We start from the raw sequence: 55,771 nt of genomic DNA on the forward strand, positions 1-55,771 counted from the left end.
CCCCGAAGATGATCGTGGCGATGAGAGGCTGAACCCAAGGAGCCTACGTGCGCCTGCTAATCAAAAACAAACAACGCGTTCTCACACAGCCTCGGTAGAAAGCGGACGGTTGATAAGCAAGCTCCTCGATACCACCCCCTCATCTCCCGACGGTTACAGTCTATGGCATTCGATAAGGGTGGGTTAGAGACAGGTATTTGCATGAGGTGTACAACTGCCGCTGCGAGGGAACAGTGAACGACACTTGGAACCCATCTTCTGAGGAGCTTGAACTCCTATCAACACCTGACGATATTATAATGGAGCGTCATCAAGTGTTCTGCTTCAACCATGATGACTTCATAGAAAAGGTGCAAAGTGGAGATCGCTGGCAGCAACTTATCCAAGCACATCTATACTTCGAACACGTGGTGGCTCAACTTCTTAAGGAAGCGCTTGCGAAGCCTGAGGCTATCTCAGTGTCGAGAATGGGCTTCAGCCAACGTCTCGATTTAGTTGTAGCAATGGCTCTATTGCCAGACGAACTGGTAATTCCAGTTCGTAAGATAAGTGGCCTTCGAAATAAGATCGCCCACGACCTCACTTTTGAAATTGCTGATAAAGACGTTCAAGACTTGGAAAACTGCACACCAATTCACCTCCGTAAGGCGCTGCTGCAAGGGGAAGGTAGAGGGGGTGGGCGGTTACATTTACATGAGTTGCTTATAGTTATTTTGCTGAAGGCCGATATTGTTCGACAGCATTTAGCAGCAAATCGAGAGATTGCTAAAAAATCGGAACTGAGGCTACGAAGCGCCCTTAAGAAAATACCTAAGGTAAAATATGTACTCTAGGCTATCTTTATCCGCCTACAGTGAAGAAAGCCATCGCGGTACCTAGTATTATTGACTGCAAACGGGCCGAACCCGAGTGTCCGAAAGGGGGCGTTTCCAGAATGTCCGTTCATTTCGCGGCGCTGCGCCGCGCCCTCGGACAACACCCATCGGCATCGCCATCTTGCCGCCCGGCAAAAATCTGCCGCTCCCCTTTAAAGCCTGCCGCCCGTGCCGTTCTGGGCATCAGGACATTCTCAAGGAGCGGCGAAATGCCACCAATCGAAGTGGGGTCTGCGCAGCGCCTAGGCGCAATCGAAAGCAGGCTGGCCCGCGTGTCGGGCGGTGACACGAATCTGGCGGTCGCAAAGACCGCGCCCAACACGGCGGTTTCGGCCATGCCTTCGGTCGAGACCACGCAGGCGCTGCAGGCGGGCCAGGCGCCGGTCGACACCGACCGCGTGGCGATGATCCGGCAGGCGGTGGAATCGGGCAGCTATCCGCTGGTCCCGGCGAAGATCGCCGACGCCATGATCGCGGCGGGCATGTTGCTGCGGACGCCCCGCTGATGGCGTCCTCTCTGCACGAGGCGCTGCGGCAGATGCTTGCCGTTCTGGAGCAGGAACGGCAGGCGCTTGCCGGGCTGGACCTTGACGCGATCGTCGGCACCACGCGCGACAAGGACCGCCTGTGCGGCACGCTGGAACACTTCGGCGAGACCCTTGCCGAGCCGGAACTGGACGACGACTGCCGCTCCATGCTCGACGCCGCGCGGCGGCTGAACGAGGTGAACCGGCAGGTGCGCAACATCATCGCCGCCAATGTCTCACGCCGCCTCAACGCGCTGACCGGCAGCCCGCAGCTGTACCGGATACCCAAGGGCTACGCTTCCATGGTGGGGCGCTGAACCGGGCCTTGACACCTCTCTGGCACGCCTCTTGCTGAAACCCTCCCGGCAACCTTTCCTTGCCGGGAGCACCTGTTTTGAGCGACGGACGAGTTCTCAGTGGCCTCAGCACGCTGGCAGCGGCGGGCACGCAAGTGCGCGATGCCATCGCCAAAGCCGCCGAGGCCACCGGGGTCGATTTCAACTACCTGCTGGCCCAGGCCAAGATCGAATCCAGCCTGAACCCCTCCGCCCGCGCCGCCACCTCCAGCGCGGCGGGGCTGTACCAGTTCACCTCCGGCACCTGGACCGCCACGATGGGCCGCCACGGGGCCGAGCACGGCATGGGCTGGGTCAACGATGCGCTGGCGACGCCCACCGGCCGCGCGCAGGTGATGGCGATGCGCTACGATCCGCAGGTGTCGGCGCTGATGGCCGGGCATCTTGCCGCCGACAACCGCGCCGACCTGACCGCGCGGCTGGGGCGCGAGCCCGATGCGGCGGAGCTGTACCTCGCCCACTTCCTCGGCTCGGCGGGCGCGGGCAGGTTCCTTGAGGCGCTGGCCGCCGATTCCACCCAGAGCGCGCCTGCCCTGCTGCCCAAGGCCGCCGCCGCCAATCGCGGCATCTTCTTCGCAGGCGGCGCGCCGCGCTCGCTCGGCGGGGTGATGGCGCTGATCCGCGACAAGGTGCAGGGCGCGATGGAGGGCGGCTACCAGCCGGGCGCCAGCTACGACTGGCCCGCTCCGCACATAGGGTATCAGACGGCGGGTCTGGATGCGCACGCCGGTCCCCTCGCCCGCGAATTCCACGCCGCCGCGCCGCAAGCCGCCCCCCAGCATCCTCAGGCAGCCCGCTCCATGTCCGAAACGCTGGCTTCCGCCTTCGGGGGCAACAGCGCATCCGCCCCCGCCCATGTCCGCGCCGCTTATGCCAAGCTGTCGAGAATGGGCCTGTGAGTTTGCTGTCACGCTTCGGCAACCCGCAGGCGATGGCGCTTCCGGCGGGCATCCTCGTCCTCATCTGCCTGATGATCGTGCCGGTTCCGGCGATCGTGCTGGACGTCTCGTTCGTGCTGAACATCGCGCTGTCGGTGGCGGTGCTGATGGCGGCGATGAACGCGGAAAAGCCGCTGGACTTCTCCGCCTTCCCTTCCGTCCTGCTGTTCGCCACGTTGCTGCGGCTGGCGCTCAACGTCGCCTCCACCCGCGTCGTGCTGGTCCACGGGCACGAGGGCGAGGCGGCGGCGGGCAAGGTGATCGAGAGCTTCGGCGCCTTCCTGATCGGCGGCAACTTCGCGGTCGGGATCTTCGTGTTCCTGATCCTGATGATCATCAACCTGGTGGTCGTCACCAAGGGCGCGGGCCGCGTATCCGAAGTGTCCGCGCGCTTCACGCTGGACGCACTGCCCGGCAAGCAGATGGCCATCGACGCCGACCTTGCCGCCGGGCTGATGACCGCCGAGGAAGCCAAGGCCCGCCGCCGCGAAGTGGCGACCGAGGCCGACTTCTACGGGTCGATGGACGGTTCGTCCAAGTTCGTGAAGGGCGACGCCATCGCCGCGCTGCTGATCCTGGGGGTCAACATCGTCGCGGGGTTCTGCCTTGGCATGATCAGCCACGGCCTGTCCGCTTCGCAAGCCGCGCAGACCTACATCACGCTGGCCATCGGCGATGCGCTGGTGGCGCAGGTGCCCGCGCTGCTGCTGTCAATCGCCGCCGCTATCATCGTCACGCGCGTGTCGGACAGCCGCGGCCTTGCCGGGCAGATCGGCGGCCAGTTCGCCGCGCCCGGAACCTGGCTGCCGGTAGGCGTGGTGCTGGCCGCCATCGGCGTGATCCCGGCGATGCCGCAGTCGATCTTCCTGCCCGCATCGGCCATGGCGTTCTGGCTGTGGCACGGCCTGAAGAAGCGCGCCGACAAGGCGCTGATGACCCCCGTGGTCGAGGAACTGCCCGAAGCCGCGCCCGACCCGTCGAAGATCGCGCTGGAGGACGTGTCCGACCACACGCTTGTCACCATCGAGCTGGGCTATGGCCTTGTCCAGCTGGTGGACGAGCGGCGCGGCGCCCCGCTGGTCAGCCGCGTGACGGGCGTGCGCAAGCAGCTGAGCCAGAGCTTCGGCTTCATCGTGCCCCAGTTCCGTGTGCGCGATGCGCTGGACATGCCGCCGCACGAATACCGCATCGTGCTGGGCGGCGTGAACCTTGGCGGGGCGATGGTGCGCGCGGAAAAGGTGCTGGCCATCGACGCCGGAGAGGCGCGCCCGGGCAGCGCCCTGCGCGGCGAGACCTGCCTCGATCCCAGCTTCGGCTGCCCGGCGATGTGGATAGACCCTGCCGCGCGCGATCAGGCGACGGCGGACGGGTTCCTGACCGTCGATCCCGGCACCGTCATCGCCACCCACCTCAACCAGCTGCTGGCCGCGCGCCCGCAGGATCTGCTCGGCCCCGATCAGGTCCGCGCGCTGATAGAGGCGCTGAAGGAGCACTCCGCCGGGCTGGTGGAGACGGTGACGCCCCAGCCGCTCAGCCTTGCCGCCGTCACCCGCCTGCTGCGCGCGCTGCTGGAGGATTACATCCCCATCGCCCATCTGGTGCCGATCTTCGCCAGCCTGTCGCGCGCGGTGCAGCAGACCATCGAGCATGACCGGCTGGTGGAACTGGTCCGCGCGGACCTTGGCGCGCTGATCGTGGGCCGCATCTGCCCGCCGACGCAGCGGCTGCCGGTGGTGACGCTGGACGCCGGGCTGGAGGGCGCGATCGTGCAGGGCATGGTCGATCCCGCCACCGGCCAGCCGGTGATCGAGCCGGACCTTGCCCGCATGATCGGCGAGCGCATCGTCGCCATCGGCGAGGCGCGCGGACCGCACGCGATCCCGCTGGCGCTGGTGGTGCAGCCTCGCGCCCGCCGCGCCCTTGCCGCGCTGCTGCGCCTGCGCGCGCCGGGATGCCTTGTGCTGTCGATCTCCGAACTGCCCGCGACCCAGCCGATCGAGGTGATCGACGTGATCGGCGCCGCCGCCCCCACGCATCAGCCCCCCGGCCTTCCCGCGCCTGACGAAGAAAGCATGGCCGCATGAATATCGACCAGATGTCCTTCTCCCACTCCGGCGGCGCGCACCGGGCCTACCGCGGCGACGTGGCCGACCGTGTCCGCCGGTTCCTGCCGATGGTGAAGCGTCAGGCGTGGCACGTCCATGGCACGGGGCGGCCCGGCATCGAGCTGGAAGACCTCGTGCAGGTGGGCCTCGTCGCGCTGACCGAATGCGCGCAGAAGCACGACCTGCCGACCGAGGACGGCTTTGCCGCCTATGCCAAGATGCGCGTGCGCGGGGCGATGGTGGATCTGGTGCGCCGCTCCGTCCCCGGATCGCGCGGCACGTCGGAACGCCGCCGGATGCTGGCCGACAAGGAAACCCAGCTGCGCGGCTGGCTGGGCCGCGACCCCCGGCCCGACGAACTGGCCAAGGCGATGGGGATGCACGAAGGCGAACTGGTGTCCCTGCGCGATGCCAGCCAGCCGCTGCGCTTCGAATCGATGGACGAGGTCTATTCAGACCAGTCCGCCGCCTTCGCCTCCGAAACGCCCGACAGCTTCGCGATGCTGGCCGACGCCGAGATGCGCAGCGCGGTGATAGAGGCCATCACCGACCTGCCCGACCGGCTGAAGCTGATCGTGCAGCTCTATTTCGTGGAGGAACTGAACCTGGCGGAGATCGCCGAAGTGCTGCAAGTCTCGATCCCGCGCGTCCACCAGCTGAAAGCGCAGGCCATCGACAAGCTGCGCGCCAGTCTGGCGGGCGTGGCGGAAGTGCTGTGAGTCACACTTGACACAAATAACCAATTAGGTTATATGCTCCAGCAGCGGCGGGGCGAGGGCGTGAAGCTGATGTTCCTCTCCCTCGCACGCGGTCGGCGTCCGGTCGTGGAATTCCGGACAAAGCCACACCACCGGATACGCGGATGAACCGGGAGTATGCTCCCAGGGTCGATGGCAAGGACGCGAGCCCGCACCATCATCCCCGCGCACCGAAGGGCCGTGTCGGAAGAGTGACCTAAGCTGGTCTGCCCCTCCTTCGACCATTCGCAACCGAAGGCAGCACCCGGCACTGTCGCCTGACGCCGGTGACCCAACAACGCCGGCCGCACCCGTCCGCGTTCTTACCCTTGGCGTAAGGCCCGCACTCGCCAGCGGCCGATCAGGCGTGCCCGGCGCGCAGAGCGTCCAACCTATCCCCACACGCTCCGTCACCCTGAACTTGTTTCAGGGTCCATTGTGCAGTCTCACCCGAAGCGTGGAACAGCAAACCGACAGCGCCGCTGGTGACGCCGCACTCCGGCACCAACCGCCCGATGGACCCTGAGCCGAAGGCCAGCGCAGCTAAACAAGTTCAGGGTGACGAAGTGCAAGGGTGAAAAGGGCGGCTTACTTGTCCAGACGGACCGCGCGGTTCTCCTTAGGCACCTGCCGCACCGGGACCGCCGCCAGCCATTCCTGGAAAGCCTCGTTGTCGATCATGCCGCGCTCCACGTCGGTGCCCTGCTTGAAGGTGGCGAAACCGTCGCCGCCTTCGGCCAGGAAGTTGACCGCCGTGACGCGGTACTTCGCCGCTGGGTCCACCGGCTTGCCGTTCAGCGTCAGCGACACCACGCGGCTGCGCGAGGGGCGGCGCATGTCGTACGTGAACTTCAGGCCCGACGAGGGTGAGAGCACCTGCTTGGCGCCGTCGTCGTCAAGGCCGTCCTCAATCACCGCGCGCACCTGTTCGCCGGTGAGGGTCATCGTCACCAGCTCGTTGTTGAACGGCTCCACCGCGTAGACCTGCCCGAACGTGACGGTGCCGTCCGCTGCCGGATCGATGGGCGCGCGGATGCCGAAGGGGTTGGTGAAAGCGATCTGCGATCCCGCCGGCTTCGCGCCCGCCAGCTGCGAATCCGCGATCAGGTTGCCGAGGTCGCCGCCGGTGTTGCCTTCGCTGCCGCCCTTGGCCGCGGGGCCGGATAACTTGCCCACGGGCCGCTCGATCAGGCCCTTCGCGTCCTTTACATAGCCCGCGACATATTCCGCCACGTCGGCGCGCGGCTGGAACTGCGGATAGGCAGTGGTGTTCGGCACGTCGCCGCGCGCGCTGGCGTAGCCGGGCGACTGGACGATGACGTTGTGCGCCTTCTTGGCGACGACCTTGTGCGTGGCCGGGTCGATGGTCAGCGTGATGTCGGTCACCAGCTTGCCGTAGACGCCGCCGCTGGTCAGCAGGATAGGAGAGCCATCGCCCGACTGCCCGTACTGGCACACGTACTGCCAGTGCGTATGGCCCGAGACGACCAGATCGACGCCGGGGTTCAGCCGGTCGAGGATCGGCTTGATATCGCCGGTGAAGCCCTCGCACGAATCGGGATCCTTCGCGGTGGTGGTGCCGCCCTGGTGGATCAGCACGACGACGGCATCCGCGCCTTCGGCCTTCAGCACGGGAATCGCACGGTTGATCGCCTCGGCCTCGTCGCCGAACGTCAGGCCCTTGAGCTGGTTTGGCGACACCAGCAGCGGCACCGTCTTCAGCGAAAGCCCGACGAAGCCGACCGTCACCCTGTTCGCGCCGCTGCCGAAAGTCTTGAGACCGGTGGCGGGGAACAGCGTGGTGCCGTCCGCCTTGTAGGTGGCGGCGGCAAGGTACTTGTACGTCGCGCCCTTGAACTGTTCCAGCTGGCAGGGCTGAAGCCGCGTGTTCTTTTCGCACCCGCCGTTCTGGAGGCGCAGGAGTTCGGTCGGCCCACGATCGAATTCGTGATTGCCCACCGCGTTGAATTCCAGCCCGATGCGGTTCATCACGCCCACCGCCGGTTCATCGAGGTGGAGCGAGGACGCCAGCTGCGATGCGCTGGTGAGGTCGCCCGCCGCGACGACGACGTTGTTGGGGTGCTTCGCCTTGATCGAGTCCACCGCCGAGGCCAGCCACGCGCCGCCGCCTGCCGGCACCGCGATCGGCTTGCCGTCCGGGCCCGGCGCATCAACCGAAGCCTTGGGCGGCTCCAGCGCGCCGTGGAAGTCGTTGATGGCGATGATGCCGACTTCGACCGGGGAGACCGCCGCGACGGGAGCCGTCTGGCGGCTGGCCTGCGGAGCGGCGCAGGCGGCGGTGAAGGCAAGAGCGACAAGCGGCAACGTGCGAACGGGGGCGCGAAGAGGCGCGCGAAGGGGGCGGGGGGAGGTCATGGCGCCGCTCTATCGCAACGGATCGTGACAAACCAAGGGCAATCTTGGCAAACGGGCGCGCAGAAAACTATCGCGCCTGATCTTCCAGCGCGTGCATGTCGTCGTCGGAAAGGCCGAAGTGATGGCCGACCTCGTGGATCACCACATGGGTGACGAGGTCTTCCAGCGTCACATCCGTCTCGCACCATTCGGCCAGCAGCGGCTGGCGGTAGAGCGTGATGCGCGGCGGCAGTTCGCCCGACGCCCAGATCGTATCGTGGTCCATCGAACGCCCGTGGTACAGCCCGGTCAGTTCCCACGCATCCTCGATCCCCATGTCCGACAGGGTTTCCGCGTCGGCGAAATCCTCGATGTGGACGGTGATGCCGCGAAGGTGCCCGGCGAACGGTTCGGGAATGCGCGCGAAGGCGGCATGGGCAAGCTGCTCGAACTCGGCGGCGGAAGGGGCGGAACCGAAGTGGCGGGTCATGGGAGAGATATGGCCGCCACAGGCGCAGGCCGCAAGCGCGGCGTAGGCCGCAAGCGGGCGTAGGCCGCAAGCGGGCGTAGGCCGAGAGGGCTTCGACAGGCTCAGCCTGAGCGGTGTGGCGGCTCACTCTGCATCCGCTCACCCTGAGCTTGTCGAAGGGCCATCCACACCCCCAGCCCCGGCCATTCTTGCGAAATCCCCCTAATTCTGCGACCTCCGCCACATGGTTCCGTCAATCTTCGGCCTGTCCGGCCTGACCCTGTCCGACGAAGAGCGCGCGTTCTTCCGCGATGCCGATCCGGCAGGTTATGTCCTGTTCCGCCGCAACATCGAAAGCCGCGAGCAGCTGCGCGCCCTGACCGACGATCTGCGCGCGCTGCACGGGCGCGAGCACCTGCTGATCTGCATCGACCAGGAAGGCGGGCGCGTGGCGCGGATGAAGCCGCCGGTCTGGACCGCCTATCCGCCGGGCGAGGCGTTCGACAGGCTCTATGACCTTGCCCCCGCCAGCGCGATGGAGGCAGCGCGCCTCAACGCCCATGCGCTGGGGCTGGATCTGGCTGAGGCGGGGATCACGGTGGACCTGCACCCGCCGCTGGACCTGCGCCACCCCGGCGCGCACGACATCACCGGCGACCGCGCGCTGGGCGGCGAACCGATGAAGGTGGCCGCGCTGGGCCGCGCCATCCTTGACGGGCTGGGCCGCGCAGGCGTGGCAGGCTGCATCAAGCACATGCCGGGGCATGGCCGCGCGCTGGCGGACAGTCACAAGGAACTGCCCACCGTCACCGCGTCGGCGCAGGAACTGGAGCTGGACCTTGCGCCGTTCCGCGCTCTGGCGGCGCGGCCTGATGAAGCGCGCATCGGCATGACCGCGCATGTCCGCTACACCGCCTGGGATGGCGAACTGCCGGCCACCCTCTCGCCCACCGTGGTGCGCGACGTGATCCGGGACGGCATCGGTTTCTCCGGCCTGCTGATGACCGACGACCTCGATATGCAGGCACTGTCGGGCAGCGTGCCCGAACACGCCGCGCAGGCGATCGCGGCAGGCTGCGACATCGCACTCAACTGCTGGGCGAAGATGGACGACATGGTCGGTATCGCCAATGCCGTACCCGAAATCGGCGCAGAGGCCGCCGCCCGCCTTGATCACGCGCTGGCCGCAACCGGCACCGTCATAGAGGCGGCGGACCACGCCGACCTGCTCGCCCGGCGCGACGCCCTGCTGGCGCTGCGGGTCGCCTGACATGGCCAACGCGCCATCGCTGTTCGATGACTGGAACGCCGATGACGGGCCGGAAGGCGGCGCGGAAGCGGCGAACGCCGACAAGCTCTATCTGGAGATCGAGGGTTGGGAAGGTCCGCTCGACCTGCTGCTGGATCTGGCGCGGCGGCAGAAGGTGGACCTGCTGCGCATCTCGATCCTGGAACTGGTCGACGCCTACCTGACCTACATCGAGGAGGCGGAGGCGCTGCGGCTGGAACTGGCGGCGGACTATCTGGTGATGGCGGCGTGGCTGGCCTACCTCAAGTCCGCGCTGCTGCTCCCGCGTGAGGAGCAGGAAGACCCCAGCCCCGAGGAAATGGCCCTGCGCCTGCAACTGCGCCTGCAGCGGCTGGGTGCCATGCGCGAAGCCGCCGCCCGGCTGATGGCGCGTGACCGGCTGGGCCGCGACGTTTTCGCGCGCGGCGTGCCGGAAGGCCTGCGGATCGACCGCAAGTCGCGCTGGCAGTGCGAATGGTTCGACCTCGTGCGGGCATACGGCGACATCAAGGTGCGCTCGCAGCCGGTGGTGCACATGGTGCGCGAACGCATGGTGATGACGCTGGACACCGCGATCAGCCGCGTCGCGTCGATGCTGGGCGTGACGATCGAGTGGATGGAACTGCGCGATTTCCTGCCGCCCGCACGCGACAGCTGGGCCAACCCGCAACTGCGCCGGTCCGCCCTCGCTTCCAGTTTCGTGGCGGCGCTGGAACTGGCGCGCACCGGCAAGGCCGAACTGGCACAGGACAGGACTTACGGGCCGCTGCGGCTGCGCGGGGTGAAATCATGACGCCCGAGGTTCAGGCCGCCCGCGATCTCACCCGTGCGGTAGAGGCGACGCTGTTCGCCTCCGAACAGCCGCTGTCCGCCGATCAGGTGGCGGCCCATCTCGGCGTGACGGACGGGGCGGGCGATGTCCGCACCGCCCTTGCCGACCTGGTGTGCCACTACGAAGGGCGCGGTATCCATCTGGTGGAGCGCGGCGAACGCTGGCATTTCGAGACCGCCCCCGACCTTGCCCACCTGCTGCGGCGCGAGAAGGAAGACCTGCGCCGCCTGTCGCGCGCGGCCACCGAAGTACTGGCCATCGTCGCCTACCACGAACCTGTCAGCCGCGCCGAGATCGAGGCGATCCGCGGCGTGCAGACCGCCAGGGGCACGCTCGACGTGCTGATGGAGGCGGGCTGGGTGCGCGTGATCGGACGGCGCGAGGTGCCAGGCCGCCCGGTGATCTACGCCACGACGCCCAGCTTCCTCGACCATTTCGGGCTGACGTCCCTGCGCGAACTGCCCGGAGTGGACGACCTGCGCGCGGCGGGCCTGCTCGATCCTGTGGATGACGAAGTGATCGGCGCCGCGTCGGGCATTGCGAAAACCGCGCCCGCAGCCGATGATGACTGACGCCTGACGAACAAGAGACACAACCATGACGGGCTGGCAACTTGCCGTCAAAGCGCCTACATGGCCCCCAGTACGGTTTGGAATCGTGACCGGTCGAAATCGACCGCGCTTTTGGAGTTGAGGTTATGGGTAGCTTCTCGATCTGGCACTGGCTGATCGTTCTCGTGATCGTGCTCGTGCTGTTCGGACGCGGCCGCGTGTCGGAAATCATGGGTGACTTCGGCAAGGGCATCAAGAGCTTCAAGGACGGCATGAACGAGGAAGAGGCCAAGAAGGCGCAGGGGACCACCACCCCGCCGCCGCCCGCCGCGCAGATCCCCTCGCAGCAGGCCGATCCCGCGCCGACGACCACTGCGGCTCCGACCCCCGAAACCAAGAACGAGCAGGTCTGAGAAACGGGGCCTGATCGGGGATGTTCGACGTCGGCGCATCCGAGCTGTTTCTGATCGTCATCGTGGCGGTCGTCGTCATCGGTCCAAAGGACATGCCGATGGCCTTGCGCACGGCCGGTCGCTGGATCGGCAAGATGCGCAAGATGTCCAATCACTTCCGGTCCGGCATCGACGCCATGGTGCGCGAAGCCGAACTGGAAGAGATGGAACGCAAATGGCGCGAGCAGAACGAGGCGATCATGAAGGCCAGCCCGCAGCTGCCCTCCATGAACCCCACGGCGGACGACATGCAGCCTCCCGCTGCAGAAGCGGCCACCGGGGCGGATGCCGGAACTGCCGAAGTTCCGTCAGCCGAACCCGAGCCTGACACCGCTGTGAAGAAGTCCGAAGAACCCCGGCAGGCGGAAATGCACCTGCCCCCGCCACCGCCATAGAATCCGGCCTGAGTCGATCCCCATGCAACCCTTCCGCATCTCCGACATCGACGACACGCAGGCGCCGCTGCTCGATCACCTGATCGAACTGCGCGGACGCCTGATGCGGGCATTCCTGGCGTTCGGGGTCGCCTTTGCGGTGTGCTTCTACTTCGCGGGCGACATCTTCTCGTTCCTGGTCCGTCCGCTGACCGAGGCGTTTCCGCCCGGTCAGGGCAAGCTGATCTACACCAAGCTCTACGAGGCGTTCTTCGTCGAAGTGAAGATCGCGATGTTCGCGGCCTTCTTCGTCAGCTTCCCGGTGATCGCCAACCAGATCTGGCAATTCGTCGCCCCCGGCCTCTACGCCAAGGAAAAGAAGGCGTTCCTGCCCTTCCTGATCGCCACCCCCGTGCTGTTCACGATGGGTGCGGCGCTGGCGTACTACGTGGTGATGCCCACCGCGTTCCACTTCTTCCTCACATTCGAAGGGCAGAAGGGCGGCCTCAAGCTGGAGGCGTTGCCCGGCACCGGAGACTATCTGGCGCTGGTGATGCAGTTCATTCTGGCTTTCGGCATCAGCTTCCTGCTGCCGGTGCTGCTCATGCTGCTGAACCGCGCGGGAATGGTGACGCGGCAGCAATGCGTTCAGGCGCGGCGCTATGCCATCGTCGGGATCTTCATCATCGCCGCCGTCGCCACCCCGCCCGATGTCGTCTCGCAGCTGTTGCTGGCCATTCCGCTGCTGCTGCTGTTCGAAGGTACGCTGCTGCTGATGTGGTTCACCGAAAGCCGCGACGCCAAGGAGCGCGCGGCAGAGGAAAGGGCCATCGAGGAAGCGGCCAAGGAAGCCGGAAAGGCCGTGGCGGAGTAATCCGCCACCAGACTACGGCATCGGCAGCGTAACCAGTCCGGGCCGTTCGATCCGCGCGCGCATCATGTCGCCGCGCGCGATGTTGCCGGTGACGGCGCGCACCTTGATCCAGCCACCGACGGGGCCGGATTCCATCGCCTCTCCCGGCTGCGATACGGTGAAGCCTTCCCCCTGCACCGCGATCGACACCGCATCGCCGCGCGCGACCGCGATCGGCCCAGCCTGACCCGCTGCCTGACCCGCTGCGCCCGCCCCGCCCGCGCTGCGCACCGGCACGAAGATCCGCCACCCGCCCGCATCGCCGCACTGGACGACAACCGCGTCCTGCGCAGGGGTTCGCCACGACAGCGCCATGCCGGTTCGGCAGGCCTGAAGGCGCAGGCGGCGGTCCACCGGCGTCGCCGCGCCGCCCGGCTGACCCACCTGCGCCCCCGTGAAGGCGGCAACCTGCCGGTCTATGGCGTCGAGGTCGGCGAACTGAGAAGACACGGCGGCAGCAAGCAAGAGCAGACCTGCGGGCATGTACGATGGTACCTCCAAGGCGCGGGATGCGCGGGCAGGCTATCGAGCAAGAGGCGTGCCATCTGGCGTGTCATACGCCAGCGCCACCCGCGCCGGCCCCACCCCCGGCTCCACCACCACCCGCGCCGCGCGCCCGGCCTGCCCGGCCTGCGCCAGCAGCCGCGCCGCTTCGCGCAGCGCCGCTTCGCGCGCGCCGGGCGCGGGTCCATAGCGGGCGGTGATGGTCAGTTGCTGGCGCGGATCGACCGCCTGCTGGTCCAGCCAGGCCCCCAGCGGAGGCGCATCGGGAGCGGCATCGTAGACCGCCAGCGGCTCTGACTGTGGAGAGGCGCGGGGTCGTTCCGCCCGCTCCTTCGGCTTGTCATGCAGCGCGGCGGCGGCCAGCATGAACAGGATCAACGACAGGTCCGCCAGCGAGGTCTGCCAGCCGAACGCCCCGCCCTTCACCGCCTGTGCCCCGTCGCCTGCACTGCGGCAGGCCCCGCGGTATGCGGCAGCGCGCCCGCCACCTGCCGCTCCAGCCAGTCGAGCACGCGCTGGCGTTCCCGCTCCTCCGCCACGGAGCGGCGCAGGATCATCCGGCCTATCGGTGCGAACAGGAGGTTGCCCAGCAGCAGCCCATAGAGCGTGGTCAGCACCGCCATCGAAATCGCCCCGGTAAAGTCCGAGGCCGCGCCCGGATCGGCCGGCAGCCGCGTCAGCGACACCAGCGTGCCCGCCAGCCCGAACACCGGCGAAAGCTCCGCCGCCTGATCGAACGTGCGGATGGCACGGCGGCTTTCGCCCTGCCGCCGCCGCTTGTGCGCGATGTGCGCGTCCTGCAGTGCCTCTATCGAGCGCGAGCCGATCAGCGCATCGGTAACGTCGTCGATCTCGGCGTCGCCGACATGGTGCGGGGCGGCGCGGATGACGCCGTCCTGCTGGATCTCCTGCACCTGCACCGCCAGTTCGGCGCGCGCACGCGCTGCCCTGAAGCGCGGACGCAGCAGCCGCCCCGCCGCGCCCAATGCCGCGCGGGTGTCCCCCAGGCCGCAGCGCAAAAGCGTGGCAAGGCAGGTTCCCCCCACGACGATGGCCGCGCCGAGGGGGTCGAACAGGTTCTGGAAGAGCATCCGGACAAATCCTCCTTTTGAGAACCAGAACGGCGGCGCGGCGGCAATTTCAGGCGGCAGCGCGCATTTGCCGGTGGGCGGCAAAGGTTTGCCGGTTTCCGCTGCTGCCAGACGTGCACGGGGCCCGCCGCAAGCCGCCCGCAGCATTTGGCACACCCTTTGCGAAAGGTGGCCCAAACCTTCGGCACAATCGTTTTCGGGACCATCACACCCATGTCGCAAGACCTGTTCGGAATACACGGCAAGGCGCTTGAACTGCGATCGCAGCGCATGGGCCTGATCGCGTCCAACATCGCCAATGCCGGCACCCCCGGCTACAAGGCGAAGGACATCGACTTTTCCGCCGCCATCCGCGCCGCCGACAACGGCGCCAGCGTGGACAAGGCCAGCAAAGGCGCGGAACTGTACCGCGTGCCGGTGATGCCTTCGCTCGATGGCAACACGGTGGAGCTGCAGAACGAGCAGCTGGCCTTCTCGGAAAACGCCGTCGGCTATTCGGCCACGCTCGATTTCATTCGCGGGCGGGTCGACACCGTCAAGCGTGCGCTGCGGGGCGAATAAGCCATGAGCAGCCCGATGAACCTGTTCGGCGTCGCCCAGAAGGGCATGTCGGCGCAGCTGGTGCGGATGAACGCGGCGGCGTCGAACCTGGCCAATGCTGGCTCTATCTCCGCCACGGAGGACGGCGCCTATAAGCCGATCCGCGCGGTCTTTTCCGAAGACCTCGACCGGGCCAGCGGCCTGGCCTCGGTCAAGGTTGCGGGCGTCGTGCGCGAAAAGGCCGCCGCCGTGCGCCAGCACAACCCCGATCACCCGCTGGCCGATGCCAACGGCGACGTCTGGGCCGCTCCCGTCGATGAGAACGCGGAGATGGTCGAGATGCTCGAAGCCTCGCGCCAGTACCAGAACATGGTCGAGGCCCTGTCCACCGCCAAGCAGCTGATGCTCGACACCCTGAGGATGAAATGACCGTCAATCCCATGACCTCGACCGCGCCCGCTGCCCCGGCAGCAAAGGCCAAGAATTCGCTCGCCGACCTCGATTCCGGGGACTTCATCAAGCTGATGACGGCCCAGCTGAAACAACAGGACCCGACCAACCCGACCGACAACAACGAGATGCTGGCCCAGATGGCGCAGTTCTCGTCGCTGGCGAGCAGCACCAAGAGCGGCGAGACGCTGGAGACCATCGCCAAGAAGCTGGACTCCGTCGTCTCGGCCCAGAACGCCACGGCCGACGCCATCGCCAAGCTCGCCGCCTCTCAGAAACCTACTGCCTGACCTTACTTTTTCGGAGAACCCCCATGTCCTATTACACCTCGCTCACCGGCCTGAAGAACGCGCAGACCGACCTCAACGTCATCTCGCACAACATCGCCAACGCCGAGACCAACGGCTTCAAGAAGAGCACCACGCAGTTCGCCGACATCATCTCGTCCTCGGTCGTCACCGACCCCGCCCTCAGCGTCGGGATCGGGTCGCGCGTGGCCGAGATCAAGCAGAACTTCACGTCCGGCGCGATCGAGCAGACCGGCAATGCGCTTGATCTGGCGATCGGGGGGGAAGGGTTCTTCGCCACCGTTTCGCCGGGATCGGGCCAGACCCAGTTCACACGCAACGGTTCGTTCTCGATCGACGACGCCGGCTACATCAAGAATGCCGAGGGTGGCCGCCTGCAGATCTTCCCGAACGTCAACGGCACCGTCAACACCGCCGCGCATCAGGACGCGCTGGTCGCCCCGAAGAACGCCGCCAACTCGACCCTCGCCAGCGTGACGATCGATCAGGCCGGGCAGGTCGTGGCTTCGTATGACGACGGCACCAGCACCAATGTCGGCACCGTGGCGCTGGCCAACTTCACCTCGCCCAACGGGCTGAAGCAGGTTGGCGATTCCAGCTGGAAGGTCACCGGCAAGTCGGGCGCAGCCAGCTTCGGCGCGCCGGGTTCGGGCGCGTTCGGGCCGATCAATTCGGGCCAGCTGGAGCGCTCGAACGTCGATATCGCCGAGGAACTGGTCGATCTGATCAGCGCCCAGCGGTACTTCCAGGCCAATGCCAAGGCGATCGACACCGCCACGCAGATCTCGCAGACCGTCATCAACTTGCGCACCTGATCGTAGCGGGAGGGCGCGACGCCGCCCTCCCTCATACTGCCTTCGCCCATATTCGGCGCCGCCAAGGACACCGCATGGACCGCCTCATCTACACCGCCGTCTCGGGCGTGAACGCCTCGATGAATCGCGAGCGCGTGATTGCCAGCAACATGGCGAACGCGCAGACCGTAGGGTTCAAGGCGGAAATCCTGCAGGCAACGCCCACCACGCTCGAAGGCCCGCAGCTGGAAGTGCGCGCACTGTCCAGCACCGAAGTGTCGGGCGCGTCAATGAAGGCGGGCAGCCTGACCCGCACGAACTACCCGCTCGACGTGGCGATGCAGGGCGATGGCATGCTGGCGGTGCAGGCGATGGACGGGCAGGAAAGCTACACCCGACGCGGCGACCTTTCGGTCACGGTCACCGGCGTGCTGCAGAACGGCGACGGGCTGCCGGTGATCGGCCAGTCCGGCCCGATCACCGTGCCGCCCGGCTCCAAGGTGACGATCGGCCCCGACGGCGGCGTGCTGGTGCAGGACCCCGCCACGCCCGACGCCGCGCCGCAGGTGCTGGACAAGCTCAAGCTGGTCAGCACCACCGGCACGCAGATCGCCAAGGACATCGCCGGGCAGTTCCGCGTGCCGAACGGCGGCGTCCTGCCGGTGGACGAGAATGCTCAGGTGATTCCCGGAGCGCTGGAGCAGTCCAACGTCAACCCTTCCGAGGTATTAACCGAAATGATCGCGGCGCAGCGGCTTTTCGACATGCGCACCAAGCTGGTGAAGACCGCAGGCGATCTCGACGAAGCCGGCGCGCGGCTGATGCGCCTTGATGGCTGATTTTTGTGGCTGAACCCGGTCGCTGAACCTGACACACAGAGGATTTTGAACCATGCCCAGTTCCGCTCTTCAGGTCGCCCGCACCGGGCTTGAGGCACAGGATACGCGCATGCGCGTGATCGCCAACAATCTGGCGAACGTATCCACCACCTCGTTCAAGCGCGACCGCGCCAACTTCGCGACGCTGGCCTATCAGGACGCACGCGTGGCGGGCGCCCAGTCCTCCTCTGAGACCGTCTATGCCACCGGGCTGAACCTGGGCACCGGCGTTTCGGTCCAGTCCACCACGCGCATGGAGACGCAGGGGTCGCTGCAGACCACCGGCAATGCCTTCGACCTTGCGCTCGACGGCGACGGATACTTTCAGGTGCAGATGCCGGGCGGCCAGCTGGGCTATACCCGGGCGGGCAACTTCAGCCGCACGGCGGAGGGCCAGCTGGTGACCTCGCAGGGCTATCCGGTGCAGCCGGGCATCACCGTGCCCGAAGGCGCGACCTCCATCACCGTCTCGGACGACGGCACCGTCTCGGCCCAGCTGGCCGGGCAGTCGGAGCCGACGCAGCTGGGGCAGATCACCATCGCCAGTTTCACCAACCCGGTGGCGCTGCGTGCGGCCAGCGACAACTTCATGATGGAAACGGCAGGCAGCGGCCCCGCGCAGATCGGCATCGCCGGCGATCAGGGCCGCGGCCATATCCGGCAGGGCATGCTGGAAGCCTCCAACGTCAACGTGGTGGAGGAACTGGTCGACATGATCGAGACGCAGCGCGCCTACGAGATCAATTCCAAGATGATCTCCGCCGTGGACGAGATGCTACGCAACGCCAACCAGACGCTGTGACCATGATGTCGCGGCACCTTCGTTCCAGACTGCGCCCCAAGCTGCGTCTCGCGGCAGGAACCGCCGCGATCGCGGTGCTGTCCGTGTCGCCGGTGCCCGCACTGGCCAAGAAGGAACCGCGCCCCTCGGGCTTCGAGCCGACGCTGCCCATCGCCACCCCGGTCGCGCCCGTTGCGGCCAGCGGCAGCATCTTCGCGGCATCGGGCGGCTATGCGGCGCTCTATCAGGGCACCCGCGCAGCGCGCGTCGGCGATCCGCTAACGATCCTGCTGGTGGAAAGCACCAGTGCGTCGAAGTCGGTCAGCTCCAAGAGCGGCAAGAGCGGCTCGCTGGGCGTCACCCCGCCGACGCGGGGCATCATCTCGAAGTTGCTGAACGCCGATGCCCTGAAGGCCGGCTCCAATTCGTCGTTCAACGGACAGGGCAGCGCGGCGCAGACTTCCTCGCTCGACAGCACCCTGTCGGTGACGATCGCCGAAGTGCGCGCCAACGGCACCGCGCTGGTGCGGGGCGAAAAGCGGATGCTCATCAGCCAGGGCGACGAATGGGTGCGTTTTTCCGGCATCGTGCGGCTGGTGGACATCGATCAGGAAAACCGCATCGCGTCCGACCGCGTGGCCGACGCCCGCATCGAATACACCGGCAAGGGCGCGCTGCAGACCGCCAGCAAACAGGGCTGGCTGGGGCGCTTCTTCAACAGGATCTCGCCTTTCTGATGAGCACGCCCATCCGCCTTTCCCGATTGCTCGCCTTCGTGGCTCTGCTCCTCACCGCGCTCTCCAGCCCGGCTCACGCCGAGCGCGTCCGCGATCTCGGCCAGTTCCAAGGGGTGCGCACCAACCAACTCACCGGCTACGGCGTGGTGGTGGGCCTGCCCGGCACCGGCGACGACAACCTTGAATACGTGACGCAGGCGATGAAGGGCGTTTCGGGCCGCATGGGCCTGACCCTGCCGCCGGGCATCGCGCCGGGGCTGAAGAATGCCGCCGCGGTGATGATCACCGCCGACCTCCCCGCCTTCGCCAAGCCCGGCCAGCGCATCGACGTCACCGTCTCCACCATCGGCAAGGCCAAGTCCCTGCGTGGCGGCGCGCTGATCCTGACGCCGCTCTACGGCGCGGACGGCCAGATCTATGCCATGGCGCAGGGCAACCTTGCCGTCGGTGGGCTGGATGCATCAGGCAAGGACGGCTCCAAGGTTACCGTCAACATCCCCACGGTTGGCCGCATCGCCGAAGGGGCCAGCGTCGAACGCGCCGTCGCCACCGGCTTCGACGCGGGCGATACCCTGCGCTGGAACCTGTTCGTGGCTGATTTCCTCACCGCCGCGCGCGTGCGCGACGCCATCAACAGCCGTGTGCCCGGCATCGCCACGGTGGAGGACGGCGTCACTCTGGCGCTGCGCCTGCCGGGCGACCCCGACAGCCGCGCCAGCATGATGGCCGCGATCGAGATGATCGACGTGAACCCTGCGGAAACCGCCGCCCGCGTCATCGTCAACAGCCGCACCGGCACCGTCGTCATCAACTCCGCCGTGCGCCTCTCGCCCGCCGCCATCAGCCACGGCAAGCTGACCGTCCGGGTCGAGGAGAACGACCGCGTGTCCCAGCCCGGCCCGTTCAGCAACGGCCGCACCGCCGTGGAGAACCGCTCCAACGTCTCGGTAGAGGAGGAAAACCGCGCGGTCGCGCTGTTCAGGGGCGGCGCATCGCTGTCCAAAGTGGTCGACGCGCTGAACATGCTGGGCGTCACTCCATCCGATCTGGTGGCGATTCTGGAAGCGCTGAAACAGGCAGGCGCGCTCAAGGCGGAAATGGTGATCATATGAGCGGCATCCTCCCCACCGCGCCGGGCATGACCGTCAAGGCCGACCAGACCGACCGCGAAAAGCTGCACACCGTCGCCAAGCAGTTCGAGGCCGTGTTCCTGCGCGAAATGCTGGGCGCCGCGCGCAAGACCAGCTTCTCGGGCGATGGCGGCGCGGGCGACATCTCGGGCGGTCAGGGCATGGACACCTTCCGCCAGCTGCAGCAGGAACACTTCGCCGACGCTGCCGCCGACAGCGGCGCCATAGGCCTCGCCAAAGTGCTGGAAGAACAGATGGCGCGGTTCGTGAGCGGTCCTTCGAAAAGCTCGGGACAAGCAAGCGCCGAGCCGGACGCGAGCACAAAGGCCAAGTGACCTCTCCCCTTCCCACCCCGTCACCCTGAACTTGTTTCAGGGTCCATTCGGCCGAGAGCGCCGGTGTTCGAGGCCCCAACGTTAACGGGCGGCTGGTGACGTGACGGGTCTGGACACGCTGCCCGATGGACCCTGAAACAAGTTCAGCGTGACGCGGGCCAGATGTGGGCCCCCCTTTAACCCCACGCCGTCCTGCCGTTCTACCAGCTGAACCCTGAAACCAACGGAAAACCGCACCAAGCCATGGCATCCGACCTTCTCTCGATCGGCAAATCCGGCGCCCGCGTAGCCCGCGCCGCGCTGGAAGTGACGTCGAACAACATCGCGAACGCATCGACGGAAGGCTATGTGCGCCGTTCGGTCGCGGTGTCGGAAGTGGCCAGCGGGGTCAGCCTTACCACGCCCAGCGCCATCAACCTGTCAGGCGCGCGGATCACCGGGATCGTGCGCAACGCCGATACTTTCCGCCAGGCCGAAGTGCGCCGCACCGGCTCGGACGCCGCCCGCGCCGCCGCCGAAGTTCAGGGGCTGGAAAACGTCGAGGCCGCGCTGGAAAAAACCGGCGTCTACGATTCGATCGTATCCTTCGAAGGCAGCCTGAAGCAGTTGCTGTCCGACCCCACCGACGGCTCCCTGCGCGCGCAGGTGGTCGAGGATGCGCGGACCATGGCGCAGACCTTCAACACCGCCGCCCAAAGCCTCGATTCAGCGGCAAAGGGCCTCCAGTTCGAAGCGAAGGACGGCGTCGATCAGATCAACACCACCGCAGGCGAACTGGCCCGCGTGAACCTGCGCCTGATGCGTGCACCCGATGCATCGAGCGACCAGAGCGCCCTGCTCGACCAGCGCGACGCCCTGCTCCAGAAGCTGAGCGGCCAGGCGGACATCACCACCACGATCAACCCCGACAAGACCGTCTCGGTCATGCTCGGCGGGCCTACCGGATCGGCGCTGGTCTCGGGCACGACTGCCAACACGCTGGCGATGAGCACGTCCGCCAGCGGCACGCTGAATTTCACCGTCGGCAGCCAGCCGGTGACGCTCAGTTCCGGCGCGATCGCGGGCAAGGCACAGGCGCTGGTGGAACTGTCCAGCGCGCGCACCGCGCTGAACGGGATCGCCGCGAACATCGCGACCACCATCAACACCGGGCAAGCCGGCGGGGTGGATCTGCAGGGCAATCCCGGCCAGCCGCTGTTCTCGGGCACCGACGCCGCCAGCCTGAAAATGGTGGCAGGCGGCGGCAGCGCCATCGCCACCGCGCCCGCCGGTGCCCCCGCCAACAGCCGCGACGTCGGCAACCTCACCGCAATGCGCGCCGCTTTCGATGCGGCGGATCCGGCGGGCAGGATGGACACGCTGCTGTTCACCGTCTCCAGCGCGGTTGCGGGCCGCACCGTCACGCGCGACGCGCTCGACACCATCGCCAGCAGCGCAAAGGTCGCCCTGCAAAGCCAGGCCGGCGTCAACCTCGACGACGAGGCGGTGAACCTCATGCGCTACCAGCAGGCCTATCAGGCCTCGGCGCGCGTCATGCAGGTCGCCTCCGACCTGTTCGATTCCATCCTCGGCATCAGGTGAGGCCCACGATGAGTTCCATCACGACCAGCACCGGCGCCTTCTTCGAAAGGTCGCGTTCGGACATCAAGGGGCTGCGCGCGCAAGCCGAAAGCCTGCAATCGCAACTGTCGAGCGGCAACAAGCTGGACCGGTCGTCGGACAATCCGGTTGCGGCGTCGCGGCTGCGTGCGCTGGCGCGCATGGATTCCCTTTCGAAGATCGACACCGCCAATGCCGACCGCGCCGCAGCCGACCTGTCGCTGGCCGGTGGCACCATGTCGGACATGGCCGACGCCGTGATCCGCGCGCGGGAACTGGCGACGCAGGCCGCCTCCTCCACCCTGACGGCAGACCAGCGCAAGGCGATTGCCGCGGAACTGGACCAGCTTCACGGCAACATGCTGTCGCTGGCGAACGCCCGCGATTCGAACGGCCACGCCCTGTTCGGTGGCGAAGCTGCGGGCGACGCCTACAAGCTCGATGCCACCGGCAAGGCCACATACATCGGCACCGCGCAGGTCGATGAACTGCCGCTGGGCGAAGGGCAGCACGTCACCCGTTCGATGACCGGGCCGCAGTTCCTGACCTTCACCGACAAAAACGGCAACGCCACCGATGTGATGGCCACCGTCCAGGCGCTGTCCGACGCGCTCAAGGCGGGGCCGGGCACGGCTGCGGCGAACGACGCGCTGGGCAACCTGCAGACCGGGCTGGACACGCTGACCACTGCGCAGACGGTGATCGGCAGCCGGCAGAACTGGATCGACCTGACCACCGATCGGCGCACCGACCTGTCCGAACTGCGCTCGTCCGAAGAGGCGGCCATCGGCGGCGCCGACCTCGCCACCACGATGACCCGGCTGCAGGAAACGCTGACCGTGCTGGAGGCCAGCCAGGCCAGCTTCACCCGGTTGTCGAGCCTGTCGCTGTTCGATCAGCTGCGCTGACAGGCGGAAGACAAGGAGAGATACCTCCAAATCCGCTCAGGCTGGGCTTGTCGAAGCTCCCTCCGACGGCAACCATCGTCACCGAGATCCCGGAGTAGTTCATGTTCGCAATCATCGGCATCGTCATCCTGCTGGTGATGGTCTTCGGCGGCTTCGCACTGACCGGCGGCGCGCTCGGCCCGGTGATGCACGCGATCCCGCACGAAATGCTGATCATCGGCGGCGCTGCCATCGGTGCGATCGTCACCGGCAACTCGATGCATGAACTGAAGGGCATCGGCAGCGGCTTCGTGAAGGTGTTCAAGGGTCCGAAGCACAACAGGCAGGACCACATCGACGCGATCATCCTGACCGCGCGCCTGATGAAGATGCTGCGCACCGAAGGACCGGTGGCGCTGGAAAGCCATGTCTCCGATCCCAAATCGTCCGCCATCTTTGCGGAATTTCCCCGCCTGCTCGCCAACGATGCGCTGGTGCATGTCATCGCGGATACGCTGACGCTGATCGTCGTCTCCTCGGGCACGCTGGAAGTCCACGCGGTTGAGGACGTGATCGATAACGGGCTGAAGACCCATTTTCACGAAAGCCACGAAGCGCAGCACGCGCTGCAGGGGCTGGCCGATGCGCTGCCCGCGCTGGGCATCGTTGCAGCGGTGCTGGGCGTGGTGAAAACGATGGGCTCCATCGACAAGCCGCCCTCTATCCTGGGCGCGATGATCGGCTCGGCGCTTGTCGGCACGTTCATGGGCGTGCTGCTGGCCTACGGCATGGTCGCGCCGATGGCGGGCCGCCTGAAACAGGTGCTGGAACAGGACGAGCAAATCTTCCACGCGGTCAAGCAGGTCATCATCGCCTCCCTGCACGGCTGGCCGCAGCCGCTGGTGGTGGAAAGCGCGCGGTCTGGCCTGGGCCACGCCTTCCGCCCCAGCCTTTCGGAACTGCTCGACGCGATGCGCGGCAAGTGACGGGGAGCCGGTAAGATGGCGAAGAAGCCGGACGAACCCGTCCGCCCCATCATCGTCAAGAAAGTCACCGTCGTCGCCGGCGGCCATCACGGCGGCGCGTGGAAAGTCGCCTATGCCGACTTCGTGACTGCGATGATGGCCTTCTTCCTGCTGCTGTGGATTCTGGGCGCGACCACCGAAAAGCAGCGCAAGGGCATTGCCGACTATTTCTCGCCCACGCTGGTCAAGAACCGCAAGTCCGGCTCCGGGTCGGGCACCGGGCTGCTCGGCGGAACGTCACTGACCGCGCAGGACAAGCTGCCTCACCCCGGCGGCAGCGGCAACAAGGCCATTACCATACCGCGCGACACCACCGGTGGCCCCAAGGAAGGGGCAAAGCGCGCCCGTGAACAGGTGCAGAAGAAGCTCAACTCCACGCAGCGCCTGCGCCGTCTGGCCCGGCAGGTCCGCATGGTGGACACCACCGAAGGCATCCGTATCGATCTGGTCGACGACGCCAATTTCTCGATGTTCCGCATGGGCACCACCATCCTCACCGCCGAGGCGACGGACCTGCTGACCGCGCTGGGCCAGGCGCTGGAGGAAGGCGACGGCGGACTGACGGTGCGCGGCCACACCGATGCCCTGCCTTACAAGCCGGGCATCGTCGGCAACAACTGGTCGCTCTCCGCCGGTCGCGCCGAAGCCACGCGACAGGCTTTGATGCGCGACGGCATCGCCGAAGACCGCTTCCGCCGCATCGAAGGCGTGGCCGACCGCGAGCTTCTGATCCCCGCCGACCCCCACGATCCGCGCAACCGGCGCATCTCCGTCACGCTGATGAATTGAGAGTTCGTCGTCCCGGACTTGATCCGGGACCGCTGGCCGTGAACAGCCCATCATGCGACGGCGCTGCAACGCCGCACCTGAAGACCGTCAGCGGTCCCGGATCAAGTCCGGGACGACAAGCGTTCATCCCCTAAATCCATCTGGAAATCGCCGTCCACCCTTGGTATCCGGGGAACACCATGACCAACGCTCCCGAAACCGTTTTCACCGATTCCCATCGCGTTTCCTGCGACGGGGCGACCGACATTCCAGGCGGCGCTGCCCTTGGCCACCCCCGCGTTTGGCTGGAGATCGACGAGAAGGGCTACGTCGAGTGCGGATACTGCGATCGCCGTTTCGTCCTGAACGGTGGACCGGCAGACCAGAAAGCGGCCTGATCCGGCCTTTCGCGCGGGGCTAATGCCGCCTATATCGGTGGCATGACGATCATCGACCCGCGCTCGCTCCTCTACACCCAGCTTTCGCCCGAAGAGGCGCAGGCGCTGGCTGCCGAAACGCTGAAGTCCTGCGAGGACGGCGAACTGTTCATGCAGTTCGTGGCGAGCGAGGCGTTCGGCTTCGATGACGGGCGGCTCAAGACCGCCGACTATTCGCGCGACGCAGGTTTTGGCCTGCGCGGCGTTTCGGGCGAGATGACCGGCTTCGCCCATGCCAACGAGATTTCCGCCGCCGCCATCCGCCGCGCCGGAGAGACGCTGCGCCTGCTGGACCCCGCCACCGGCTTGCGCCCCGCTCCGCCGCAACGCACCAACGCCAAACTTTACACCGACGCCTCGCCGCTGGACCTCGTGCCCTTTGCGGAAAAGGTGCGCCTGCTGGAGACGATCGACGCTGCCGCCCGCGCCCGCGATCCGCGCGTCTCGCAAGTCAGCGCCAGCATCTCAGGATCGTGGTCAGTGGTCGAGATCGTCCGCCCTGACGGCTATATCGCCACCGATGTGCGCCCGCTGGTGCGGCTCAACGTCTCGATCGTGGCGGAAAGCAACGGTCGGCGCGAAACCGGATCGTTCGGCATGGGTGGCCGCTTCCTCTACGACGACCTGTTCAAGCCCGAAAACTGGAACGAGGGCATCGATCAGGCGCTGGCCACGGCGCTGGTGAATCTGGAAAGCGTGGAGGCCCCTGCCGGGGAGTTCCCCATTCTGCTCGGCCCCGGCTGGCCCGGCGTGATCCTGCACGAAGCCATCGGCCACGGTCTGGAAGGCGATTTCAACCGCAAGGGCACGTCGGCCTTCTCCGGTCGTATCGGCGAACGGGTGGCCGCACCCGGCGTCACCATCGTCGACGACGGCTCGATCCCCGGCCGCCGCGGTTCGCTCACCATCGACGACGAGGGCACGCCCACGCGCGAAACGGTGCTGATCGAGGACGGCATCCTCAAGGGCTACATGCAGGACCGCCTCAACGCGCGGCTGATGGGCGTGGAGCCTACCGGCAACGGCCGCCGCGAGAATTACGCCCACGCCCCGCAGGTCCGCATGACCAACACCTTCATGAAGGCGGGCAACGACGATCCGGCGGAATTGCTGGCGGGCATGAAGAAGGGCATCTTCGCCAAGAACTTCGGCGGCGGCCAGGTCGATATCGTCTCGGGCAAGTTCGTGTTTTCCTGCACCGAGGCCTACATGGTCGAGGACGGCAAGCTGGGCGCTCCGATCAAGGGCGCGACGCTGATCGGCGACGGGCCTTCGGTGCTGACCCGGGTGAAGGGCATCGGCAACGACCTGGAACTCGATCGCGGAGTGGGCGTCTGCGGCAAGGGCGGGCAGAGCGTTCCTGCCGGCGTCGGACAGCCAACGCTGCTTATCGACGGGCTGACGGTGGGCGGCACGGCGTGACGGTCAACGTGGGGGCGGCGGCTCCGGCCAGCTCTGCCTGAGCAAAATCCGGCAGCATCTGCCTACTTCCATTCATGTTGAGTTCGTCGCTGGCATCAGCGGTCAGCGCCGGTTCAGACGAATCGTGCCATATGGACGATCGACGCGGGGTGCGTTGATTAAGGACCAAGGCCATGAAGAAGTTTGCGATCGCCGCGACGCTTGCCGTCGCTTCGCTGCTTGCCATGCCTGCCGCAGACGCCCGCACCAGGCTGACCGGGGAGCAACAGCTTTCCAAGATGCTGGACGGGCGCGAAGCCGGCAAGCCGGTAAGCTGCATCCCCTATTCCCAGACGCAGAACGCGACCGTAATCGACAAGACGGCGATCGTCTATCGCGTGGGCGGTACGCTGTACGTGAACCGCCCCGTCAATGCCGATCGGCTGGACGACGACGACGTGATGGTGACCAAGCTCTACACGTCACAGCTGTGCCGTCTCGACACCGTCCAGTTGCATGACCGGACCGCCAATTTCATGTGGAACGGGTTCGTCGGACTGCAGGATTTCGTGCCGTACAAGAAGGTCGCTTCGGCGAACTGACCGCATTCGGGTCGCACCGAAAGAAGGCGGCCGGGGGTAGCCCCGGCCGCCTTCTGCCATTATCAGGCCTGAAGCAGATCCGGCAGCTTGCCCGACATGCCCCGCGCCTCGTCCATGAAGAAGCGCTTGAGCAGCGGCGTGCGCTGCACCGCGCCCATGCCCAGGCGGCGCACGGCGCTGGCAGTGCGCCCGGGGACGCCGAACAGCCGCGTCAGGCCGTCCGTTGCGGCCATGACCATCGCGGTATCCAGGCTGCGCCACTTTTCGTAGCGCGCCAGCATCTGCGCGTCGCCCGGCTCAAGTCCAAGGCGCATGCCTTCCACCAGCACTTCGACCAGCGCGCCCACGTCGCGCAGGCCAAGGTTCAGCCCCTGCCCGGCGATGGGATGCATGCCGTGCGCGGCATCGCCGATCACGGCCAGCCGTTCTTCCACCACGCGCCCAGCGTGATGGAAGCGCAAGGGATAGCTCATGCGCGGGGCGGACAGCTCGATCTTGCCGAACACGCCGTGCATCCGTTCGAAGACTTCGTTCACGAACATCGCATCCGGCATGGCGATGACCCCGGCGGCGTCCTTTTCCGCCACGGTCCACACCAGCGCGCTGCGATGGTGACCCTGCGCATCGTCCAGCAGCGGCAGCAGCGCGAACGGTCCTGCCGGGTAGAAGATCTCCCAGGCAGTGTTGCCGTGGGGCTTTTCGTGGAACAGCCCGGTCACGAAGGCGCGGTGGTTGTATTCCCACTTCGCCAGCGCAAAGCCAGCCTCGTCGCGCGTGGGAGACTGGCGCCCCTCCGCCGCGACCAGCAGCGAACCCACGATCACCCGCCCGTCCGACAGTTCGACCGTGACTCCGTGAGGCCCGCGATCCTTGCGAACGGCTTCGGTGCGGACGTGCCAGGCGATGTGGGGTTCTTCGCGCGCGGCGTCGAACAGGGCGATGCGCAAGTCGCGGTTGGCGAACATGCGGCCCAGCGTGCCCTCTTCGGGTTTGGGCGTGAAGTCGATCCGGCCCGGCTTCATGCCATCCGTCACGGCGATGGAGGCGATGGGGCAGCCCAGCTTCTCCAGCCGGGGCGCCAGGCCGATGTTGGTGAACAGGTTCCAGCTGGCCGTCGAGATCGCCGAGGCGCGCCCATCCGCGCCTTCCGCCACCAGATCGGCAGGGTCGGCGCGGTCGATCACATGGGCGGTGATCCCGGCGCGGGCGGCGGCCAGCGCCAGCGTCATGCCGACGAGGCCGCCGCCCAGGATGATCAGGTCGCGTCTTTCGGGCGCTGCACTAACGATATTCGAGTCGCTCATCGCGAGCAGCTATCGGCCTCCCCGGCGTAGATGTCGAGGCACCTTCCATCCCACGTGCCCGCCGGTTCGCTCAGGCCGACCAGCGCGGCCAGCGTCGGCGCGATGTCCACCGTCTCGACCGGCTGCGGCTGTTCCATCGTGGTCAGCCCCTTGCGCCAGAACAGCATCGGTACGCGGCGGTCGTAGTCCCACGGGCTGCCATGGGTGGCCGCAGAGCCGGGACGCGGAGCCACGCCGGGCACGACCGCCCGCTTCGTCATCATCAGCACTTCGCCCGAGCGGCCCGGCACGAAGGATGCGGCGACCCGCTCGATCAGGGTCCAGTCCTGCGGGTGGCCGGCGGGAACCTTGACCCGCGCCAGTTCATCGGCGGTGTAGGCGCCTGCGATCTGCGGATTGGCTTTCAATTGCGCCACCAGCGTGGCGATAACCTTCTTGCGCTGCGCCACGCTCAACCCCGCGTTCAGCCAGATATCGCCGGAACTGCCCGCGCCGTACAGCAGCGGGCCGTCCTTGACGGTGACGCCCGCAGCCTTCGACACCGACGCCGAAAGAGCCTCTGCCGTCAACGAGGGATCGAGGCGGCTGGCTTCGGGCACGCCCTGCTGGCGCAGGCGTTCGGGCGCATCGATGCCGCCGTGGTCGGCGCTGAGCACCACCGCATAGTCGATCCCGCGCGCGTCCAGTGCCGCAAGCAGGCGGCCTATCGTCGCATCAAGCACGTTCTGCTGGATGCACATCTCCACGCCCTCGGTGCCATAGGCGTGGCCGACCTTGTCGTTGGCGGAATAGCTGACGGAGAGCACGTCGGGCACGTCGTCCTTGCCCAGCGGCATCTCGTCCAGCAGGCGGATCGCCATGTCTGTGGTCGCATCGTCCACGCGCGGGCCGTTCAGCCAGCTCTTGTAGTCGCCCGCCTTGTTGGCGAAGCGGAACGTGCCGACGGAGAAGGGGCCAAGGTTCACCGCGTGATCGTAAGGCGCGCACCAGCCGGGCGCGGGCAGGTCTCCCGCCCCCGCCTCTACCGCCTTTGCGATCGCGGCGTTCTGCGCCACGGCGGCGGGCGACAGCTTGCGGTCGTCATACGTGACGAAGCCTTTGCCCTTGATCCAGTAGGCCGCATCGGACGTGTGCCCGCTCATCATCACCACCGCACGGTCCTTGGCGGAGACGGCGACGTTCAGCGTGGCGGGGTTCTTCGCCTTGAGCAGATCGCCCAGCGTCGGTGCCTTGAGGTGGACCGGGCTGATGACCGAATCCTCCGAGCTGCTGTTCGGATTGCTTTCGTCTTCCGAGCAGTAGACCTTCTTGTCCTTGCGTCCGATGCCGGGGACGTACCAGTCGTTCGCCAGAATGCCGGTGCGGTTCGGGTGCACGCCGGTCAGCAGCGTGGAGTGCCCGGGGCACGTTTCCGTCGCGGCGTGCGACTGGAAGCCGGACGGGAAGACCGCGCCCTGCAGCAGCCGCGCCATGCCCTTGGAATAGCGTTCGCGATACTGCTGGAACAGGTCGGAAGAGAACTGGTCGACGGAAATCGCGACGATCAGCTTCGGGGGCGTCTGAGGCGTGGCGGCGGCAGGCGCGGCGGGGGCCGGAGCGGCGTCCTGCGCGAAAGCGGGCGCAGCGGTGCCGAGCGCGAGGGAAACGACAAGCGAGGTCAGCGGCAGGCGCATCGGGGGAAGGTTCCTTGAAAAGTCCGTGCGTTGGATGCAGATGCTTGGATGACGGGATCGCCGACCGGGCGCAAGAGTCACCAAACACCACGGAGCACCATGCAAGAGCGCCGCTACCGACTGCTTGTGACAGTCCTGTGTCACATCATGATGCTTGTGGGAGCCGCTGTCGCGCTCTCCTCCCCCGCCCGCGCGGCGCCGTCGCACATCGCGGCGGAACTGGTGGCCGGGCCGGTGAAGGATGGTCCCGCAGATCAACGAACGGTTACGCTGGCGATCCGCATGACGCCAGAGGCCGGGTGGCACGGCTACTGGCTCAATCCCGGTGACGCGGGTCTTGGCATGCAGCTGTCGTGGGATTTGCCCGCAGGCGTGAAGACCGGCGAGCCGCGCTATCCGGTGCCCCGCACGCTAGTGGTGCAGGGGCTGATGAACCATGTGTACGAGCATGAATATGCCGTGCTGGTCCCGGTCACCCTGCCTGCTGCAGGTGGGCGAGTACCAGTGCGGGTAAAGGCGCAGTGGCTGGCCTGCACCGAACAGATCTGCGTGCCGGAGCGCGCCGAACTTGCGACCGAGATCGTGCCCGGCGCTCCCCATGATCCGCGCTTCGATACGTGGACGCAGGCCCTGCCCGCTCCGCTCGATGCGCCCGCTGCCTTTGCGCTGGACGCCAGGGAGCTGCGGCTGGCGATCCCCCTGCCCGCTTCGGTGCCGCTGGCCGCACCGCACCTGTTCGTGCAGCAGGACAAGCTGGTGAACTATGCCGCGCCCCAGGCCTTTGCCCGCAAGGGCGATATGCTGCTGGTGACGATCCCGCGCGCGCAGTTCGCCGCGCAGGACGCCCGAACCCTGGACGCCGTGCTGCGGCTCGACGACGCGGGCAACGGCATCGCGTTGTCGGCACGGCCCGGCACCGTGCCGGCGGGCGGCACGCTGATCGCGGGTTCCGGCTCCGCAGCGCCTGAACTGCCCGCGCTGCCGTGGCTGCTGCTGGCGGCGCTGGCGGGCGGGTTGCTGCTGAACGTGATGCCCTGCGTCTTCCCAATCCTGTCGCTGAAGGCGCTCAGCCTGGCCCGCGCCGGGGAGAGCGAGCGCCATGCCCGGATCGAAGGGCTGGCCTATTCGGCGGGCGTCATCGTCGCCTGCATGGCCCTTGGCGCGGTGCTGCTGGCGCTGCGGGCCGGGGGCGAGCAGGTGGGCTGGGCGTTCCAGTTGCAGGAGCCCGCGGTCGTCGTGGCGCTGTTCGCCCTGTCGGTGGCGATCACCGCCAATCTGCTGGGCCTGTTCGAATTCGCGGTACCCGGCTTTGCCACCGAAGGTTCGCCGCAGGGCGCCTTCGCCACCGGGCTGCTAGCGGCCTTCGTCGCCACACCCTGCACCGGGCCGTTCATGGCGAGCGCGATGGGCGCGGCGCTGCTGCTGCCGGTGGTGCCCGCGATGGCGCTGTTCGCCACGCTGGGCCTTGGCATCGCGCTGCCGTTCCTGGCGGTCGCCTTCATCCCCGCCCTGCGCGCGCGTCTGCCGCGCCCCGGCAAGTGGATGGTCACCTTCCGCCGCGTGATGGCGGTGCCGATGGCGCTCACCGCCGCAGCGCTGGCATGGCTGGTGTGGCGCGTGGGAGGAACCGCCGCGCTGACTTACGTGCTGGCGCTGGCCGCCGTGCTGCTGGCGCTGCTGGGGCTGGCGGGCCGGGCGCAGCGGCGGGGCAACCGCGCCCTGATGCCGGCATGTGCCGCGCTGGGCGTTCTGGCTCTAGGCGTCCTGACGATGCCCGACCCGCAGCCGCAGCCGGCAGAGGCGGCGGACTCGATCATCAAGACCACGCCCTTCTCGCCCGAAGCGCTGGCAAAGGCGCGCGGTAGCGGCAAGCCGGTCTTCGTATGGATGACCGCCGACTGGTGCCTCAGCTGCAAGGTCAACGAAGCCGCTGCCATCGAGCGAGAGGATACGAAGGTCGCTTTCGACAAGGCCGGCGTCGTGGTCCTGCGCGGCGACTGGACGCGGCGCGATCCCGTCATCACCCGCTACCTCACTGAACAGGGCGCGGCCGGGGTGCCGCTGTACGTATGGTACGGCCGTGACGGCAGGGCAGAGACGCTGCCGCAAGTGCTGACGCCGGATTTGCTGGCGAGCAAGGCGAGGTAACGTCTCCCCGGATCAATCCGGGGGACGACGGCCTCGCTCAGCTGAACAGCCAGTGGCCCAGCAGGCGATCGAACGGAAACGTGAAGAATCCCGCGATCAGCAGCGCGCCGATGATCAGGCCGCGCACCGTCCGGCGGTGGCGCGCCACGTTGCCGCGCCGGGCCGCCTGAACCAGTATCGGCACCATCACGATGGTGAACACCGAGAGGATGTGAATCAGGCTGAACTGGCCGGGCTGCGTGGTCACGAACAGGCTGTCGACGGCGGTCAGGAACATGGCTGCCGCCCAGGCATAGCCGAAAACGCGGTGGCCCGGCGTGCCGCGCGGCTTCCACAGCAGGACCGGCGTCAGCCCCAGCGCGACGACGATGGTGAACAGGTGCAACCAGATCACGCCCGGAATGTGCGACCATTCCGCCCGCCCCCTGACCACTGCCACGGCGACGAAGCCCAGCATCACCAGCGACAGGCCGCCCAGCGCCCTTTCCAGCCGATCGGGAGCGATCGAGCGGGCGGGCTTTCGTAATACGGCTTCCATCAGAAGCCGGCGCCGTCCGGCCAGCCTTGCGCGGCCAGCCCCATGACCTTGAACAATTCCCCCATTTGCCCCTCGTCGATCAGTCGATCCCTGTCGGCGTTTATGGCAGAAGATTGCTGAGGCGCAACGGTACAAAGCTGCGCCGCCCGCGTTTCGATCCCCAATGCGCGCAGGAACGACCCTTGCGTAACCGTGCCCAGATGGCGGGCGCCGCCGGCGACCGCGACTTCGGCGGCGGTAGTGAAATCGACCAGGCAGGTGAGGTCGGCCTCTCCGGGCATCGCGAAGGGATCGACCTTGCTGTGCGCCCGGATCGCCTGAAGCGTGGAGCCGGTGCGTTTTTGCACGTAGCCGTAGTCGATCAGCAGCGCCGCACCGCCCTGCCCGGTCAGACGGCGGGCAATCTCGTCCACGACGGCGGCGGCGCCAGGACAGGTCTCGATCAGGGTCTGCTCGGGCGCGTCCTGCAGGTGATCCGGCACGGCGGCGTCCATCGGCCGGTCGCCCGCAACGGGCACGAACCGGTGCCCTTCAAGGCCGACCATGCGTTCGCGCCAGCCCTGTGCGGTCTTGACCATCTGGCGCACCGGCAGGGCATCGAGGAACTCGTTGCCGACGACCAGCAGCGGTGCATCGGTGGGCAGGCTGCCCAGATCTTCATGCCAGCGGGCATCGGGCACCAGCCCGGCCTGGACGCCGCGCAGCGCGACAGAGCCTTCGACCAGATGGACCTGCGGGTTCAGGCCCTGCCTGCGCATGACCCGCAGCGCATCGCGCGCCAGCGTGCCGCGACCGGGGCCGAGTTCGACGTAGTGGACCGTCTCGGGCGCACCGGCGCGCATCCAGATGTCGGCCAGCCACAGGCCGATCATCTCGCCGAACATCTGGCTGATTTCCGGCGCAGTGACGAAATCGCCGCCGCCGCCAAGCGGATCCTTGCCCGAATAATACCGGGCGTTCGATTCGCCCATGTATTGCTGGAGCGAGATCGGCCCGTAACTGGCGATCAGCCGCCGGAAGACGGCCGAAAGCGATTCCTGCGTCATCAGGTGATCTCGATCGGGCGCCGCGTCGAGAGTTCGGGCTTGGTCAGCGCGCGGCCGATCAGGAACAGGCCGAGCAGGATCAGCGGGATCGTCAGCCACTGGCCCATCGACAGGCCGGTGGCTTCGGCGAAGCGCTGCAGCTGTGCGTCGGGCTCGCGGAAGAATTCGACGATGAAGCGCGCCGACGCAATGCCGGTGGTGAACACGCCGACCAGCAGGCCGGGGCGATAGCGGGCGCGCGTCTTCCAGTAGAGGGTGAGCATGACGACGATCATCAGCAGCCCTTCGAGGCCCGCTTCGTACAGCTGGCTGGGATGACGCGGCAACGGGCCCGCATCGGGGAAGACCATCGCCCAGGGCAGCGGGCCGGAGACGACGCGGCCCCACAGCTCACCGTTGACGAAGTTGGCCAGCCGCCCGAACAGCATCCCGAACGGCACGCAGACCGAGATGAAGTCCGCCACCCGGATCAGGCTCAGCTGGTTGCGCCATGACACCCACGCCATCGCCAGGATCACGCCGATCAGGCCACCGTGGAAGCTCATGCCGCCGTGCCACAGCTTCACCAGCTCGGCGGGATGCGCCCACAGGCTGGGAATGTCGGAACTGCCGCCGGTGTAGAACGTGGCATAGCCAAGGCGTCCGCCCAGAATGATGCCGATGGTGCAGTAGAAGAACAGATCGTCGGCATGGCGCTGCGCCATCGGCGCGCCGGGCTGCCGGATCATGCGCGAAAGATGCCAGTATCCCAGCACGATGCCCGCCAGATAGGCCAGCGAGTACCAGCGCAGTTCGAAACTGCCGAGGCGGAACAGGTAGTTCTTGAGGCCGAGGTTGACCCAGTAGATGGGCTCTGGCGCCTCTGCGGCGGCGGCAAGCAGTGTCAGGGACAAGTGGGGAACCTCGTGTGCTTCGTCGGGCGGCCTTCTGGCATAGGCCGCAGCACGATGGTAGCCGGGTTTTCACTTTCGTGCGCTACGCCGTTGTGATGCTTTCCCTTGGCGGGAGCAGTCACTAGATCAGGGTACCATGAGCAGCGTCATCCGAATCCCCCACCCCCGCTCCGTCATCGACCGTCGCCAGCTGGTCGCGCAGATCGAGGCCGTGGTGGCGGATCAGGGCGCCACCAAGGGCCGCAAGACGATCGTCGAGCTGCTCCGCGCCGCACTGGACGACGGGCGGGCGGAGATCGCCCGGCGACTGGTGGAGAAACCCTCTGCCGGCCATGAAGTGGCGGAGGCGCAGGCCTTCCTGACGGACCAGCTGCTGCGGGTCATCCACGATCACATCGTCGCCAACGTCTACCCGGCGGGCAACCGGTCCAAGGGCGAACGGCTGACGATCATGGCGGTCGGCGGCTATGGCCGCGGCGAGATGGCGCCCCATTCGGACGTCGACGTCGCCTTCCTGACCCCGATCAAGCAGACCCCGTGGTGCGAGCAGGTGATCGAGGCGATGCTCTACTTCCTGTGGGATCTGTCGCTTAAGATCGGCCATTCCAGCCGTTCTCTGGACGACATGGTCCGCATGTCGAAGTCGGACCTGACGATCCGCACCGCCATGCTCGAAGGCCGCTACGTCTGGGGCGATCAGGACTTGTACGAGGAAGCCCGCGCCCGCTTCAACAAAGACGTGGTGTCCGGCACCGAACGCCAGTTCGTGGTTGAAAAGCTGGCCGAGCGCGAGGAACGCCACAAACGCATGGGCGACAGCCGCTACGTCGTCGAACCCAATGTGAAGGAGGGCAAGGGCGGCCTGCGCGATCTGCACACCCTCTACTGGATCGGCAAGTACATCAACAAGGTCCGCACACCCGCCGAACTGGTCGACGCGGGACTGCTAACGTCCAAGGAGTACCGCAATTTCCGCCGCGCGGAGAACTTCTTCTGGGCGGTGCGCTGCCACCTGCACACCATCACCCGCCGCGCCGAGGACCGGCTGACCTTCGACCTGCAGCGCGAAGTGGCGTCGCGGATGAACTTCTCCGACCGCCCCGGCAAGAGCGCGGTGGAGCGGTTCATGCAGATGTTCTTCCTGCAGGCCAAAGTCGTCGGCAACCTGACGGGCGTGTTCCTGGCCCAGCTGGACGAACAGTTCGCCAAGCGCCAGCCGCGCGGGCTGCTGGCGGGCTTCCGCGCCAAGGAGCGCATCTTCAAGGGCTACAAGGTGTTCGGCGGCCGCCTGCGCGCACCAACCGACGACTGGTTCGAGAACGATCCCGTCCGCCTGATCGAGATTTTCGTGCTGGCCGAGCGCGAGGGGTTGGAAATCCACCCCGAAACGCTGCGCCTCATATCGCGCGACGCCGCGCTGATCCGCGACGAGGTGCGCCACGACAAGCGCGCCAACGACCTGTTCATGGAACTGCTTACCAGCCGCCGGAACCCCGAAGTGGCGCTGCGCAGCTTCAACGAGGCGGGAGTCTTCGGCCGCTTCGTCACCGAGTTCGGACGCGTCAACGCGCAGATGCAGTTCGACATGTACCACCACTACACCGTGGACGAACACACCATCCGCGCCATCGGCCTCGTCTCGCGCATAGAGAAGGGGGAACTGATCCAGGACCACCCACTCAGCCACGAGATCATCCACAAGCTGCGTTCGCGCCGGGCGCTCTACGTGGCGGTGCTGCTGCATGACATCGCCAAGGGCCGCAAGGGCGACCACTCCATCCTGGGTGCCGACATCGCGCTGAAGCTGTGCCCGCGCTTCGGGCTGGACGAGGAGGAGACCGAGCTGGTGTCATGGCTGGTACGCCACCACCTGCTGCTGTCGGCCACGGCAATGAAGCGCGACTTGTCGGACGGCAAGACCATCGCCGATTTCGTGGAAGTGGTGCAGTCGGTCGATCGCCTGCGCCAGCTGACGGTGCTTACGATCGTCGACATCCGCGCGGTCGGCCCCGGCACCTGGAATTCGTGGAAGCGCCAGCTGATCGCCACGCTCTACGGCGCGGCGGAAGAACGCCTGCGCCTGGGCCACGCAGAATTCGGGCGTCCGAAGCGGGTCGAGGCAAAGAAGGCCGCCGTCGAAGCGATGGGCGCGGAATATCCCGACCTCATCGAGAACATCGGCGGCATCCTGGCCGATGCCTACTGGATCGCCGAGCCGGAGGACGTGATCTCGCGCAACCTGCTGCAGTTGCAGGCGTCCGAGGACGAACCGCTGTCGATCTCGACCGAATACTACCCGGCGCGCGGGGCGACGCTGGTGACGGTGATCGCGTCCGACCATCCGGGCCTGTTCTATCGCATCGCCGGGGGCATCCACCTTGCGGGCGGCAACATCATCGACGCACGCATTCACACCACCCGCACCGGACGCGCGGTCGACAATTTCCTGGTGCAGGATCCGCTGGGCCGGCCCTTCATGGAATACGGCCAGCTGCGCCGTCTGGAACTGACGATCGAGAACGCGCTGGCCAACCGCATCAAGATCCTGCCGCAACTGGTCGCCAAGCCGGACGCCCGCCCCCGCGCCGACGCTTTCGAAGTGCGCCCGCGCGTCCTGTTCGACAACAAGGCTTCGAACCGGTTCACCGTGGTGGAGATCAACGCCCGCGACCGCCCGGCCCTGCTCAACCGGCTAGCCCATGCCCTTTTCGAATCGAAGCTGATGGTCCACTCCGCCCACATCGCCACTTATGGAGAGCGGGCGGCGGACACGTTCTACGTCACCGACCTGCTGGGCGAGAAGATCTCCGCCGCCCCGCGCATCAAGACCATCGAGCGCCGCCTGCTGGAAGCGGCCAGCGAGACGTCGCTGGAGGAAGCGATGGCGTGAGGCAAAAAGCGGATTGAAAGGAACCTTGATCCACCCCACATGTTGCAGTGCAACAGGTTCCTCTCACACAGGATGGCGCCATGAACGCACCTGATCCCGATCCCCAATCCGTACTCGTGCTGCAGGGCGGCGGAGCGCTTGGCGCCTATCAGGCTGGCGTGTACGAAGCACTGGCCGCGCGCGACATCGCCCCCGACTGGGTGGCGGGCATATCCATCGGCGCAATCAATGCCGCGCTGATCGCTGGCAACGCCCCACAGGACCGCATCCCCGCGCTCCGCAGGTTCTGGCACGGCATCAGCCGCGAACTCCAGTACCGGCTGGACGAGCCGACTGGGTTTGCCCGCCGCGCCTTCAACGAATGGTCGGCACAGTACGCCGCCACGGTCGGGCTGCCCGGCTTCTTCACTCCGCGCTGGCCGATGCCGATGCCCGAATGGCCCAACCACCTGTCGCGGCTGAGCTATTACGACACCACGCCGCTGCGCCAGACCCTGCTGGACCTTGTCGACTTCGACCGGTTGAACCGCGCCGAAACCCGCTTCAGCGTCGGCGCGGTCAACATGCTCAAGGGCAACTTCGCCTATTTCGACAATACCGAGCGGACCATCGGGCCGGAGCACATCATGGCCAGCGGCGCCCTGCCGCCGGGCTTTCCGCCGGTGGAGATCGACGGCGAATGGTACTGGGACGGCGGCCTAGTCTCCAACACGCCGCTGCAATACGTGCTCGACAAGCGATCCTTGCGCGAAATGAACGTCTATCAGGTGGACCTGTTCTCGTCCCGCGGGATCGTGCCCACTTCGATGGCCGACATCGCCCAGCGCGAAAAGGACATCCGTTATTCCAGCCGCACCCGGCTCAACACCGACATGTCCAAGGCACTGCAGAAGACCCGCGCCGCGGCCAAGCGACTTGCCCGCAAGCTGCCCGAGGAGTTCCAGGACGATCCCGATCTGGCCCGCCTGCTCGATTGCCGACCGGCTGGCGCGGTGGCGGTGATGCACCTCATCAACCGGGCGCACGGGTATGAAACGAACTCCAAGGACTACGAGTTCTCGCGCCTCACCATCGACGAGCACTGGCACTGCGGCCAGCAGGACGCCGAGCATTCGCTGCGCCATCCGGACTGGGTGAACCGCGACGTCAGCCCGGACGAGATCATCACCTTCGACCTTTCGGGCGACCGGCCTAACGAACGTCTGCAGCGTCCGCTTGCCTCGAACGACACCACGGGAGAATTCGCATGAAGCTGAAGGACAAGGTCTGCATCGTCACCGGCGCCGCCAGCGGTATCGGCAAGGCCATCGCCGATATCTACGCGGGCCAGGGCGGCAAGGTGGTGATTGCGGACCTCAACCTGGAAGCCGCGCAGAAGGCCGCCGACGACATCGTCGCCAATGGCGGCACTGCGATTGCCGTGGCAATGGACGTCACCAGCGAGGAGCAGGTGAACGCAGGGATCGCCAAAGTGGTGGAAACCTGGGGCGCGATCGACGTGCTGGTGTCCAACGCGGGCATCCAGATCGTCAATCCGGTGGAGAACTACGCCTTTTCCGACTGGAAGAAGATGCTGGCGATCCACCTCGACGGTGCCTTCCTGACGTCGAAGGCGGTTCTGCCGCACATGTACGCCGCCGGGTCCGGCTCGATCATCTTCATGGGCTCGGTCCACTCCAAGGAAGCCAGCCCACTGAAAAGCGCCTACGTCACGGCGAAGCACGGGTTGCTGGGCCTGTCGCGCGTGATCGCCAAGGAAGGCGGCAAGAAAGGCGTGCGCACCAACGTGATCTGCCCCGGCTTCGTGCGTACCCCGCTGGTCGACAAGCAGATCCCCGAGCAGGCGAAGGAACTGAACATTCCCGAAGAGGAAGTGATCAGCCGCGTGATGCTGGGCGGCACCGTGGACAGCGAATTCACGACCGTTGCGGACATCGCCGAAGTTGCGCTGTTCTTCGCCAGCTTCCCGACCAATGCGCTGACCGGCCAGTCGCTGATCGCCAGCCACGGCTGGTTCATGGAATAAGTTCAGGCGAATGGGCGCGCATCGGCTACAATGCGCGCCCTTCGTTACTTCAGCCGATCAGCGCTTCGGCGATCTGCACCGCATTCAGCGCCGCGCCCTTGCGCAGGTTGTCGTTGGACAGGAACAGCGCCAGGCCGTTCTCCACGCCCGGATCCTTGCGCACGCGGCCCACGAAGACCGGATCCTTCCCGGTGGCTTCCAGCGGGTTGGGCACTTCGGCCACCACCACGCCGGGCGCCTGCCCCAGCAATTCCAGCGCGCGTTCGACGCTGACGGGGCGCTCGAACTCGGCATTGATCGACAGCGAGTGGCCGGTGAACACAGGCACGCGCACACAGGTGCCGGACACCGGCAGACCGGGGATTTCCAGGATCTTGCGGCTCTCGTCGCGCAGCTTGATCTCTTCCTCGGTGTAGCCGTCCTCGGCATAGACATAGTTTAGCGGCACGACGTTGTGCGCCATCGGCACCGCCCACTTCTTCGCTTCGGGCAGCAGCGGCGCGGTGTCGCCAGAGGCCAGTTCGCGGGTACGGTCACCCACGTGCTCGATCTGGCTGGCCAGCACCTCGATACCTTCGAGCCCGCCGCCCGATACCGCTTGGTAGGTGGAGACGATCAGGCGCTTCAGACCGGCTTCGTCATGCAGCGGGCGCAGCACCGGCATCGCGGCCATCGTGGTGCAGTTGGGATTGGCGACGATGCCCTTGGGCAGGTTAGCCAGCGCGTGCGGGTTCACTTCTGCCACCACCAGCGGCACCTCAGGGTCGGACCGGAATGCGGAGGAGTTGTCGATCACGATGGCGCCTGCAGCCGCAGCCTTGGGCGCCAGTTCCTTGGCGGTGGAGCCACCGGCGGAAAACAGCACCACGTCCAGCCCGGCAAAGTCAGCGGTCGCCGCATCTTCCACCACCACGCCGTCGATCTCCTTGCCCGCCGAACGGGCCGAGGCGAACAGGCGCAACGTGGCCACCGGGAAATTGCGCTCTGCAAGGATTTCGCGGATCATCGTGCCGACCAGCCCGGTCGCGCCGACGACGCCGACGTTGAGCTGCTGACCGGGTGCGAACTTATGTGCCATGACCTATGCGTCTCCTACTTCATATGAAGCAGCGCGAGGGTCTGTGTTTTCCTTGAAGAGAACCCCGCCTGCTGGTGCGGGGTGAGTGTCCGGTTTGTGCCTGTTCAGATCACGCACACCGCCGACGCCCACCGCGCGGTCGCGGTCGGTTTCGGGGTGGTAATAATGATCGGCTTCACGAACATGACCGCGCCATTAGCGGGATGCGGACGCGGTGTAAATGGAATTTATGTTGCGTGAGCGAGGGACGCAATCAAGCCACCGCCCGCAACCGCTCCAGCGCCGCATCGCGCTTGATCAATGGTAGCAGCGCGGCCATGTCCGGGCCATGCTCCATGCCGGTAAGCGCCTGACGCAAGGGCAGAAACAGACCCTTGCCCTTGCGGCCTGTCGCGTCCTTGAGCGCTGCCGTCAGCGCCTTCCAGATGCCCTTGCCCCATTCCAGCCCTACCAGCACTTCGGCAGCCTGAAGGCAGTAGGCGCGGTCTTCGGCGGGCAGGTCGGGTGCGGCGACAGGCCCCGTCACGACAGTCCACCAGTCCTGCACCTCCGCGACGCGGACAAGGTTCGGGCGAATCGCCTCCCAGGCTGCAGCATCCATGCCGGCGGGTACCCGGGCCTCCACCGCATCGTAGGGCAATGCATGGACCACGGCCGCGTTGACCCGCTCCAGTTCGGCATCATCGAACCGCGCGGGCGCCCGGCCAAAGCGGGACAGATCGAACGCCGCCGCCAGTTCTTCCAGCCCGAGAGCCGGATCGACCGGATCGCTGGTGCCCAGCCGTCCCAGCAGTGCGACCAGCGCCTGCGGTTCGATCCCCTCTTCACGAAAATGCGCGGCCCCAAGCGAACCCAGCCGCTTCGACAACTTGCCCTCGGTGCCGACCAGCAGCGCTTCGTGCGCGAAATTAGGCACCGGCGTGCCCAGGGCGGTGAACATCTGGACCTGCGTGGCAGTATTCGACACATGGTCCTCACCGCGCAGGATGCTGGTCACGCCCATCGCGATGTCATCGATCACGGATGGCAGCATGTAGAGCCACGATCCGTCGGCGCGGCGCACCACGGGGTCGCTCATCTGCGCAGGATCGAATTTCTGGGTGCCACGCACGCCGTCTTCCCAGGCGATCGGCTCATCATGGTCGAGCAGGAAGCGCCAGTGCGGCAGATCGCCCGCCGCGATGCGCGCCGCCTTCTCCTCGGCGCTCAGCTTCAGCGCGGCGCGGTCGTAGATCGGCGGCAGGCCGCGCCCCAGCAGCACCTTGCGGCGCAAGTCCAGTTCCTGCGGCGTCTCCCAGCACGGATAGACCCGGCCCGCTGCCTCCAGCCGGTCGAAAGCGTCCTGATAGATCGCGAATCGCGCCGATTGCCGTTCCTCGGCATCGACCTGCAGGCCCAGCCACGCAAGGTCGGCGCGGATACCCTCGACGTATTCTTCCCTCGACCGGGCCGCATCGGTATCGTCGATGCGCAGCAGGAACCGTCCCCCGGCCTGACGGGCCAGCAGGTAGTTGTGCAGCGCCGTGCGGATGTTGCCGACATGGAGGTGCCCGGTAGGCGAAGGAGCAAAGCGCGTAACAGTCATGCAGGCGCGATTACGAGGCGGCGCCGACAAGGTCAAATCGCCGGGCGCGCGCCATGCAGCACGAACCGGGTGCAAACAAAAACCCGCCTTGCCGGCAACGGGGCCGGCAAAAGCGGGTCATGTGCTTCATCCCGATACAAAAAACCCTCCCGAAAAGGAGGGCTTCTGTCCGTCGTGAAACGGACTTTCCGCATACCGGTATGGACCCGGAAGCGAAAAGCGGTGGGGGCCGGCTTACCGTGAGGCTGCCTTCCCCCGAGCCGATTACAGCGCCTCGGACGGAGCCTCGGTCGGAGCGTCGGTGGCGTCGCCGGTCATCAGTTCCTCGGGTGCGGTTTCAACCGAATCCGTGGTAGCTTCGGCGGCGGGCTCACCACCGCAAGCAGCGAGCGACAGTGCGGCAACCGACGCGAACGCGGCGAAAGCAATCTTCTTCATGCGAATCCCCTTGCATTGTTTGGCGCATAGGCCAACGCTTGCAGGCAAGCCTGCAGTGGCACTCTTTAGACGAGACAATGGTGCAACGCAAATAAGAATGCATGGGGCTGAAATCCGCAGAATTCCTAGGGCTTGCGCACATATAAAGATATCTTTATATGATCCGGCATGCGGATCGACCCTCTCCTGCGCGCTCTTTCGGAGCCGACGCGCCTGCGCATCATGCGTCTTTTGGCGCATATGGAACTGGCTGTCGGCGAACTCGCCCAGGTGCTCGATCAGAGCCAGCCCAGGGTCTCTCGCCATATAAAGATTCTGTGCGACGCGGGTCTGGCCGAAAGGCGCAAGGAAGGCAGCTGGGTTTTTCTGAGAATCGCCGTTTCCGAACAGGGCAAATCCTCGCTGGGCACCGCAGCGGCGAATCTTCTCGCCATTGGCGAGCGAGACGACAGCCAGTTCGCCGCCCGCTGCGCCGAGGATCGACGGCATCTGGCCGCGATCCGCGCCGGGCGCGAGGCGAGCGCGGAGGCCTACTTCGCCCGTCACGCTGCCGAATGGGACACGCTGCGCCGCCTGCATGGCGCGGACGAGCCGGTGGAGGCCGCGCTGCTCGGCGCGCTGGAGGGCGAAGCGATCGGCGGATTGCTGGACGTGGGCACCGGGACCGGCCGCATGGCGCAACTGCTTTCGGAACGCGCGGGCCGGGTCACGGCACTGGACAAGAGCCCCGAGATGCTGCGCATCGCCCGCGCCCGGTTGCAGGGCCTGCCCGCCGACAAGCTGGATCTGGTGCAGGGAGACTTCACCGCCCTGCCCTTCGCGCCCGACGCGTTCGACACCGTGCTGTTCCATCAGGTGCTGCACTTCGCGCAGGATCCCGCCGTGGTGCTGGGCGAGGCCGCGCGCGTGCTGCGTCCCGGCGGGCGCATCGCCGTCGTCGATCTTGCCGCGCATGAACGCGAAGAACTGCGCGAACGCCATGCCCATGCCCGCCTGGGGTTCTCGGACGAGCAGATGATGGCGCACCTTGCGTCCGCAGGCCTCACCCCGGCAGAGCCCGTGGCGCTGCCGGGCGATCCGCTTACCGTAAAAATCTGGACTGCGCGGCGCGATGGTGTAACCGCGCGCCCTGAATATCGAGAGACTGTTTGATGACCGCTTCCCAACGTGCCGTGGAAACGCCCCTGTTCGCAGGGCTGCCGGGCGACATTTCCGTCTCCTTCGAATTCTTCCCGCCCAAGTCGGAGAAGATGGAAACGCAGCTGTGGGAGGCTATCACCCAGCTTGCCCCGCTCGACCCTGCCTTCGTCTCGGTGACGTATGGCGCGGGCGGCTCCACGCGGGAGCGGACGCATGCCACCGTATCGCGCATCGTGAAGGAAACCGCGCTGGTGCCCGCCGCGCATCTCACTTGCGTTGCCGCCAGCAAGGCCGAGATCGACGAAGTGGTCGACCAGTACTGGGACGCGGGAGTGCGCCATATCGTTGCGCTGCGCGGCGATCCGCCGCCTGCGGATGGCGGCCGCTTCGTTCCCCACCCTGATGGCTATGCCAGCGCCGCCGAACTGGTCGAGGGGCTGAAGAAGCGCCACGACTTCGAGGTTTCCGTGGCCGCCTATCCCGAAGTGCACCCCGAAGCGGTGAGCGCCCAGATCGACCTCGACAATCTGAAGCGCAAGATCGACGCCGGGGCGACGCGCGCCATCACGCAATTCTTCTTCTCCACCGATGCCTATTTCCGGTTTCTGGACAAGGCGCTGGGGGCGGGCATCACCGCGCCGATCCTGCCGGGCATCATGCCGGTCACCAGCTTTGCCGCGATCCGGCGGATGAGCGGCAACACCGAGATCCCGGGCTGGCTGGAAACCATGTTCGACGGTCTGGACGAACGCCCCGGCCCGCGCGCGCTGGTCGCCGCCGTCGCCGCAGCGGACTTGTGCAAGCGCCTGTACGAAGGCGGCGTGCGTGATTTCCACTTCTACACCCTCAATCGCGCCGAGCAGGCCTATGCGATCTGCCAGCTGCTCGGCCTGCGTCCTAAGGAACTGGTTGCAGCATGAGCGTCCGTGAAACCTTCCTCGCCGAGGCAGCCAGGCGCATCCTCATCACCGACGGCGCGTTCGGCACAGAGATCCAGAACTGGAAGCTGTCGGAAGCCGACTATGCGGGCACGCTGGGCCTTTCGCACGAGCAGAAGGGCAACAACGACATTCTTGCCCTGACCAAGCCCGAAGTGCCCGAATCCATTCACCGCGCCTATTTCGAGGCCGGGGCCGACATCGCGGAGACGAACACCTTCTCCGCCAACCGCATCAGCCAGGCCGATTACGGGGCCGAGCATCTGGTGCGCGAGATCAACGTCGAATCGGCGAAGATGGCCCGCCGTCTGGCGGACGAGTTTCAGGCGAAAGACGGTCGCCCGCGTTTCGTGGCGGGCGCGATCGGACCGACGAACAAGACGCTGTCGCTCAGCCCCGACGTCAACGATCCCGGCTATCGCGAAATCGACTGGGACACGCTGGTCGATGTCTACAAGGAACAGGCCGCGGCCCTTGTCGAAGGCGGCGCGGACTTCATCCTGATCGAGACGGTGTTCGACACGCTGAACGCCAAGGCCGGCGTCATGGCCGTGCGCCATCTGGAACAGGACCTCGGCCGTGAAGTGCCGATCATGCTGTCGATGACGCTGACCGACCTTTCGGGCCGCAACCTGTCGGGCCACACGGTCGAGGCGTTCTGGCACGCGGTGCGCCATGCCCGCCCCCTCACCATCGGTCTCAACTGCTCGTTCGGGGCCACCCAGCTGCGTCCGCACGTCAAGACGCTGGCCGAGATTGCCGACACCGCGATCATGATCTACCCCAACGCCGGGCTGCCCAACGAACTGGGCGCCTATGACGAGATGCCCGAAACGACCGCGGGCTTCGTGGGCGAATGGGCGGTCGCGGGGCAGGTCAACGTGCTGGGCGGCTGCTGCGGCTCTACCCCGGCGCACATCAAGGCCATCGCCGACAAGGTTTCGGGCATGACGCCGCGCGCGCTGCCGACGCTGGAACCGGTGACGCGGCTGGCGGGCCTCGAACCTTTCACGATGGTGTCGTAATGGATTCGCTGCCGATCTGGCGCCTGCGTCCTGCCGGGCCTGACGATGCCGAGGCGCTCGCTCTGGTGGGTGCGGCGACGTTCCTCGAAAGCTTCGCCGGGGTGATCGACGGTGCGGGCCTTGTTGCGCACTGCGCGAAGCAGCACTCCGCCGAGGCGTACCGCGCCTATCTGGCGAAAGGTGCGCAGGCCTGGCTTGCCGAGATCGAGCCGGGCGGCGCACCGGTGGGCTATGCCCTGCTGTGCGATCCGGAGATCGAGCATGCGCAGGCTGGCGATCTTGAGCTGAAGCGCATCTACCTGCTGTCCCGCTTTCAGGGATCGACGATCTCGGCGGCGCTGATGCAGGCCGTTACGGCGGCCGCCAAAAGCGCTGCCCAAGGCTCTGGCCGCCTGCTGCTGGGCGTCAAGTACGACAACCATCGCGCCCTGTCGTTCTACGCCAAGAACGGCTTCGAGACGATCGGCACCCGCCGCTTCGACGTCGGCGGCAAGACTTACGACGATTTCGTGCTGGCACGCGCGCTCTAGCGCCATCGTGCCGTCACCCACACGCAATTCCTGAACCGACGAGAACCACACCCATGACCGCCTCTCCTTCCGGCTCCCGCTTCGTCAACATCGGCGAGCGCACCAACGTCACCGGCTCGGCCAGGTTCAAGAAGCTGGTCATGGCAGGGGACTACCCCGCCGCCGTCGAAGTCGCCCGCCAGCAGGTGGAGAACGGCGCGCAGGTCATCGACGTCAACATGGACGAGGGCCTGCTCGACGCGGTGGAGGCGATGACCACCTACCTCAAGCTGATCGCCGCCGAGCCGGACATCGCGCGCGTGCCGGTGATGGTGGACAGTTCCAAGTGGGAGGTCATCGAGGCGGGCCTGAAGTGCGTGTCGGGCAAGCCGATCGTCAATTCCATCTCGATGAAGGAAGGCGTCGACCAGTTCCTGGAACAGGCGCGCAAGTGCATGGACTATGGCGCCGCCGTGGTGGTCATGGCCTTTGACGAAACCGGACAGGCCGATACCCGCGAACGCAAGATCGAGATCTGCACCCGCGCCTACAAGCTGCTGACCGGCATCGGCTTCCCGCCGGAAGACATCATCTTCGATCCCAACGTCTTCGCCGTCGCCACCGGCATCGAGGAGCATGACCGCTACGGTCTCGACTTCATCGAGGCCGTGGTGGAGATCAAGAAAGCCTGTCCGCACGTCCACTTTTCGGGCGGGCTGTCCAACCTCTCGTTCAGCTTCCGCGGCAACGAAACGGTGCGCCGGGCGATGCACTCGGTGTTCCTGTACCATGCGATTCCCGCCGGGCTGGACATGGCCATCGTCAACGCGGGCCAGCTGGACGTCTACGACCAGATCGACCCGGCCCTGCGCGAAGCGTGCGAGGACGTCATCATGATGCGCCGCCCGGGCGTTGGCGAAGACGGCAAGACCTCCACCGAACGCCTGATCGAACTGGCCGAAAGCTACAAGGGCAAGGACACCGTTGCCGAAAAGGCCGCCGAGGAATGGCGCGGCTGGGATGTCGTCAAGCGGATCGAGCACGCGCTGGTGCGCGGCATCGACGCCTATGTCGTGGAAGACACCGAGGAAGCGCGCGCCGCCATCGCCGCCGCCGGCGGGCGCCCGATCGAGGTAATCGAAGGCCCGCTGATGGGGGGCATGAACGTGGTGGGCGACCTGTTCGGATCGGGCAAGATGTTCCTGCCGCAGGTGGTGAAGTCCGCCCGCGTGATGAAGAAGGCCGTCGCCCACCTCATCCCCTTCATCGAAGCGGAAAAGGACGCCAAGACCAAGGCGAAGGGCCGCATCGTCATGGCCACCGTCAAGGGCGACGTCCACGACATCGGCAAGAACATCGTCGGCGTCGTGCTCCAGTGCAACGGCTACGAGGTGATCGATCTTGGCGTGATGGTGCCATGGTCGAAGATCCTCGAGTCCGCGAACGAGAACCAGGCCGACATCATCGGCCTGTCCGGCCTCATCACCCCCTCGCTCGACGAGATGGTGACCGTGGCCGAGGAAATGCAGCGCGCCGAGATGAACATCCCGCTGCTGATCGGCGGCGCCACGACGTCCAAGGTCCATACCGCGCTGCGCATCGACCCGGCCTATACCGGCACCGTGGTCCATGTGCTGGACGCCAGCCGCGCGGTGGGCGTTGCGTCGCAGCTTTTGTCCGATACGCAGGCCGAAGGGTTCAAGTCCTCGGTCGCGATCGACTACGAAAAGGTCCGCGAAGCGCGCGCCAACAAGGGCCAGAGCGACCTGCTGCCGCTGGCCGAAGCGCGCGCCAACGCCTTCCCCACCGACTTCGCGCAGAAGCCCGCCGCCCCCGCGCAGCCCGGCCTGCATGTGTTCGAAGACTGGGATCTGAAGGATCTGGTCGAGACGTTCGACTGGACCCCGTTCTTCCGCGCGTGGGAACTGGCGGGCAACTACCCGGCAATCCTCACCGACGAGGTCGTGGGCGAAAGCGCCACCAGTCTCTTCGCCGACGCGCAGGCGATGCTGGCGCGGATCATCGACGAAAAGTGGCTGACCGCGCGCGGCGTCTGTGCCTTCTGGCCCGCCGCCGGCCATGGTGACGACGTGGTGGTCGGCACCGGCACGATCGACCCGCAGGTGGTCTATGACGCCATCGCGCTTGGCGTGCATGACGGCCCGGACTTCGTGCGCCTGCCGTTCCTGCGCCAGCAGTTCAAGAAGTCGCGCGGGCGTGCAAATTTCTGCCTTTCGGATTTCGTCGACCCGGCAGGCGACTGGCTGGGCGGCTTCGCGGTGGGCATCCACGGCATCGAACCGCACCTGGAACGCTTCAAGGCCGCGCACGACGACTATTCGGACATCCTGCTCAAGGCGCTGGCCGACCGTTTCGCCGAATCCTTCGCAGAGCGCCTGCACAGCCATGTGCGCACCACCCTGTGGGGCTATGCGCCGGACGAACAGTTCACCAACGAGGCCCTCATCCGCGAGGAATATCGCGGTATCCGCCCCGCCCCCGGCTATCCCGCGTGCCCGGACCATTCGCTGAAGCCCATCCTGTTCGACCTGCTGAAGGCGCAGGCAAACGCCGGGATCGTGCTCACCGAAAGTCAGGCGATGCTGCCGACGGCAGCGGTCTCGGGCTTCTACTTCGCGCACCCGGAAAGCGAGTATTTCGGCGTCGCCCGCATCGGTCGCGACCAGCTGGAAGACTACGCCGAACGCCGCGAAGTGGACCTCGCCAGTGCCGAACGCTGGCTCCGCCCGAACCTGGACTAAGGGTCCGACTTGTGGCCGGATGTGCGATAGTCTCGGCGTAAGGCCGAGCCCCGTCGCCCGGATTCAAACACGTGCCTGCGGGCAGATCAGGGGCGGCTGGAGGAGATCGCAAGACCTGCGATCTGCCCGGCGCCCTGCGGGGCGGTGATCGCCAGGCTCTGCACGGGGCAGTCGGTGGACGGCAGGAGAACCGGCTCAGCGCGGTCCAGTGTCTGGTCGGACACCACCCGATGCACGCCCGCGCCGCTCATGCAGGTGACCTTCAGCCGAAGGTGATCCTTCCCTGCTCCCTCGGCTTTCACCGAATAGGAACCGGGAGAAAGAACTGCCAATCGCGTGACGACGGTGACGCGCAGGGGATCGGTATTTTCATATTGCAGCACCTGCCGCCCCGCGTCGGAAACGACCTCCGCCGTCAGGCCGGCCTGTTCGCCAAGACGCCAGCCGAACGGGCCTGCAGCGTCGCCGACGACGTCGAAGCCGAAATCGTTGGCGGCTACAGCCGAACCGCAGAAACGCTGCCACAGCACTGCGGCGATCTGTCCCTTGCCTGCCTGTACCAGCGAGGCGGACCGCCCAGCCATGGCAGCGCAATCGATCGGCGGATGGCGGGTGGCCAGCGCATGGCTCACCCGATCGACGGTCTGTGAGGGCAATGCACCGGCAGCCCAGCCGAGGAAGTCATTCGCCCACACCACACGACCATCGCGCGCGGCATTGATGAAGCCCATCACGGCCTGCGGCTCGCTCAACACCTCTGCAGACAGGTCGCGCACCTCGGCGCCGCGGTCGCCCTGCCCCCACAACGCGACGAGGCGCTGGCCGACCACATCCCAGTCGCCGTTCTGCCCTGCTGCGAGGACCATCAGATGCTGGGTATAGCGATCGCGCCAGCCGCGCTGCGCCGCCTGAAGCAGCGCAGGAAGCGCCGCGTCGGCCTGCCCTGATGCAAGCAGGCCATTGGTAAGCAGCGACAGGCTTTCGGCCGGAACGGGCCTTCGCGATACCAGCTGCCGTGAAAGCGCAAGGCCGCGATCCGCATCGCCGCGTGTATAGGCCCCCTTCGCGAGAACTTCGAGCGCATAGGCGCGGAAGGGCGCGAGAACGCTTGCCGCGACCGAAGGATTGCGGCGCGATTCGCGGTCCATCTGAACCCCGATTGCCCCGACGAGGCCCGCTGCACAGCACAGGCCCCACGTCCATCGCGCCAATCGTGTTCCAGCCGCGGACCGCATGACCAGCCTCAGTCCTCCTTCGAGCCGTAAGAGTAGTAGTTATAGGCGTAATACTGATAGTCGTCGCCGCCAGCCTTGGGATTGAAGCGGTTCAGTACGACGCCCAGCATGTTGGCCTTGATGAGCGCCAGACGGCGTAGCGCCGACTTCACCGCACCGCGATGGAAGCTGGACGCATCGATCACGAACAGAACGCCGTCCGCATGGTTAGCCAGCAGTGCAGCGTCCGAGAGGCCCAGCAGCGGCGGACAGTCCAGAACCACCGTGTCGAACCGGCGCCGGGCTTCCTCGATGAAACCGACCAGACCTTCGCCGGCAAGGATGAGCGCCGGATCGGGCGGCATGGGCAGCGCGGAGATGTACGACAGGGTCGGCACGTCCGACGGGTGCAGCACTTCGTCGAACGAGCGCTGGCCGGTAAGGACGTCCGTCAGGCCCGATTGCCCACCGGCGCCGATAACGTGATGCAGGGTCGGTCGACGAAGATCGGTATCGACCAGCAGAACCGACTTGCCCAGCAGCGCCACGTTGCGCGCGATGGTGCGGGCCGTCGTCGACTTGCCCTCGGACTCGCGCGAGCTGGTGACGGCCAGCACGTTGGGCAGGCCGTTCGCGGTCGAGTACCGAAGGTTGGTGACCAGCGAACGATACGCCTCGCTGACGCTGGACCGGCGATCGGCCAGCTGTTCGCCGATGTTGCCGTCCTTCAGCACGGGGATGAGGCCGAGCAGCGGCATTCCCAGCTTCTGCTCGACATCGTCCGGCGAGCGGATGGCATCGTCGAAGATTTCGCGGATGAAGACCACCAGACCTGCAGCCACCAGGCCGACAAGGAACGACAGAACGAGGTTGAGGAACAGGCGCGGCGAGGCCGGTACGCGCGGCACTTCGGCGCGATCGACCAGCGTGACGTTGTTCGATGCCGCGCCAGCCGTTGCGTTCAGCTGGTTGTAGCGCGACAGCAGCGTCTCGTAGAGCGCGCGGTTGGTATCGGCCACGCGCTTCAGGACCGAATATTGAACGCCACGGTCCTGCTCTTCCAGAGCTTCGCTGCGCAGGGTGTTCACCCGTTCGGTAAGGCTCTTCTCGCGTTCGGTCGCGGCCTGATATTCGTTGTAGGCCGACTTCTTGATCGCGTTGCCGAAGCTGGTGATGCGGCGGTCGAGTTCGGCGATTTCGGCACGCTTGGCCTTGACGGTCGAGAACCCTTCCTGGTGGCGCGAAAGTTCGTCCGCCAGATCGGCTTCCAGCTTGGCCTTGTCACCCACCAGCTGCATGATCGCCTGGTTGGAGTTGACCTGTGCCACGGTCAGCGGCGGCTGTCCGGACATCGTGGTCCAGGCGTCCTGCGCGGCGATGCGCATGGCGGTGGCCTTGGACGCTTCGTCGTTCAACTGGACCAGCGTGTTGTTGGTGACCGAAAGCGCCGCTTCCTGCGCGCTGCCGTCGCTTTTCGACGTGACGCGGATCAGACCGGCGGCGCGTGCATACTGGTTGAGGTCGCGTTCGGACTGGGTCAGCTTGCTGCGCGCTTCCTCGAGCTGGTCGGCCAGGAACCGGCGGGCGTAGGCCGAGCTCTGGTACTTCCTGTTCAGGTTGTACTCGATGAAGCGCTGGGCATACATGTTCGCCAGCTTCGCGGACAGCGCGGGGCTGCGGCTGAGGATCGTGATTGTGGCGATGCGGCTGTCCACCGGCATGTCCACCGAGAGGCGTTCAGCCAGCAGATCGATCGCGGCTTCCTCGCGCACCGTCGCCAGATTGCGACCCGCCGAAATGTCCTCGGCTTCGGGCAGCTTGGCGCCCATCGCATCGAAGAATTCCGCGCTGCGGTCGAAGCGGCCGCCCTGCACGATGTTGCGGGCCAGCGACCGGCTGCGCACGATGCCGAGCTGCGTCTGCAGGAAGCGATCCGTATCCCAGGCGCCGGTCGCCTTCTGGAGGTCGCTGCCTTCGATGATCTCGTCGGCCTGATCCTCGATCAGGATCTGCGCCACGGCCTTGTACGTCGGCGTCATCAGCAGGGTGATGACCGTGCCGGCCACCATGGTGCCCGCCACGACTGCCGCGATAAGCACGGCGTTACGACGAACGATGCCCAGCAACGCCTTGAAATACAGCGCGAAATTCACGCCGGGCGTTGCGTCTTCCGGATATGCCCCCGGCATGTCCCGCTCAAGAATTGCGTCTTTCAAATTTCTTACCGCCACTTTCTTGCACATCAACGGATCCGGCAAACCGCATAGCGATGCCATCGGTACGGTCAATGAACGTCAGGTTTCAGATACACCCGCAATTAGGCCTGATGTTCGCGACATCGGCCCAACAGATTCGTCAATTCCGCAAATCCGCTTCACGCGGCCCCCTTCGATCACCCTGCCGCACGTGCGAACCGAGCATGAGCGCGATCATCAGACCGGCGACGCATAGTAGCGTCTGGTTTCGCAGCGGGTAGTCCAAAATCGACTGAATTGCGAACAGGCCCAGCACCGGCACCGCGACCACGACATCGCCGCCCCGACGCACGGCGCGCCATGCGAGAAGCCCCAGCAGAACTGCCCATGCCGCGACCAGCGCAAGGCCGGGAACGCCGGATTCCAGCGCGACCTCCAGATAGTCGTTGTGCGCGCGCGCCGCTCGACCGGGGCCGAGGTTCTCCAGCGATTCGTCGATCTGGAACACTTCGTCGAACGTGCCGATACCGCTGCCCAGCGGCCAGAAGCGGCTGACCGATCCCACCGCATCGGACCAGATCAGCGGCCGTGCGTCCTGCAGTTCGTCGAACCGCCCCAGGCTCACCTGAACGCGGCGATTGTCGGCGACGAGGCCGATCGCGGCTGCAGCCACGACCGCCACCCCGACCAGAGCCAGAATGGCGAAGCGCCCGCGCAGCCGGGCGAACAAGCCCGACTTCCACATGCGCAATGCCAGGAACAGCATCGGCACGATGACAAGCGCCATGCTGGATCGCGACCGCGTCAGGACGAGCCCGACGAGGAGCAGTGCGGCGATGCCCGCTGCGGCCCACATGTGCATAGGCTTGCGCCGTCCGAACGGAAGCAGCGCGACCAGCGCACACAGGGCCGCGTCGAGGAACAGCCCCGCCGAGTTACGATTGGCGAACGTCCCCTGCAGGTCGCGTGATCCCACGGTTTCGGAGAAGAGCATCAGATGGCGATTGTCGAGCGCTAGTTGCTGCGCGCCCAGCAGCGTGACGAAGATCGCGCCCCCCACGATCGCGGCCAGGAACTTGCGCCGCTCTTCGCCGGGCAAATCCCAGGTCAGAACGATCAGCGCAAAAGGCGGCACGAGGGAAAAGAAGGCTACCAGCGTGCGCTGTGACACGACCGAGAAAGCGCGCCAGCTGTCCTGCTCGCCCACCAGTTGTAGCGAATCATGGACCAGCGCCCGACCGGGCAGTGCCTGCCACACGGCAGGCGGCAGCGGAATGCACTGAAGAAGGGGAAACAGGGCCGACAGTACGATCAACGCCACCGCAGGACGAGGCGCACGACCGGCAAAGCGGGCGACCAGATCGAAGTTGATCGCAAGAACCGCAAGCGAAGCGGCCTGCACGGCAAGGTTGAAAAAGCCCGCGCCCGATCCGCCTCCACCAAAGACGATGGCGATCAGCAACAGCGCTAGACCTGACAGTACGCGTACTTGCGAACCCCCTGCCGATGCTCGACTACGCACGGCTACTCTCGTTCGCTCGGCCAGCTGGACCTCCCGTCCCGTTCAGACAGCAAAAATCCTGCCGCCGGCAAACCCGCGGCAGGATCTTCGTAAAAATTCAAGCTGGCTTAAGAACCGCTCGACTTGTCGTCGTCGCTGGCAGCTGCAACGATACCGGCAGTAGCGGCAGCGGCGCCCAGCAGGGCCGGGATGATGACTTCGCCGCCAGCCTTGTTCTTGACCTTGACCGAAGTCGACTTGCGCTGGCCAATGCCCGAAAGGGTGGCGATCGAACCGGTCGACGCCGAAGCGGTGGTGCCGGCCTGCGCCGCGATCGGCGAGACGAGCAGGGTAGCAGCCGTCAGCGACAGCACTGCATTCTTCAGCTTCATACAACCTCCTGAGACAACCAGCGCCATGGACTGATCTTGCGCCGGTGCTATATCGCAACGCACAATGGAACGCAAAAAAAATTACGTACTGGCCCTCATGGGTTCGGTACTTGCTTTAAGCTGCGTCACTGCCGGATTCGGTACGGCTTCGGCAGCGGACGAGGACCCATGGCCCGTCACATTGCGCAACGACATGCGCAGGCTCACCGACGTCAGTTACCGAATCGCCGAGACTTCCGCGCCGATGTGCCCGGCGCGCAAGATGGGCACAGGAATCGCGCTCGACTTCATCCAGGCGTATGAAGAACCGCAGCAGGCGGCTATCGCGGCGATGCTGCACCTTTCGCATGTGCCGCAGGTCGCCGCAGTCGCAGCCGGCAGCCCGGCGGAACGCGCGGGTGTGAAGACCGGCGATGACCTGGTGGAGATCGACGGCGTGCCGGTCGAGACCCTTCTTGCACGGTCATCCGACCCGTCGCTGTTTTCCGAAGAAATGGAGCAGCGGATCGCCGACAGCCCGGCAGGCCGTCCCGTTGTCCTCGGCCTGAAGCGCGAAGGTCATACGGTCCGGGTCAGCATCGACCCCGAGCCGATCTGCGCCTCCAAGATCGTCATCAAGACCGGCCTTGGCATCGACGCGTTCAGCGATGGGGACAACGTGGCGATCTCCACCAAGCTCATCGAATTCGCCCGCAACGACGACGAACTTGCCCTGATCGTGGCGCATGAAGTGGGCCATGTGATCAACCGCGACGACAAGGCCCCCAGCCTGCGCGCCCGCCGGAACATGGAGGACGCAGCCGACCGGGTGGGCATCCGCCTGGTGAAATGCGCAAGGTACGATCCGGAACGCGCCGTGCAGTTCTGGATACACCGGGACGCCACCGACTGGCTTCGTCTGCTGCGGGCCCCGACCCATCGCGCGGGCAAGGCGCGGGTCGCCCTGATGCGGCAGGAGGCGGCGACGGCTTCATGCCCGCCCGTTGCCGACCCTGTCACGAAACAGGCAGAATAGGTTCCTACGGTCGGCATAAGCCGCGAGATGCTTGCATGGAGGGTGGGGCGCGGGTACCCGTAGCGCCGATCGCCCCGGTCACGGAGACATTTGGTAGTGCACAATTCTAAATCTCCCCTCATCATCGGCGCCATGATGGCGATCTCGATCCTGGGGGGCTGCAGCACGTCGATCAAGAACCCGAATTTGCCTACCGGCGCTGCTGCCTACCAGATCGTTCCTGCAGATGTGGCCACGCCCAAAGTCTACACGATCCGCGCGCAGGACGTGCTGACGCTTCGCGTGTTCGGAGAAGCGGAAATTTCCGCCGAAGAACTGCGGGTGGACGAAGCCGGCTTCATCCAGGTTCCGCTGATCGGCCCCGTTCAGGCAGCAGGGTTGAGCGCGAATGACATTTCCGCGGACATCACCCAGCGCCTTGG

Annotated in this window: 56 protein-coding genes (1 of these 56 cut by a window edge); 39 read left to right on the plus strand and 17 right to left on the minus strand. The window is 66.3% G+C overall.

The window, feature by feature from the left end; genetic code table 11:
• Positions 1–233 precede the first annotated feature (233 nt).
• From GGR40_RS07560 to GGR40_RS07585, 6 genes are all read left to right on the plus strand, one after another.
• A complete protein-coding gene (locus GGR40_RS07560; protein ID WP_429275613.1) occupies positions 234–833 on the plus strand; it encodes a hypothetical protein in 600 nt (199 codons plus the stop codon).
• A 251-nt stretch (positions 834–1,084) separates the two neighbouring features.
• Positions 1,085–1,381 (plus strand): flagellar biosynthesis anti-sigma factor FlgM, encoded by a 297-nt coding sequence (gene flgM / locus GGR40_RS07565; protein WP_429275614.1) that lies wholly within the window; start codon positions 1,085–1,087, stop codon positions 1,379–1,381.
• Positions 1,381–1,719 carry a flagellar protein FlgN gene (locus GGR40_RS07570; RefSeq protein WP_429275615.1) on the plus strand — a complete coding sequence of 113 codons (339 nt, stop codon included), beginning with the start codon at positions 1,381–1,383 and terminating at the stop codon, positions 1,717–1,719. Before flgM ends, GGR40_RS07570 begins: the two co-directional genes overlap by 1 nt.
• Positions 1,720–1,796: 77 nt before the next feature.
• Entirely contained in the window at positions 1,797–2,657 is an 861-nt protein-coding gene (locus GGR40_RS07575; RefSeq protein ID WP_429275616.1) for a transglycosylase SLT domain-containing protein, read from the plus strand.
• Positions 2,654–4,780: a flagellar biosynthesis protein FlhA gene (locus GGR40_RS07580; protein WP_429275617.1), complete on the plus strand. Its 2,127-nt coding sequence runs from the start codon at positions 2,654–2,656 to the stop codon at positions 4,778–4,780. Before GGR40_RS07575 ends, GGR40_RS07580 begins: the two co-directional genes overlap by 4 nt.
• On the plus strand, positions 4,777–5,520 hold the full coding sequence (locus tag GGR40_RS07585) for a sigma-70 family RNA polymerase sigma factor (protein ID WP_429275618.1): 744 nt from the start codon (positions 4,777–4,779) through the stop codon (positions 5,518–5,520). The genes GGR40_RS07580 and GGR40_RS07585 overlap by 4 nt, the downstream gene beginning before the upstream one ends.
• A 606-nt stretch (positions 5,521–6,126) precedes the next feature.
• Here the strand turns inward: GGR40_RS07585 and GGR40_RS07590 are convergent.
• Positions 6,127–7,914 (minus strand): bifunctional metallophosphatase/5'-nucleotidase, encoded by a 1,788-nt coding sequence (locus GGR40_RS07590; protein ID WP_429275619.1) that lies wholly within the window; start codon positions 7,912–7,914, stop codon positions 6,127–6,129.
• A 67-nt stretch (positions 7,915–7,981) separates the two neighbouring features.
• A complete protein-coding gene (locus GGR40_RS07595; protein ID WP_429275620.1) occupies positions 7,982–8,383 on the minus strand; it encodes a metallopeptidase family protein in 402 nt (133 codons plus the stop codon).
• 223 nt (positions 8,384–8,606) lie between these two features.
• Here GGR40_RS07595 and nagZ point away from each other — a divergent pair, with 223 nt between their 5' ends.
• The 6 genes from nagZ to tatC all read left to right on the plus strand — a co-directional run bounded on the left by nagZ (position 8,607) and on the right by tatC (position 12,733).
• Positions 8,607–9,632, plus strand: coding sequence for a beta-N-acetylhexosaminidase (nagZ, locus tag GGR40_RS07600; RefSeq protein WP_429275621.1), 1,026 nt, complete (start codon positions 8,607–8,609; stop codon positions 9,630–9,632).
• Between the two features lies 1 nt (position 9,633).
• The gene (locus GGR40_RS07605) at positions 9,634–10,443 is read left to right on the plus strand and encodes a segregation and condensation protein A (RefSeq protein WP_429275622.1); all 810 of its coding nucleotides are present in this window, start codon (positions 9,634–9,636) and stop codon (positions 10,441–10,443) included.
• Positions 10,440–11,054 (plus strand): SMC-Scp complex subunit ScpB, encoded by a 615-nt coding sequence (gene scpB, locus GGR40_RS07610; RefSeq protein WP_429275623.1) that lies wholly within the window; start codon positions 10,440–10,442, stop codon positions 11,052–11,054. The genes GGR40_RS07605 and scpB overlap by 4 nt, the downstream gene beginning before the upstream one ends.
• A gap of 125 nt (positions 11,055–11,179) precedes the next feature.
• Positions 11,180–11,446, plus strand: a complete 267-nt coding sequence (locus tag GGR40_RS07615; RefSeq protein WP_429275624.1) for a twin-arginine translocase TatA/TatE family subunit — start codon at positions 11,180–11,182, stop codon at positions 11,444–11,446.
• 20 nt (positions 11,447–11,466) lie between these two features.
• The gene (gene tatB, locus GGR40_RS07620; protein ID WP_429275625.1) at positions 11,467–11,880 is read left to right on the plus strand and encodes a Sec-independent protein translocase protein TatB; all 414 of its coding nucleotides are present in this window, start codon (positions 11,467–11,469) and stop codon (positions 11,878–11,880) included.
• A gap of 22 nt (positions 11,881–11,902) precedes the next feature.
• Entirely contained in the window at positions 11,903–12,733 is an 831-nt protein-coding gene (gene tatC, locus GGR40_RS07625) for a twin-arginine translocase subunit TatC (protein WP_429275626.1), read from the plus strand.
• A 12-nt stretch (positions 12,734–12,745) separates the two neighbouring features.
• Here tatC and GGR40_RS07630 read toward each other — a convergent pair whose 3' ends face one another.
• The 3 genes from GGR40_RS07630 to GGR40_RS07640 all read right to left on the minus strand — a co-directional run bounded on the left by GGR40_RS07630 (position 12,746) and on the right by GGR40_RS07640 (position 14,367).
• Positions 12,746–13,222, minus strand: a complete 477-nt coding sequence (locus GGR40_RS07630; protein ID WP_429275627.1) for a flagella basal body P-ring formation protein FlgA — start codon at positions 13,220–13,222, stop codon at positions 12,746–12,748.
• 72 nt (positions 13,223–13,294) lie between these two features.
• Positions 13,295–13,702, minus strand: coding sequence for a hypothetical protein (locus tag GGR40_RS07635; protein WP_429275628.1), 408 nt, complete (start codon positions 13,700–13,702; stop codon positions 13,295–13,297).
• Complete coding sequence (locus GGR40_RS07640; RefSeq protein WP_429275629.1) at positions 13,699–14,367, minus strand: MotA/TolQ/ExbB proton channel family protein; 669 nt, start codon at positions 14,365–14,367, stop codon at positions 13,699–13,701. Before GGR40_RS07640 ends, GGR40_RS07635 begins: the two co-directional genes overlap by 4 nt.
• A 213-nt stretch (positions 14,368–14,580) precedes the next feature.
• Between GGR40_RS07640 and flgB the strand changes: the two genes are divergently transcribed.
• The 16 genes from flgB (at position 14,581) to GGR40_RS07720 (ending at position 27,039) form a co-directional block, all read left to right on the plus strand.
• Complete coding sequence (gene flgB / locus GGR40_RS07645; protein WP_429275630.1) at positions 14,581–14,928, plus strand: flagellar basal body rod protein FlgB; 348 nt, start codon at positions 14,581–14,583, stop codon at positions 14,926–14,928.
• Between the two features lie 3 nt (positions 14,929–14,931).
• Positions 14,932–15,336 (plus strand): flagellar basal body rod protein FlgC, encoded by a 405-nt coding sequence (gene flgC / locus GGR40_RS07650; RefSeq protein WP_429275631.1) that lies wholly within the window; start codon positions 14,932–14,934, stop codon positions 15,334–15,336.
• Entirely contained in the window at positions 15,333–15,647 is a 315-nt protein-coding gene (locus tag GGR40_RS07655; RefSeq protein ID WP_429275632.1) for a flagellar hook assembly protein FlgD, read from the plus strand. The genes flgC and GGR40_RS07655 overlap by 4 nt, the downstream gene beginning before the upstream one ends.
• Before the next feature lie 23 nt (positions 15,648–15,670).
• Entirely contained in the window at positions 15,671–16,480 is an 810-nt protein-coding gene (locus GGR40_RS07660; protein ID WP_429275633.1) for a flagellar hook-basal body protein, read from the plus strand.
• A 74-nt stretch (positions 16,481–16,554) separates the two neighbouring features.
• Positions 16,555–17,298: a flagellar basal body rod protein FlgF gene (locus GGR40_RS07665; RefSeq protein WP_429275634.1), complete on the plus strand. Its 744-nt coding sequence runs from the start codon at positions 16,555–16,557 to the stop codon at positions 17,296–17,298.
• A gap of 52 nt (positions 17,299–17,350) precedes the next feature.
• Positions 17,351–18,139: a flagellar basal-body rod protein FlgG gene (gene flgG, locus GGR40_RS07670; protein WP_429275635.1), complete on the plus strand. Its 789-nt coding sequence runs from the start codon at positions 17,351–17,353 to the stop codon at positions 18,137–18,139.
• 2 nt (positions 18,140–18,141) lie between these two features.
• The gene (locus GGR40_RS07675) at positions 18,142–18,855 is read left to right on the plus strand and encodes a flagellar basal body L-ring protein FlgH (RefSeq protein WP_429275636.1); all 714 of its coding nucleotides are present in this window, start codon (positions 18,142–18,144) and stop codon (positions 18,853–18,855) included.
• Positions 18,855–19,967, plus strand: a complete 1,113-nt coding sequence (locus GGR40_RS07680) for a flagellar basal body P-ring protein FlgI (RefSeq protein WP_429275637.1) — start codon at positions 18,855–18,857, stop codon at positions 19,965–19,967. Before GGR40_RS07675 ends, GGR40_RS07680 begins: the two co-directional genes overlap by 1 nt.
• Complete coding sequence (locus tag GGR40_RS07685; protein ID WP_429275638.1) at positions 19,964–20,320, plus strand: rod-binding protein; 357 nt, start codon at positions 19,964–19,966, stop codon at positions 20,318–20,320. Before GGR40_RS07680 ends, GGR40_RS07685 begins: the two co-directional genes overlap by 4 nt.
• Positions 20,321–20,563: 243 nt before the next feature.
• A complete protein-coding gene (gene flgK, locus GGR40_RS07690) occupies positions 20,564–21,901 on the plus strand; it encodes a flagellar hook-associated protein FlgK (protein WP_429275639.1) in 1,338 nt (445 codons plus the stop codon).
• A gap of 8 nt (positions 21,902–21,909) precedes the next feature.
• The gene (locus tag GGR40_RS07695; protein ID WP_429275640.1) at positions 21,910–22,827 is read left to right on the plus strand and encodes a flagellin N-terminal helical domain-containing protein; all 918 of its coding nucleotides are present in this window, start codon (positions 21,910–21,912) and stop codon (positions 22,825–22,827) included.
• Positions 22,828–22,928: 101 nt separating this feature from the next.
• A complete protein-coding gene (motA, locus tag GGR40_RS07700; RefSeq protein ID WP_429275641.1) occupies positions 22,929–23,792 on the plus strand; it encodes a flagellar motor stator protein MotA in 864 nt (287 codons plus the stop codon).
• 15 nt (positions 23,793–23,807) lie between these two features.
• Positions 23,808–24,620: a flagellar motor protein MotB gene (locus GGR40_RS07705; RefSeq protein WP_429275642.1), complete on the plus strand. Its 813-nt coding sequence runs from the start codon at positions 23,808–23,810 to the stop codon at positions 24,618–24,620.
• A gap of 179 nt (positions 24,621–24,799) precedes the next feature.
• Positions 24,800–24,997 (plus strand): zinc-finger domain-containing protein, encoded by a 198-nt coding sequence (locus tag GGR40_RS07710; RefSeq protein ID WP_429275643.1) that lies wholly within the window; start codon positions 24,800–24,802, stop codon positions 24,995–24,997.
• 42 nt (positions 24,998–25,039) lie between these two features.
• Positions 25,040–26,458 (plus strand): metalloprotease TldD, encoded by a 1,419-nt coding sequence (tldD, locus tag GGR40_RS07715; RefSeq protein ID WP_429275644.1) that lies wholly within the window; start codon positions 25,040–25,042, stop codon positions 26,456–26,458.
• Positions 26,459–26,631: 173 nt separating this feature from the next.
• Positions 26,632–27,039, plus strand: coding sequence for a hypothetical protein (locus tag GGR40_RS07720; RefSeq protein ID WP_429275645.1), 408 nt, complete (start codon positions 26,632–26,634; stop codon positions 27,037–27,039).
• 62 nt (positions 27,040–27,101) lie between these two features.
• On the opposite strand, the gene GGR40_RS07725 is transcribed toward GGR40_RS07720, so the two are convergent.
• Entirely contained in the window at positions 27,102–28,343 is a 1,242-nt protein-coding gene (locus tag GGR40_RS07725) for an FAD-dependent monooxygenase (protein ID WP_429275646.1), read from the minus strand.
• On the minus strand, positions 28,340–30,016 hold the full coding sequence (locus GGR40_RS07730; protein ID WP_429275647.1) for an alkaline phosphatase family protein: 1,677 nt from the start codon (positions 30,014–30,016) through the stop codon (positions 28,340–28,342). The genes GGR40_RS07725 and GGR40_RS07730 overlap by 4 nt, the downstream gene beginning before the upstream one ends.
• Positions 30,017–30,115: 99 nt before the next feature.
• On the opposite strand from GGR40_RS07730, the gene GGR40_RS07735 reads away from it, so the two are divergent.
• Entirely contained in the window at positions 30,116–32,164 is a 2,049-nt protein-coding gene (locus GGR40_RS07735) for a protein-disulfide reductase DsbD family protein (RefSeq protein ID WP_429275648.1), read from the plus strand.
• A gap of 37 nt (positions 32,165–32,201) precedes the next feature.
• Here the strand turns inward: GGR40_RS07735 and GGR40_RS07740 are convergent, their stop codons facing one another.
• The 3 genes from GGR40_RS07740 to lgt are packed head-to-tail and all read right to left on the minus strand — an operon-like array spanning position 32,202 to position 34,641.
• Positions 32,202–32,702, minus strand: coding sequence for a DUF2306 domain-containing protein (locus GGR40_RS07740; protein ID WP_429275649.1), 501 nt, complete (start codon positions 32,700–32,702; stop codon positions 32,202–32,204).
• Positions 32,702–33,748 carry a class I SAM-dependent methyltransferase gene (locus GGR40_RS07745; protein ID WP_429275650.1) on the minus strand — a complete coding sequence of 349 codons (1,047 nt, stop codon included), beginning with the start codon at positions 33,746–33,748 and terminating at the stop codon, positions 32,702–32,704. The genes GGR40_RS07740 and GGR40_RS07745 overlap by 1 nt, the downstream gene beginning before the upstream one ends.
• A complete protein-coding gene (lgt, locus tag GGR40_RS07750; protein WP_429275651.1) occupies positions 33,748–34,641 on the minus strand; it encodes a prolipoprotein diacylglyceryl transferase in 894 nt (297 codons plus the stop codon). The genes GGR40_RS07745 and lgt overlap by 1 nt, the downstream gene beginning before the upstream one ends.
• Positions 34,642–34,777: 136 nt before the next feature.
• Here lgt and GGR40_RS07755 point away from each other — a divergent pair, with 136 nt between their 5' ends.
• The 3 genes from GGR40_RS07755 to GGR40_RS07765 all read left to right on the plus strand — a co-directional run bounded on the left by GGR40_RS07755 (position 34,778) and on the right by GGR40_RS07765 (position 39,557).
• Positions 34,778–37,531: a [protein-PII] uridylyltransferase gene (locus tag GGR40_RS07755; protein ID WP_429275652.1), complete on the plus strand. Its 2,754-nt coding sequence runs from the start codon at positions 34,778–34,780 to the stop codon at positions 37,529–37,531.
• Between the two features lie 80 nt (positions 37,532–37,611).
• Positions 37,612–38,781, plus strand: coding sequence for a DUF3734 domain-containing protein (locus GGR40_RS07760; RefSeq protein ID WP_429275653.1), 1,170 nt, complete (start codon positions 37,612–37,614; stop codon positions 38,779–38,781).
• Entirely contained in the window at positions 38,778–39,557 is a 780-nt protein-coding gene (locus GGR40_RS07765) for a 3-hydroxybutyrate dehydrogenase (protein ID WP_429275654.1), read from the plus strand. Before GGR40_RS07760 ends, GGR40_RS07765 begins: the two co-directional genes overlap by 4 nt.
• Positions 39,558–39,606: 49 nt before the next feature.
• Here GGR40_RS07765 and GGR40_RS07770 read toward each other — a convergent pair whose 3' ends face one another.
• The 3 genes from GGR40_RS07770 to GGR40_RS07780 form a co-directional block, all read right to left on the minus strand.
• A complete protein-coding gene (locus GGR40_RS07770) occupies positions 39,607–40,635 on the minus strand; it encodes an aspartate-semialdehyde dehydrogenase (protein WP_429275655.1) in 1,029 nt (342 codons plus the stop codon).
• A 253-nt stretch (positions 40,636–40,888) separates the two neighbouring features.
• Entirely contained in the window at positions 40,889–42,220 is a 1,332-nt protein-coding gene (gene gltX / locus GGR40_RS07775; RefSeq protein WP_429275656.1) for a glutamate--tRNA ligase, read from the minus strand.
• 264 nt (positions 42,221–42,484) lie between these two features.
• Positions 42,485–42,658: a hypothetical protein gene (locus GGR40_RS07780; RefSeq protein WP_429275657.1), complete on the minus strand. Its 174-nt coding sequence runs from the start codon at positions 42,656–42,658 to the stop codon at positions 42,485–42,487.
• Positions 42,659–42,826: 168 nt separating this feature from the next.
• On the opposite strand from GGR40_RS07780, the gene GGR40_RS07785 reads away from it, so the two are divergent.
• From GGR40_RS07785 to metH, 5 genes are read left to right on the plus strand one after another with little or no spacing between them, the layout of a single operon-like run.
• A complete protein-coding gene (locus tag GGR40_RS07785) occupies positions 42,827–43,810 on the plus strand; it encodes an ArsR/SmtB family transcription factor (RefSeq protein WP_429275658.1) in 984 nt (327 codons plus the stop codon).
• On the plus strand, positions 43,810–44,718 hold the full coding sequence (gene metF / locus GGR40_RS07790) for a methylenetetrahydrofolate reductase [NAD(P)H] (protein ID WP_429275659.1): 909 nt from the start codon (positions 43,810–43,812) through the stop codon (positions 44,716–44,718). The genes GGR40_RS07785 and metF overlap by 1 nt, the downstream gene beginning before the upstream one ends.
• The gene (locus GGR40_RS07795) at positions 44,715–45,761 is read left to right on the plus strand and encodes a homocysteine S-methyltransferase family protein (RefSeq protein ID WP_429275660.1); all 1,047 of its coding nucleotides are present in this window, start codon (positions 44,715–44,717) and stop codon (positions 45,759–45,761) included. Before metF ends, GGR40_RS07795 begins: the two co-directional genes overlap by 4 nt.
• Positions 45,761–46,291, plus strand: coding sequence for a GNAT family N-acetyltransferase (locus tag GGR40_RS07800; protein ID WP_429275661.1), 531 nt, complete (start codon positions 45,761–45,763; stop codon positions 46,289–46,291). The genes GGR40_RS07795 and GGR40_RS07800 overlap by 1 nt, the downstream gene beginning before the upstream one ends.
• A gap of 53 nt (positions 46,292–46,344) precedes the next feature.
• Complete coding sequence (gene metH, locus GGR40_RS07805) at positions 46,345–49,032, plus strand: methionine synthase (RefSeq protein WP_429275662.1); 2,688 nt, start codon at positions 46,345–46,347, stop codon at positions 49,030–49,032.
• 86 nt (positions 49,033–49,118) lie between these two features.
• Here metH and GGR40_RS07810 read toward each other — a convergent pair whose 3' ends face one another.
• The 4 genes from GGR40_RS07810 to GGR40_RS07825 form a co-directional block, all read right to left on the minus strand.
• On the minus strand, positions 49,119–50,180 hold the full coding sequence (locus GGR40_RS07810) for a hypothetical protein (RefSeq protein WP_429275663.1): 1,062 nt from the start codon (positions 50,178–50,180) through the stop codon (positions 49,119–49,121).
• Positions 50,181–50,275: 95 nt separating this feature from the next.
• Positions 50,276–52,435 carry a GumC family protein gene (locus GGR40_RS07815; protein WP_429275664.1) on the minus strand — a complete coding sequence of 720 codons (2,160 nt, stop codon included), beginning with the start codon at positions 52,433–52,435 and terminating at the stop codon, positions 50,276–50,278.
• A 166-nt stretch (positions 52,436–52,601) separates the two neighbouring features.
• Positions 52,602–53,963, minus strand: coding sequence for an O-antigen ligase family protein (locus GGR40_RS07820; RefSeq protein ID WP_429275665.1), 1,362 nt, complete (start codon positions 53,961–53,963; stop codon positions 52,602–52,604).
• A 107-nt stretch (positions 53,964–54,070) separates the two neighbouring features.
• Positions 54,071–54,334, minus strand: coding sequence for a hypothetical protein (locus GGR40_RS07825; protein ID WP_429275666.1), 264 nt, complete (start codon positions 54,332–54,334; stop codon positions 54,071–54,073).
• Positions 54,335–54,527: 193 nt separating this feature from the next.
• Between GGR40_RS07825 and GGR40_RS07830 the strand changes: the two genes are divergently transcribed.
• Together GGR40_RS07830 and GGR40_RS07835 are read left to right on the plus strand one after the other, a co-directional pair.
• Entirely contained in the window at positions 54,528–55,349 is an 822-nt protein-coding gene (locus GGR40_RS07830) for a M48 family metalloprotease (protein ID WP_429275667.1), read from the plus strand.
• Between the two features lie 96 nt (positions 55,350–55,445).
• On the plus strand, positions 55,446–55,771 hold the 5' end (the start) of the coding sequence (locus tag GGR40_RS07835; protein ID WP_429275668.1) for a polysaccharide biosynthesis/export family protein. Its footprint extends 379 nt past the window's final position; only the first 326 of its 705 coding nucleotides appear in the window; the start codon lies at positions 55,446–55,448; its stop codon lies beyond the right edge, outside the window.

The organism is Novosphingobium gossypii, from assembly GCF_050433305.1.
Lineage (GTDB): Bacteria > Pseudomonadota > Alphaproteobacteria > Sphingomonadales > Sphingomonadaceae > Novosphingobium > Novosphingobium gossypii.

Excerpts from the sequence above, each read along its gene's own strand:
- flgM (WP_429275614.1), top strand. The coding sequence starts at position 1,085 with ATGCCACCAATCGAAGTGGGGTCTGCGCAGCGCCTAGGCGCAATCGAA.
- GGR40_RS07570 (WP_429275615.1), top strand. The coding sequence starts at position 1,381 with ATGGCGTCCTCTCTGCACGAGGCGCTGCGGCAGATGCTTGCCGTTCTG.
- GGR40_RS07585 (WP_429275618.1), top strand. The coding sequence starts at position 4,777 with ATGAATATCGACCAGATGTCCTTCTCCCACTCCGGCGGCGCGCACCGG.
- GGR40_RS07590 (WP_429275619.1), bottom strand. The coding sequence starts at position 7,914 with ATGACCTCCCCCCGCCCCCTTCGCGCGCCTCTTCGCGCCCCCGTTCGC.
- GGR40_RS07595 (WP_429275620.1), bottom strand. The coding sequence starts at position 8,383 with ATGACCCGCCACTTCGGTTCCGCCCCTTCCGCCGCCGAGTTCGAGCAG.
- nagZ (WP_429275621.1), top strand. The coding sequence starts at position 8,607 with ATGGTTCCGTCAATCTTCGGCCTGTCCGGCCTGACCCTGTCCGACGAA.
- GGR40_RS07605 (WP_429275622.1), top strand. The coding sequence starts at position 9,634 with ATGGCCAACGCGCCATCGCTGTTCGATGACTGGAACGCCGATGACGGG.
- scpB (WP_429275623.1), top strand. The coding sequence starts at position 10,440 with ATGACGCCCGAGGTTCAGGCCGCCCGCGATCTCACCCGTGCGGTAGAG.
- GGR40_RS07615 (WP_429275624.1), top strand. The coding sequence starts at position 11,180 with ATGGGTAGCTTCTCGATCTGGCACTGGCTGATCGTTCTCGTGATCGTG.
- tatB (WP_429275625.1), top strand. The coding sequence starts at position 11,467 with ATGTTCGACGTCGGCGCATCCGAGCTGTTTCTGATCGTCATCGTGGCG.
- tatC (WP_429275626.1), top strand. The coding sequence starts at position 11,903 with ATGCAACCCTTCCGCATCTCCGACATCGACGACACGCAGGCGCCGCTG.
- GGR40_RS07640 (WP_429275629.1), bottom strand. The coding sequence starts at position 14,367 with ATGCTCTTCCAGAACCTGTTCGACCCCCTCGGCGCGGCCATCGTCGTG.
- flgB (WP_429275630.1), top strand. The coding sequence starts at position 14,581 with ATGTCGCAAGACCTGTTCGGAATACACGGCAAGGCGCTTGAACTGCGA.
- flgC (WP_429275631.1), top strand. The coding sequence starts at position 14,932 with ATGAGCAGCCCGATGAACCTGTTCGGCGTCGCCCAGAAGGGCATGTCG.
- GGR40_RS07655 (WP_429275632.1), top strand. The coding sequence starts at position 15,333 with ATGACCGTCAATCCCATGACCTCGACCGCGCCCGCTGCCCCGGCAGCA.
- GGR40_RS07660 (WP_429275633.1), top strand. The coding sequence starts at position 15,671 with ATGTCCTATTACACCTCGCTCACCGGCCTGAAGAACGCGCAGACCGAC.
- GGR40_RS07665 (WP_429275634.1), top strand. The coding sequence starts at position 16,555 with ATGGACCGCCTCATCTACACCGCCGTCTCGGGCGTGAACGCCTCGATG.
- flgG (WP_429275635.1), top strand. The coding sequence starts at position 17,351 with ATGCCCAGTTCCGCTCTTCAGGTCGCCCGCACCGGGCTTGAGGCACAG.
- GGR40_RS07675 (WP_429275636.1), top strand. The coding sequence starts at position 18,142 with ATGATGTCGCGGCACCTTCGTTCCAGACTGCGCCCCAAGCTGCGTCTC.
- GGR40_RS07680 (WP_429275637.1), top strand. The coding sequence starts at position 18,855 with ATGAGCACGCCCATCCGCCTTTCCCGATTGCTCGCCTTCGTGGCTCTG.
- GGR40_RS07685 (WP_429275638.1), top strand. The coding sequence starts at position 19,964 with ATGAGCGGCATCCTCCCCACCGCGCCGGGCATGACCGTCAAGGCCGAC.
- flgK (WP_429275639.1), top strand. The coding sequence starts at position 20,564 with ATGGCATCCGACCTTCTCTCGATCGGCAAATCCGGCGCCCGCGTAGCC.
- GGR40_RS07695 (WP_429275640.1), top strand. The coding sequence starts at position 21,910 with ATGAGTTCCATCACGACCAGCACCGGCGCCTTCTTCGAAAGGTCGCGT.
- motA (WP_429275641.1), top strand. The coding sequence starts at position 22,929 with ATGTTCGCAATCATCGGCATCGTCATCCTGCTGGTGATGGTCTTCGGC.
- GGR40_RS07705 (WP_429275642.1), top strand. The coding sequence starts at position 23,808 with ATGGCGAAGAAGCCGGACGAACCCGTCCGCCCCATCATCGTCAAGAAA.
- GGR40_RS07710 (WP_429275643.1), top strand. The coding sequence starts at position 24,800 with ATGACCAACGCTCCCGAAACCGTTTTCACCGATTCCCATCGCGTTTCC.
- tldD (WP_429275644.1), top strand. The coding sequence starts at position 25,040 with ATGACGATCATCGACCCGCGCTCGCTCCTCTACACCCAGCTTTCGCCC.
- GGR40_RS07720 (WP_429275645.1), top strand. The coding sequence starts at position 26,632 with ATGAAGAAGTTTGCGATCGCCGCGACGCTTGCCGTCGCTTCGCTGCTT.
- GGR40_RS07725 (WP_429275646.1), bottom strand. The coding sequence starts at position 28,343 with ATGAGCGACTCGAATATCGTTAGTGCAGCGCCCGAAAGACGCGACCTG.
- GGR40_RS07730 (WP_429275647.1), bottom strand. The coding sequence starts at position 30,016 with ATGCGCCTGCCGCTGACCTCGCTTGTCGTTTCCCTCGCGCTCGGCACC.
- GGR40_RS07735 (WP_429275648.1), top strand. The coding sequence starts at position 30,116 with ATGCAAGAGCGCCGCTACCGACTGCTTGTGACAGTCCTGTGTCACATC.
- GGR40_RS07740 (WP_429275649.1), bottom strand. The coding sequence starts at position 32,702 with ATGGAAGCCGTATTACGAAAGCCCGCCCGCTCGATCGCTCCCGATCGG.
- GGR40_RS07745 (WP_429275650.1), bottom strand. The coding sequence starts at position 33,748 with ATGACGCAGGAATCGCTTTCGGCCGTCTTCCGGCGGCTGATCGCCAGT.
- GGR40_RS07755 (WP_429275652.1), top strand. The coding sequence starts at position 34,778 with ATGAGCAGCGTCATCCGAATCCCCCACCCCCGCTCCGTCATCGACCGT.
- GGR40_RS07760 (WP_429275653.1), top strand. The coding sequence starts at position 37,612 with ATGAACGCACCTGATCCCGATCCCCAATCCGTACTCGTGCTGCAGGGC.
- GGR40_RS07765 (WP_429275654.1), top strand. The coding sequence starts at position 38,778 with ATGAAGCTGAAGGACAAGGTCTGCATCGTCACCGGCGCCGCCAGCGGT.
- GGR40_RS07770 (WP_429275655.1), bottom strand. The coding sequence starts at position 40,635 with ATGGCACATAAGTTCGCACCCGGTCAGCAGCTCAACGTCGGCGTCGTC.
- gltX (WP_429275656.1), bottom strand. The coding sequence starts at position 42,220 with ATGACTGTTACGCGCTTTGCTCCTTCGCCTACCGGGCACCTCCATGTC.
- GGR40_RS07780 (WP_429275657.1), bottom strand. The coding sequence starts at position 42,658 with ATGAAGAAGATTGCTTTCGCCGCGTTCGCGTCGGTTGCCGCACTGTCG.
- GGR40_RS07785 (WP_429275658.1), top strand. The coding sequence starts at position 42,827 with ATGCGGATCGACCCTCTCCTGCGCGCTCTTTCGGAGCCGACGCGCCTG.
- metF (WP_429275659.1), top strand. The coding sequence starts at position 43,810 with ATGACCGCTTCCCAACGTGCCGTGGAAACGCCCCTGTTCGCAGGGCTG.
- GGR40_RS07795 (WP_429275660.1), top strand. The coding sequence starts at position 44,715 with ATGAGCGTCCGTGAAACCTTCCTCGCCGAGGCAGCCAGGCGCATCCTC.
- GGR40_RS07800 (WP_429275661.1), top strand. The coding sequence starts at position 45,761 with ATGGATTCGCTGCCGATCTGGCGCCTGCGTCCTGCCGGGCCTGACGAT.
- metH (WP_429275662.1), top strand. The coding sequence starts at position 46,345 with ATGACCGCCTCTCCTTCCGGCTCCCGCTTCGTCAACATCGGCGAGCGC.
- GGR40_RS07810 (WP_429275663.1), bottom strand. The coding sequence starts at position 50,180 with ATGGACCGCGAATCGCGCCGCAATCCTTCGGTCGCGGCAAGCGTTCTC.
- GGR40_RS07815 (WP_429275664.1), bottom strand. The coding sequence starts at position 52,435 with ATGCCGGGGGCATATCCGGAAGACGCAACGCCCGGCGTGAATTTCGCG.
- GGR40_RS07825 (WP_429275666.1), bottom strand. The coding sequence starts at position 54,334 with ATGAAGCTGAAGAATGCAGTGCTGTCGCTGACGGCTGCTACCCTGCTC.
- GGR40_RS07830 (WP_429275667.1), top strand. The coding sequence starts at position 54,528 with ATGCGCAGGCTCACCGACGTCAGTTACCGAATCGCCGAGACTTCCGCG.